The sequence below is a fragment of the Mycobacterium sp. 1274756.6 genome, from assembly GCF_001668625.1.
In the GTDB taxonomy this organism is placed as follows: Bacteria; Actinomycetota; Actinomycetes; order Mycobacteriales; family Mycobacteriaceae; genus Mycobacterium.
The window spans coordinates 1-42397 of record NZ_LZLJ01000036.1; the positions used below are offsets into that span (position 1 = coordinate 1).

Sequence of the window (42397 nt, forward strand, 5' to 3'; positions counted from 1 at the left end):
CGGGACTGCTCGTCGACCTCGGCGGCATACGGGGCGATCTCCTTCTCCGCCAGCGCCCGGATCGCCGCCCGCAGCTCGTCGTGCTCCTCGGGCAGTCGGAACACATCAAACGTCGGGTTCCCGGTCCACTCAGCCATCACAGCCTCCTTCGAGTTACTCGCCGGTAACTTTATCGTGCAGCGCGGCGTCTTTGGCCAGCGCGGTCTCCGCCAACCGGTCCTGGAAGGCGACCATCTTCTCGCGCAGGGCGTCGTCGGCGGCGCCGAGGATGCGCACGGCCAGCAGCCCGGCGTTGCGGGCCCCGCCGATCGACACCGTCGCCACCGGCACCCCGGCCGGCATCTGCACGATCGACAGCAGCGAGTCCAGTCCGTCGAGCCGGGCCAGCGGCACCGGCACCCCGATCACCGGCAGCGGCGTGATCGACGCGACCATGCCGGGCAGGTGGGCCGCGCCCCCGGCGCCGGCGATGATCACCTCGATACCGCGCCCGGCGGCGCTGCGGGCGTAGTCGAACATCCGCTGCGGGGTGCGGTGCGCCGAGACGACGCCGACCTCGAAGGGGACGTCGAACTCGGCCAGGGCGTGCGCGGCGTCGGCCATCACCGACCAGTCGCTGTCGCTGCCCATGATCACCCCGATGCGGGGCTTCGCCGAAGAGGTCACGGCTGCGGCTCCTTCTGTTCGCTGCGCGGGTCGGGCCGGTCGCCGGCGTGGGCGTCCCAGCCGTCGCGCCACTGCCCGTATGCCAACCAGTGTGCCGCCAGCGCGGCGCGTTCGCGCAGCATCGCCAGATCCGCCGGCTCGGCCCCCAACAGGTTGACGTGGCCGATCTTGCGGCCGGGCCGCTCGGTCTTGCCGTAGAGGTGCAGCCGGGCGTCGGGCATCCGGGCGAACAGGTGGTGCACACGCTCATCGAGGCTCATCGCCGGCGGCTGGTCGGCGCCGAGCACGTTGGCCATCACGGTGACCGGCACGACCGGCTCGGTGTCACCCAGCGGGTAGTCCAGCACCGCCCGCAGGTGCTGCTCGAACTGGCTGGTGGCCGCGCCGTCCATGGTCCAGTGCCCGGAGTTGTGCGGGCGCATCGCCAGCTCGTTGACCAGCAGCGCCCCGTCGGCGGTCTCGAACAGCTCCACCGCGAGCACCCCGACCACCTCCAGTTCGGCGGCCAGGCGCAGCGCCAGCTGCTGGGCTTGCTGGGCGCGTTCGTCGGGCAGGTCCGGGGCGGGGGCGATGACCTGCACGCAGATGCCGTCGCGCTGCACGGTCTCGACCACCGGCCAGGCCGCGCCCTGCCCGAACGGGGAGCGGGCCACCAGGGCGGCCAGCTCGCGGCGCATGCCCACCCGCTCCTCGACTAGCGCCGGGATGCCGCTGTCGAGGTAGCCGGCGGCCAGGTCGCGGGCCGTCGCCGGGTCGTCGGCCATCGCCACTCCGCGGCCGTCGTAGCCGCCGCGGGCGGCCTTCACCACCGTCGCCCCGCCGACCCGCTCGGCGAACCCGGTCACCGCGTCGAGGCCGGCGTGGTCGGTCACCCCCAGGTAGCGCGGCATCGGCGCGCCGAGCCGCTCCAGCCGCCGGCGCATCACCAGCTTGTCCTGGGCGTGGCGCAGGGCCTGCGGCGGCGGCGCCAGGTTGATGCCCTCGGCGGCCAACTGGTCCAGCAGCTCGCCGGGCACGTGCTCGTGGTCGAAGGTCACCACCGTCGCCCCTGCGGCGGCCCGCCGCAGCGCGGCCGGGTCGGTGTGCGAGCCGAGCACCACATCGGGGCTGACCTGGGCGGCCGGGTCGTCGGGGTCGACGGCGAGCACCCGCAGGGTCTGCCCGAGCGCGATCGCGGCCTGATGGGTCATGCGGGCCAGTTGACCGGCGCCGATCATCGCGACCAGCGGCGGCCCGGAACCGGAATGGGGGGCAGGCGGCACCGCAATATGGTGCCATGCCCGCGCGCGACGATTATCACAGTGTTTTTACATGGCGGGCGGGTGAACCGTACACTGGATCGTTGTGTCATTCACCGACGCCACGATCGCGCGCCTGCCGCGGGCCGTCCGCCCGCTGGCCGAACGCCATCACGAGCTGATCAAATTCGCCATCGTCGGCGGAACGACGTTCATCATCGACTCGGCGATCTTCTACACGCTCAAGCTGACCGTGTTGGAGCCCAAGCCGGTGACGGCGAAGATCATCTCCGGGATCGTGGCGGTGATCGCCTCCTACATCCTGAACCGGGAGTGGAGTTTCCGCGACCGCGGCGGGCGGGAGCGCCACCACGAGGCGCTGCTGTTCTTCGCGTTCAGCGGGGTCGGGGTGCTGCTGTCGATGGCGCCGCTGTGGTTCTCCAGCTACGTGCTGCAGCTGCGGGCGCCGATGGTGTCGCTGACGGTGGAGAACATCGCCGACTTCATCGCCGCCTACCTGGTGGGCAACCTGCTGCAGATGGCGTTCCGGTTCTGGGCGTTCCGCCGGTGGGTCTTCCCCGACCAGCTCGGCGGGGTCAGCGAACTGGTCGCCGAGCCCGACCCGCAGCCCGCGGCCGACTCGCTGCTGGGCGCGGTGATCGAGGACGGCGCGCTCGTCGAGGCGATCGAGGACGGGCTGGAGAGCGGCAAGGTGTCGCTGTTCCGCCGCCCGGGTCAGCCCGGCCCCCTGTTGGCGCGGCCGGAGTCGTCCCACGTGTCGAAGACCTCGTGATACAGCAGTGAGTGGACGCGCTCGACGCGCGGAATGTCATAGAAGGCCAGCGGGTCCTGCGACGCCGATTCGATGATCAGCGTGCCGGTGCGCAACATCCGGTCGATGAGCCGGTGGGTGAACTCCACGCTGTTGATCCGGTTCAGCGGGATGTCGATGCCGCTGCGGGTCAACAACCCGTGCCGGTACATCACCCGCCGGTCGGTGATGACGAAGTGGGTGGTCAGCCAGGCCAGGAACGGCCACAGCGCGAACCAGCCGACCAGCACCAGCCAGATCGCGGCGATCACCGCGAACACGACGTTGGTGGCGGTGCGCTCCCAGTGCTGGGTGCTGACCACCGCCGCACCGAACGAGGCCAGCGCGGTGGCCAGCAGCAGCGTCAGCACCGGGGCGACCAGCCGCTTCCAGTGCGGGTGCCGGTGTAGCACCACCTGTTCGTCGTCGGCGAGCACGCTGTGCGGATATCCCATGGCGCGCCGTCCTAGATCCCGCGCAGATGGGTGATGTCGCCAGCGGAGACGGCCACCGACTGCCCGCCGGTGTCGACCTCGAGGCGGCCCAGGTCGTCGATCCCGGTCGCGGTGCCTTCCAGGGTGCGGTCGCCGGGCAGGATGGCCCGGACCCGCCGGCCCAGGGTGACGCTGTGGCGCCGGTAGTCGGCCACCAGCGCCGGGTCGGCGCCGCCGGCCCGCCGCCACGCCTGGATGCGGGCGCCTAAGGCCGACAGCACGGCGGCGGCCAGGGCGGTGCGATCGGTGGCCGCGCCCAGCAGCGCCAGCGAGGTGGCCGCCGGGTCGGGGGCCTCCGCGGCGGTCATGGTGACGTTGAGCCCGAGCCCGACGACGATGACCGGCGCCGGGGCGGCGACCTCGGCGAGGATCCCGGCCAGCTTGCCCGGCGGGTCCCCGACCAGCACGTCGTTGGGCCATTTCAGCCCGGCCCGCAGCCCGTCGAGGTCGGCGAGCGCGTCGGCCACCGCCACCCCGGTGGCCAGCGGCAGCCAACCCCAGGCCGACGTCGGCACACCCTCGGCGCCGACCCCGACCGACAGCGAGAGCTGGGAGCGCGGCGGCGCCGACCAGTGCCTGCCGTGGCGGCCGCGCCCGGCGGTCTGGTGCTCGGCGAGCAGCACCACGCCGTCGATGTCGGCGCCGGCACCGGCCCGGGCGAGCAGGTCGGCGTTGGTGGAGCCGGTCTCGGCGACCACCTCCAGTTCCCGCCACGGCGGGGCGAGCCCGGCGCGCAGGGCGGCGGCGTCCAGCGGCGGGCGGGCGGTGTGCGAGTCGGTCATCACCTGGCCAACTTACTCACCGCGGCGGGCGCCGCGCGGGCGATTCCGCGGCGGTGCGCACCGGCGGGTCGCCGGGGTCGGGGCGCCGGCCGGGCACCGCGGACACCGCGGCGGCGATCACGCCGCACCCCGCGCCGAACGTGCACTGGCAGACAGACTTTGGCCGATTTTTCGCAGTGATTACACGCTGGGCGCCGGGAAAGCGAGCACTGGACAGCCGGGCGCCGCGCAGGGCTCAGCCGACGTAGCGGCGTGCCCGGGAGTGCCGTTGCGGTTCCTCCAGCAGCCGCAGCCCCGCCTCGACGTCAGCCGGTACGACCTGCCGGGACCGCAGCACCCACGGCAGTCCCCGCAGAGTCTCCACGCAGGCGCCGACGGTGGCCAGGTCGCGCGGCGCCGAGCCGAGCACCACCCGGGTGCGGCGCAGCGCGCTGCGGATCGGGCGGCGCAGCCACACGGTCCACAGCGTGTTGCGGATGCCCACCTGGCGGCGCCGGCGCGGGTCGCGGGCCGGCGACGGCGCGTGATGGATCAGCACGTCCTCGGCGAAGCACATCCACCAGCCGGCGGTGGCCAGGTCAATCGCGAACAGCTCTTCCTCACCGCCGACCAGCAGCTGCGGCGAGAAGCCACCGACCTCGCGGAACGCGGTGGCCCGCACCGTCATCGTGCCGGCCATCCCGCCCAGCAGCGCCGGGCCGGGCAGCCAGTCCGGGCGCGGCAGCGGCGAGTCGCGCAGCTCCGGGGTGAGGGGATCCTCGCGCAGGTCGGGCTCGACGAGGTACTGGCCGACCACCGCGCCGAGCCGGGGGTGGGCGTCGAGCAGTTCGGCGGCCCGGGCCAGCGTGCCGGGTTGCCAGCGGGTGTCGTCGTCGCAGAACGCGACGTAGTCGGTGCCGGCCAGCGGCACCCCCAGGTTGCGGCCCGCCGCGCCCAGGTTCTTGGCGCTGCGGATCAGCCGGACCTGCGGGAACCGGGCGGCGACGGCGTCGGCGGTGCCGTCGGTGGAGGCGTTGTCGACCACCACCAGCGGCCCGGCGTCGGGCAGCCGGCTCATGTGCTCCAGGGTGGCCAGCGTCTCCGGGCACCGGTTGTGGGTGATCATCACGACACCGACCGTGCCGGTGGGGGCGCTGCTCATGCGGTCTCACACCTCCGCCTCTGGTTGCTCCCGGCCGGGTAGCACGCTTGCGGGCTCGGCAAACGTGATCGTCGGCACCTGCTTACTTCGCTGACCGCCGGGTATTCCACCGCCAGAACACAAGGAGTTGATCGCAGATGACCGGCGTCGAACCCACGCTCACCCGACGGGTCCACCGTCGCCGCAGCCCGCAGTCGGTGGCGGTGTCGCTGGCCAGCCGGTTCGTGGTGAAGAACCTGGTGCGGGCGTGGGCCGCCCAACCGGATCTGGCCTGGCCGTTCGAGGTCGTCGACCGCTGCGCGGGGCTGTTGCCCCGCCGCGCGACGCGCATCGAGGCGGTGCGGCTCGAGCACTGCCCCGCCGAATGGCTGCACCCCGCAAACGACTCGGACCGCCGGGCGGTGCTGTACCTGCACGGCGGGGCGTTTTTGACCTGCGGGCTCAACACGCACCGCTCGCTGGTGTCGCGGCTGGCGCACTCCGCCGACGCGGCGGTGCTCAACGTGGCCTACCGGATGCTGCCGCGTCACCAGATCGCCGCGGCCGTCAGCGACGCGGTCGCCGGCCTGCACTGGCTGCGCGGGCGCGGGTACCGCGACGAGGAGATCGTGGTCGCCGGGGACTCGGCCGGCGGCTACCTGGCCTTCATGGCCGCGCTCTCGGCGATCCGGTCCGGGGTGTGCCACCCGGCGGGGATCGCGGCGATCTCCCCGCTGACCGACGTCGACCCGGCGCGGAAGCTGGCCCATCGCAACGCTCGGCGCTGTTCGATGTTCCCCGGCCGGGCCCTGTCGGTGTTCACCCGGCACCTGGGCACGGCACTGTCGCCGGTGGACGCCGACCTGTCCGGCCTGCCGCCGGTCACCATCCACGCCAGCGGCGACGAGCTGCTGCTGGCCGACGCGGAGTTGATGGCCCACCGGCTCGCCGACAGTGAGGTGGCCTGCGATCTGCACGTGTGGGACGGCCAGATCCACGACTTCCCGCTCGCCGCCGACGTGCTGCCCGAGGGGCGCCGGGCGCTGGCCCACATCGGGGAGTTCGTCCAGCAGGTCACCGGGCGGCCCGGGCGCGACCGGGTGGCCTGAGGCGGCGCACCGCGTCGGGAGCGCCCCGCGACCGGTGCGCGGGAGAAACGCGGTTAAGCTCGTCCCCTATGACGAGCGTTACGGACTCTGCCGCCGGTTCGGTCGAACCCGCGGCCGAGCACGAGATCGACATCCACACCACCGCCGGCAAGCTGGCCGACCTCAAGCGGCGCACCGCGGAGACGCTGCACCCGGTCGGTGAGGCCGCGGTGGAGAAGGTGCACGCCAAGGGCAAGCTGACCGCCCGGGAACGGATCCTGGCGCTGCTCGACGAGGACTCCTTCGTCGAGCTCGACGCGCTGGCGCGGCATCGCAGCACCAACTTCGGGATGGGCGAGAAGCGCCCGCTCGGCGACGGGGTGGTCACCGGCTACGGCACCATCGACGGCCGGGAGGTCTGCATCTTCTCCCAGGACGCCACCGTGTTCGGCGGCAGCCTCGGCGAGGTGTACGGCGAGAAGATCGTCAAGGTGCAGGAGCTGGCGATCAAGACCGGCCGGCCGCTGATCGGGATCAACGACGGCGCCGGGGCCCGCATCCAGGAGGGTGTGGTCTCGCTGGGCCTGTACAGCAACATCTTCTACAACAACATCCAGGCCTCCGGGGTGATCCCGCAGATCTCGCTGATCATGGGGGCGGCCGCCGGTGGGCACGTCTACTCCCCCGCGCTGACCGACTTCATCGTGATGGTCGACCAGACCTCGCAGATGTTCATCACCGGCCCCGACGTCATCAAGACCGTCACCGGTGAGGACGTCACCATGGAGGAGTTGGGCGGCGCACACACCCACATGGCCAAATCGGGCACCGCCCACTATGTGGCCTCCGGGGAGCAGGACGCCTTCGACTATGTGCGGGATCTGCTCAGCTACCTGCCGGTCAACAACTACGCCGACCCGCCGCGCTACGACGAGCCGGTCGCTGAGGGCCCGATCGAGGACAACCTCACCCCCGAGGACATCGAGCTGGACACCCTCATCCCGGACTCGCCGAACCAGCCGTACGACATGCACGAGGTCATCACCCGCATCCTCGACGACGACGAGTTCCTCGAGGTGCAGTCCGGCTACGCGCAGAACATCGTGGTCGGGTTCGGGCGCATCGAGGGCCGCAGCGTGGGCATCGTGGCCAACCAGCCCACCCAGTTCGCCGGCTGCCTGGACATCAAGGCCTCGGAGAAGGCGGCGCGGTTCATCCGCACCTGCGACTGCTTCAACATCCCGATCGTGATGCTGGTCGACGTGCCCGGGTTTCTGCCGGGCACCGGCCAGGAGTTCGACGGCATCATCCGGCGCGGCGCCAAGCTGCTCTACGCCTACGGGGAGGCCACGGTCGCCAAGATCACCGTGATCACCCGTAAGGCCTACGGCGGCGCGTACTGCGTGATGGGCTCCAAGGAGATGGGCGCCGACGTCAACGTGGCCTGGCCGACCGCCCAGATCGCGGTGATGGGCGCCTCCGGCGCGGTCGGGTTCGTCTACCGCCAGAAGCTCAAGGAAGCGGCCGAGGCCGGCGAGGACGTCGACGCGCTGCGCCTGGAGTTGCAGCAGGAGTACGAGGACACCCTGGTCAACCCGTACATCGCCGCGGAGCGCGGCTACGTCGATGCAGTGATCCCGCCGTCGCACACCCGCGGCTACATCGCCAATTCGCTGCGCCTGCTGGAGCGCAAGATCGTCCAGCAGCCGCCCAAGAAGCACGGGAACATTCCCCTGTGAGCGACGCGAGCAGCAGCGACACGGTGAGTGACATGAGTGACACGAGTGACGCGAGCAGCGGAGGCCCGGTGACCGAGACGACGAGCGAGCCCGCGGACACCGCCGCGACCGCCCGCGACGCCCAGATCCGCATCCTGCGCGGGCAGCCCACCGACGAGGAGGTGGCCGCCCTGGTCACGGTGTTCGGCGGTGCCGCCGGTTCCTCGGCGCCGGCCGGTCCCGGTCAGCGCAACCTGTGGGGTCACCCGGTGGACAAGCTGCGGTATTCGGTCCACAGCTGGGCGCGGGTCACCTTGCTGGAGCGCACGCACATCCGCCGGTGACCCGGGTCGTCCTCGGCTCGGCCTCGGCCGGCCGGCTGGCGGTGCTGCGCAATGCGGGCGTCGACCCGTTGGTCGTGGTCTCCGGGGTCGACGAGGACGCCGTGATCGCCGCGCTCGGCCCGCGGGCCGCCCCGCAGCGGGTCGTCGCCGCACTGGCCACCGCCAAAGCCGAGGCCGTCGCCGCCGCCCTGAACCCCGCCGCCGCGCACGACAGCGTCGTCATCGGCTGCGATTCCATGCTCGAACTCGACGGCCGGCTGTGCGGCAAACCCGGTTCGGTGCCTGCCGCCCGCGCGCAGTGGGCGGCCGCGGCCGGCCGCACCGGACGGCTACACACCGGGCACTGCGTGCTGCGGGTACGGTCCGGCGCGGTCACCGGCCGCGCCGAGGGGGTCGGCTCCACCGGGGTGCGGTTCGCCACCCCCACCGGCGACGAGTTGGACGCCTACCTCGACAGCGGCGAACCCGTCGGCGTGGCCGGCGGGTTCACCCTCGACGGCCTCGGCGGCTGGTTCGTCGACGCCATCGACGGGGACCCGTCCAACGTGATCGGGCTGAGCCTGCCGCTGACCCGCTCGCTGCTGGCCCGCCTGGGCCTCACGGTCGCCGACCTGTGGCCCGGATGACGCCTTAAGCACCGCGAGTGTTGTTCTGTGGCGGTGTTTTTCGCAGTTTTTCACCCTCAGTCTTCACTCGCGGCGGTCGCGGCCGCAACCGGAACGTGACCTGATCGCAACACCTTCGCCTCCCGACACACCGTGACGGGCGCCACATTTCCGCCGCCCCGCGGCCGACACTGGACGGCATGCCGGTGGAAGAAACGATGTGGGACATCCTGGTACCGCGGGAGATCGACCGCTACGACACCGAGCGACTGCGATCAGCGCTCGCCGACATCGTCCGGCGCCGCCTCGGCCCGGGCACCCAACTGCTGCGGGTTGTCAGCTGGTGTCCCAATGCGGGCGCGCTGTTCCGGCCGCGCCGGGGCGGGCTGCGTTTCGCCGTCGCCTACGAGGTCGCCCTCGGAGTGTGACCGACGCCGCACGACAGGCGCGGGTGTGATGAGTAGGCTCGGCGCTGTGCCCGTACCGCCAGATCCCAGCCCCGCCCTGCAGTCCTACGCCCACCCGGAACGGTTGGTGACCGCCGATTGGCTCTCGGCCAATCTGGGTCAACCCGGTCTGGTGGTCGTCGAATCCGACGAGGACGTCCTGCTCTACGACGTCGGCCACATCCCCGGCGCGGTCAAGATCGACTGGGTCACCGACCTCAACACCCACCCGGTGCGCGACTACCTCACCGGCGAGGAGTTCGCCGCGCTGATGGACCGCAAGGGCATCGCCCGCGACGACACCGTGGTGATCTACGGGGACAAGTCCAACTGGTGGGCGGCCTACGCGCTGTGGGTGTTCACCCTCTTCGGCCACCCGGATGTCCGCCTGCTCGACGGCGGCCGCGACCTGTGGCTCTCCGAGGGCCGCGAGACCACCCTGGACGTGCCCACCAAAACCACCACCGGCTACCCGGTCGTGGAACGCAACGACGCCCCGATCCGCGCCTACAAGGACGACGTGCTGGAGATTCTCGGCAAGCAGCCGCTGATCGACGTGCGCTCCCCGCAGGAGTACACCGGCGAACGCACCCACATGCCCGACTACCCGGAGGAGGGCGTGCTGCGCGGCGGGCACATCCCCACCGCGGTGTCGATCCCGTGGAGCAAGGCGGTCACCGAGAGCGGGCGGTTCCGCAGCCGCGAGGAGCTCGACGAGCTCTACGGCTTCCTGACGCCCGAGGACGAGCCGGTGGCCTACTGCCGCATCGGTGAGCGCTCCAGCCACACCTGGTTCGTGCTGACCTACCTGCTGGGCAAGCGGGGCGTGCGCAACTACGACGGGTCGTGGACCGAGTGGGGCAACACCGTGCGGGTGCCGATCGTCGACGGCCCGGAGCCCGGGGAGCTGCCGCGGCGATGACCGCACCCTCGTCGCTGCCGGCGCCGCTGGCCGAGGTGATCTCCGATTTCGCCGAGGTCGAGGGCCAGGACAAGCTGGCGCTGCTGCTGGAGTTCGCCGAGGAGCTGCCGGCGCTGCCCGCCGAGCTGGAAGAGGCGGCGATGGAGCCGGTGCCCGAATGCCAGTCGCCGCTGTTCCTCGACGTCGACGCCGCCGACCCGGCCCGGGTGCGGCTGTTCTTCTCCGCACCCGCCGAGGCGCCGACCACCCGCGGGTTCGCCGCGATCCTGGCCGCCGGGCTGGACGGGCAGCCCGCCGCCGACATCCTGGCGGTGCCCGACGACTTCTACAGCGCGCTGGGGCTGGCGGAGCTGATCTCCCCGCTGCGGGTGCGGGGCATGTCGGCGATGCTGGCCCGGATCAAGCGCCGGTTGCGCAACGCTTAGACTGCCTCGTCGGCTACATTCTTTAAAGACTTCTCTTAGAGACCTGTCCACGGACCACGCCCGAGTAGGAGGCCAAGTGCCCAGTCACGCCAGCTCACGGATCCAGAAGGTGCTCGTCGCCAACCGCGGGGAAATCGCGGTTCGAGTGATCCGGGCGGCCCGGGATGAGGGACTGCCCAGCGTGGCGGTGTACGCCGAACCCGACGCCGACGCGCCGCACGTCCGGCTGGCCGACGAGGCGTTCGCCCTGGGCGGGCAGACCTCCGCGGAGTCCTACCTGGTGTTCGAGAAGATCCTCGAGGCCGCCGAGAAGTCCGGCGCCAACGCCATCCACCCCGGCTACGGGTTCTTGAGCGAGAACGCCGACTTCGCCCAGGCGGTCATCGACGCCGGGCTGATCTGGATCGGGCCGAGCCCGCAGTCCATCCGCGACCTCGGCGACAAGGTCACCGCCCGCCACATCGCCGCCCGCGCGAAGGCGCCGCTGGTGCCCGGCACCCCCGACCCGGTCAAGGACGCCGACGAGGTGGTGGCCTTCGCCGAGGAGTACGGCGTGCCGGTGGCGATCAAGGCCGCGTTCGGCGGTGGCGGGCGCGGCATGAAGGTGGCCCGCACCATCGAGGAGATCCCCGAGCTGTTCGAGTCGGCCACCCGCGAGGCCGTCGCCGCGTTCGGTCGCGGTGAGTGCTTCGTGGAGCGCTACCTGGACAAGCCCCGCCACGTGGAGGCCCAGGTCATCGCCGACCAGCACGGCAACGTCGTGGTCGCGGGCACCCGGGACTGCTCGCTGCAGCGCCGCTTCCAGAAGCTGGTCGAGGAGGCCCCGGCGCCGTTCCTGACCGACGAGCAGCGCAAGGAGATCCACGAGTCCGCCAAGCGCATCTGCAAGGAGGCCGGCTACTACGGTGCCGGCACGGTGGAGTACCTGGTCGGCCAGGACGGGCTGATCTCGTTCCTGGAGGTCAACACCCGGCTGCAGGTCGAGCACCCGGTCACCGAGGAGACCTCCGGCATCGACCTGGTTCGCGAGCAGTTCCGCATCGCCAACGGTGAGAAACTCGACATCACCGAGGACCCCGAGCCGCGCGGGCACTCCATCGAGTTCCGGATCAACGGTGAGGACGCCGGCCGCGGCTTCCTGCCCGCCCCCGGCCCGGTCACCCGGTTCGAGCCGCCCACCGGCCCCGGCATCCGGATGGACTCCGGGGTGGAGACCGGCTCGGTGATCGGCGGGCAGTTCGACTCGATGCTGGCCAAGCTGATCGTCACCGGCGCCGACCGCAACCAGGCCCTGGAGCGGGCGCGCCGGGCCCTCGACGAGTTCCACGTCGAGGGGCTGGCCACGGTCATCCCGTTCGACCGGGTGGTGGTGCGCGACCCGGCGTTCGTCGGCGACGAGAACGGCTTCTCGGTGCACACCCGCTGGATCGAGACCGAGTTCGACAACACCATCGAGCCGTTCACCGGCGGCGACCCGATCGACGAGGACGACGCGCTGCCGCGCCAGACCGTGGTCGTCGAGGTCGGCGGGCGGCGCCTGGAGGTGTCCCTGCCCGGTGACCTGGCGCTGGGCAACGGCGGCGGCGGGGGCGGCGCCATCCGCAAGAAGCCCAAGGCCCGCAAGCGCAGCGCCGCCGGCGGCGCGGCCGCCTCCGGTGACGCGGTCACCGCGCCCATGCAGGGCACCGTGGTCAAGGTCGCCGTCGAGGAGGGCCAGGAGGTCGCCGCCGGTGACCTGGTGGCCGTCCTGGAGGCGATGAAGATGGAGAACCCGGTCACCGCGCACAAGGACGGCGTGATCACCGGCCTGGCCGTCGAAGCCGGCGCCGCGATCACCCAGGGCACCGTGCTGGCCGAGATCAAGTAGCCGACCGGTCGATGGAGCCGGTGGAGATCAACGCCGGCGCCTGGTATCTGCGGGCGCCGCGCGCCGACGACCGCGTCGACGACCGGGTCGCGTTGGCCGACCTCGGCGAGACCGACCCGGACTATGTCGCCGGCGTGGACCGCGGCTGGGCGGCCGAGACCCGCTTCACCTGGGCGGTGTGCGAGCCGACCACCGGGGAGTTGTTCGCCGAGGTCGTCCTCGACCCGGCCACCGAGCGGATTCGGCACCGGCACCGCGCCGGCCACCAGGAGGCGGCGCGGGTCGCGGCGGCGACGGTGTGCCGGTTCGCCGCCGGCGCGTTGGGGCTCAACCCGGTGGTCGCCGAGGCGTCAGCGCCGGGCCCGGTCGTCGCCGAGTCGGGCGGCGCGGCGGCGGCCGAGCAGAATCCAGGCCACTCCGGCGGATCCGGCGACCAGCACGGCCACACCTAGGCCCACCGCCCAGCCGGTGCTGCCCATCGCGAACGCGGTCATGAAACCGACCAGGCAGACCACGGCCACCACCAGTAGCGCAGCACCGGGTACTTCGCGGCGGTCCTTCATCACCATGCCGGCGCGGTGCTGCGACGTGCGGGCATAGTCGATGGGGTTGTCGGGATCAGTCATGTCGGCCGGATACCCGCGCCGCCGCCGGGTGAAACCCGCCGCCGGGGGGAGGTCAGGCCGCGAGCCGGTCGATCAGCGTGGCGCAGAACGCCGGCAGATCGTCCGGTGAGCGGCTGGTGATCAGGTTGTCGTCGACGACGACTTCCTTGTCGACGACGTCGGCGCCGGCGTTGCGCAGGTCGGTGCGCAGGCTCGGATACGAGGTCAGGGTGCGGCCGTCCACCACGCCGGCCTCCACCAGCGTCCAGGGCCCGTGGCAGATCGCCGCCACCGGTTTGCCCGAGTTGACGAACTCCCGCACGAACGCCACCGCGGTGTCGTCGCTGCGCAGTTTGTCCGGATTCACCGTGCCGCCCGGCAGCACCAGCGCGTCGTAGTCCTCCACCGACACCTCGCCGACGCGGCGGTCCACCGCGAAGCTGCCGGCCGGTTCCAGGTCGTGGTCGCGGGCCTGGATCTCCCCGGCCTCCAGCGAGATCAGTTCGGTGGTGGCGCCCTGCTCGCGCAGCGCGTCCACCGGCTGCTCGTATTCGACGCGTTCGACGCCGTCGGCCGCCAGGATCGCGATGCGGCGGCCCTGCAAACGCTCTGCCATGTCGTCCTCCTCGCTGCGGGGTCCGCGGATGGCCTCGGCGACCGACCCGCCGGCCACGTCGGCCGCCATCTCGTCGGGATCCGGGTTGCCGTCGGCGGGAACGCCGGTCGCCTCCACCGTCAGCGCGTCCACCCGGATCGCGTCGTCGAGCGGGTCGGCCGGTCGGTTCTGCTGGGTCATCGCGCTCCCCTTTCTGTCGCGGTCCCCCAGGATCGGTCACGGTAGCCATACCCCCGGCGCCGCCGGGCCAATCCGGGCCGGCTCATCGGGCGGCGGCGCGCAGCTTCGCCAGCAGCGGGTCGGCCGCCTCGGCCAGGAACGCGTCCTGGTGATCGCCGCCGATCTGGATCAGCGCGATGTCGGTGAAGCCGGCCTGCCAGTAGGCGCGGACCGCCTCGACGATCCGGTCCAGGTCGGGTCCGCAGGCGATGGCCTCGGCGACGTCCTCGGGCCGCACGTAGCGGGTGGCGGCGGCGAAGCTGGCCGGGGTGGGCAGCTCGGCGTTGACCTGCCAGCCGCCGCCGAACCAGCGGAACTGCTCGTGGGCGCGGGCGACGGCGGCGTCGCGGTCCGGGTCCCAGCAGATCGGGATCTGCCCGACGATGCGGCCGCCGCCGGCCAGCCCGGCGGCCTGCCGGGCGCTGTGCCAGGCGTGGACCAGCCCGGCGTCGGGTTCGACGGCGATGAGGTGGTCGGCCAGGGTGGCCAGCTTGCCGATGCCGTGCTTGCCGGTCATGGCCACCCCGATCCCGACCGGGCGGGCGGGCGGATCCCACAGCTTGGCCATCTCGACGGAGAAGTAGTCGCCGTGCCAGGTCACCGGGCCGCCGTCGAGCAGCGCGGCGATGATCTCGACGGCTTCGCGCAGCATGTCCTGGCGGCGGGCCACGCTCGGCCAGCCCTTCCCGATCACGTGCTCGTTGAGGTTCTCGCCGCTGCCCAGCCCCAGCGTGAACCGGCCGCCGGAGAGCAGCGCCACGGTGGCGGCTTGCTGCGCCACCACCGCCGGGTGATACCGCATGGTCGGGCAGGTGACGTAGGAGTAGAGGTGGGCGCGCTCGGTGGCGTGGGCGACCGCGCCCAGCACCGTCCAGGCGTTGGGGGCGTGCCCCTGGCTGGCCAGCCAGGGACTGAAGTGGTCACTGGAGACCAGGAAGTCGAAACCGGCCTGCTCGGCGGCGACGGCGTAGCGGACCAGGTCGGTCGGTCCGCTCTGCTCGGTCATCAGCGTGTAGCCGAAACGGGTCATATCGGCTCGCATACCCGGGGCTCACTCCGCCAAACCGGCGCGCGGTGGCGTCAGCAGCGGGCCCCACTCCTGCTCGATGGCGCGCGCCACCTCCGCACTCGGTTGCCCGCCGGTGCGGGCCGGGCCGGCCGCCATCGACACCAGGGCGTCGGCCAGGGCGAAGACGGGCAGCCGGTGGCGGCGGCTGGCCGCGACCAGCTCCTCGAAGGCGGCCGCGGTGTCGCAGCCCCGCAGCACCACCAGCACTCCCTTGGCGACGTCGAGGGTGCGGGCCGACAGCGCCGAACTCACCGGTCCGTCGGCTCCGGTCAGCAAGCTCAAAATCACAGCTACCTCCTCGTCGGGTTGCGCCGGACCTCTCCGCTGGGTACCCGGTTACCCGCCCGGGCACACCGCATCAGGGGCGCGGTCAGGCCAGCGGGGTGGCGCCGGCGGTGCCGGACGGGTCGGTGAGCGTGGCCGCGGTCTCCAGCAGCAACGCGTGCACGAACGCTTGCGGCAGGTTGCCGCGCAGCTGCCGCTGGTTGACGTCGAACTCCTCGGACAGCAGGCCGCCCGGCCCGCACGCCGACCGGTTGCGGTCGAAGTAGCGCACCGCCGACCAGTGCCTGCCCTGCTGGTGCTCGGCGAGCGCCATCATGAACCCGCACAGCAGAAACGCGCCTTCGGCGTCGCCGAGGTCGCGCTGGTCGTGGCGGAACCGGTACACGTACTGCTCGACGGCGAGCTGGTTGCGCACGGCGTCGAGGGTGGCCAGGGTGCGCGGGTCGTCGGCGGGCAGCGCGCCGCGCACCGGCGGCAACACCAGCGAGGCGTCCACGCCGTGCAGGCCGGCGCTGCGCCGCCAGTAGCCGGCCGGGTCCAGCGCGATCGCGGCGGTGTCGGCCAGGATGGTGTCGGCCAGCACCGCGGTGGAGGCCAGGCCACCGCGGCCGGTCAGCTGCGCCACCGCGCGCAGGCCGGCGACACAGCACAGCCGGGATTGGGTCCACTGCCGGTTGTCCAGCTCCCAGATCCCGGCTTCGTCCTCCCGCCAGCGCTGCTCGACGGCCGCGACCGCCACGTCGATGGCGCGCCAGCCTTCGGCGGGCAGCCGGTCGGCGCGCGCGGCGGTGGCCAGCAGTTGCAGCGCGTCACCGAAGGCGTCGAGCTGGAACTGCCGGGTGATCCAGTTGCCGGCCTTGTCGTGCCCGCCGGGATAGCCGGGCAGGTCCAGGGTGCGTTCGTCGGGCACCGGGCCGCCGGTGGTGGTGTAGCCGGGCTTGAGGTGGGGCCCGTCCTCGAGCAGCCGGGCGACGACGAAATTGGTGGCCGTGTCGAACAGGTCGGCGGCGCCGGCCGCGTCGGCGGCCAGGCCGGCATAGCACTGGTCGCGGATCCAGACGTAGCGGTAGTCGTAGTTGCGGTTGGTGTGGGCGTGTTCGGGCAGGCTGGTGGTGGCCGCGGCCACCATCCCGCCGCCGGCGCTGGTCAGCCCGCGCAGCACCGCCCAGGCCTGGGTGGCGTCGTGCGGGGCGATGGTGTCGGTCAGGTCCGGGCGGACCCGCGCCCAGGTGTTCGCCGTCGCTTCCCAGGCGGTGCCGGCGTCGATCAGGTCGGCGGGCAGCGCGTGGTCGGCGACCTCGAAGACCACGTCGTGGTGGCCGCCGGGCGGCAGGGTCAGTTCGGCGACCAGCACCGCGCCGGTGCCGTGGGCGCTGGGCTGCGGGGTCGCCGTCGGGCAGCCGGTGAGCCGCCAGCGCAGCGGTCCGCTGCGCCCGGTCCATACCGCGCCGTCGGTGTGCAGGTGGGTGCTGCCGTAGTGCCCGAAGCCGGCGCGGGGCTCCAGCATCACGGTCACCCGGGCCTCGCCGTGCAGCGCGATCACCCGGCGCAGCACCACCACCCGGCCGGGCTCGGCGGGGAAGGCCAGCGCCTCGCGGCATTCGATCTGGCCGTGGCCGGTCACCCAGTGGCTGTGCCAGATCAGGGTGCCCGGCTCGTAGTAGCCGCCCCAGACGTGGCGCCGGTCGGTCGGGGTGATCGCGAAACAGCCGCCGCCGCCGATCAGGGCGGCGAACACCGCGTCGGAGTCCCAGCGCGGCGCGCACAGCCAGGTGATCTCGCCGTGCGGCCCGATCAGGGCGCCGCGCTCCCCGTCGGCCAGCAGGGCGTACTGACGCAACACCTGCGGCGGGAACGCCGCCCGCAGGTCGACCGGTTGCTGCTGGGACACCAGATTCCTTTCGTTGGCGCCTACGGTTTTCCCCGCCGGGGCCCGCGCCGAAACCCGGTCCGGCGGCGGCGGTGTGCGGCCGCGTTTTTCGCCGGCCCGCCGCGGGTATGGGAGGGGCATGAAACTTGCCCCGATCAGTCCGACCGGTCTCGGCCCGGGCCTGCCGACCGGGTGCGGTCCGCTGTCGACCGCGGTCTGTGACACGTTGGCCGGCTCGCCGCAGCGGCTCGAGCACGTCGGCGTGGCCGTCGACGACGTCGACCCCTACGGGCGGGATCTGCAGCTGGCGTTGCAGGTCTGCTACGAGCTGCACTACCGCGGCTTCGCCGGTGTCGACCCCGGCTGGGAGTGGGAGCCGAGCCTGCTGGCGCTGCGGGGCCGGCTGGAGGAGGTCTTCCTCGACCGGGTGCGCCGCGACGTCGGCCCGATCGACCCCGATGTGAGCGTCACCGCGGAGATGGACGAGCTGACCGTCGAACCGGTCCACGGCACCGGGCTGAGCTGGTATCTGCGCGACAGCGGCACCTGGGAGCAGATGTGTGAGTACTTCGTGCAGCGCTCGGTGTATCACCTCAAGGAGGGCGACCCGCACGCCTGGGTGATCCCGCGGCTGGTCGCCGGCGCCAAGGCGGCGTTCGTGGCCATCGAGTTCGACGAGTACGGGGCCGGGCGCGGGCCGCAGGTCCACCAGGAGCTGTACGCCGACCTGATGGCGGCCGCCGGTCTGGACAGCGGATATCTGGCCTATCTGGACGCGGTGTCGGCCGAGGCGCTCGCCGCGGTGAACCTGATGTCGCTGTTCGGGCTGCACCGCCGCTGGCGCGGCGCCACCGTCGGGCATTTCGCGGCCACCGAGATCACCTCCCCGCCGGGGTCGCGGCGGCTGGTGACCGCACTGCAGCGCATGGGCGCCCCGGCCGAGTGCGTGGCGTTCTACCGCGAGCACGTCGAAGCCGACGCGGTGCACGAGCAGGTGGTGCGCGCCGAGGTGGTCGGCGACCTCATCGACCGCGAGCGCGACCTGGAGGCGGACGTGGTGTTCGGGATGCGGGCCTACGACGTGGTCGAGGGCCGGTTGGCCGACCAGTTGCTCACCGCCTGGCAGGCCGGGCAGACCTCGCTGCGCGCCCCGCTGGGTCCGCTATTCGCCTGAGCGCCGCCGGCAGCGGTGGCTGGTATCGCACAGCGGATAGTCCTTGCTGCGTCCGCAGGCGCAGATCGCCACCTGGAAGCGGTCGGATTCCACCACCGCGTCGGGGGTTTCGATGCGCACCGGCCCGGCCACCAGCACCGGGCCGTTGCGTGCCACCCGGACTCGGCGCCGGTCGCGGGCGGTCACGGCTTGTCCGCCCGGATCACCACCAGCCGCTCGGTGCGACACCCCAGCGGCATCCGGCCGGTGCTCTCCAGCCAGTCCGCTCGGCTGGACAGCACCGGCCCGAACGGGATCCGTTGTTCGGCCACCACTTCCGCGGCCAGCCCCGCCGACCACAACTCCAGTAGCGAGCGGTCCGGGTTGGCGAACTCCGATTGCACCAGCAGCAGTGTCCCGCCCGCCGCCAACAGGTCACCGGCCGCCTCACACAGCGGGCCCAGCACGGACCGGCCGTCGACGCCGCCGTCCCAGGATCGGGCCGGTGACCCGTTGGGCACCGGCGCGCCGCCGGGCGGGGTGGGCACATACGGCGGATTGGCCACCACCACGTCGAACGGGGCGGCGGTCAGCCCGTAGGTCCACGGTCCTTGGCGCACATCCACGCTCACGTTTCGGACCCGGGCGTTGTCGGTGGCGCACTCCACCGCGCGCGGGCAGATGTCCAGCGCGGTGACGCCGGCCGCCCCCAGTTCCGCGGCGGCGATGGCGACCACGCCGCTGCCGGTACACAGGTCCAGCACCCGCCGGCCGGGCGCCACGCCGCTGGCGGCCAACGCGCCGATCAGCAGCTGCGAATCCTCTTGGGGCGCATACACGCCTTCGGCAACTACTCCCGCGCTCCAGGGCAGTCGGCGCACCGAGGGCAGGGCAGGGGTCGTCAATTCCGGCAACATCACTTCGTACTACCCCGAGGATCCGCCCGGCAAACTCGGCGTTTACCCGGGCCGCGGGCGGGTATCACCGCGCTATGACTGTGCTGGATGCCGTCCGTAGTCCCCGCCGTCGACGCCGCCGCCGGCCCCGGGTGGTGGTGGTCACCGGCGCCAGCGCCGGCATCGGCCGGGCGGTGGTGCGGGAACTGGCCGGCCCGGGCACCCGGCTCGGGTTGGTGGCCCGCGGTGTCAGCGGCCTGAACGCGGCGGCGGCCGAGGTGCGCGAAGCCGGCGGCGACGCGCTGGTGTTGCCCACCGACGTGGCCGATCACGACGCGCTGGAACGCGCCGCCAGCCGCGTCGAGCAGGCGTTCGGCCCGATCGACGGCTGGATCAACGTGGCGTTCTCGTCGCTGTTCGCCCCGTTCCACACCATCGGCCCCGACGAGTACCGGCGGGTCACCGAGGTGACCTACCTGGGCTTCGTCTACGGCACCATGGTCGCGTTGCGCCGGATGCGGCCCCGCAACGCCGGAACGGTGGTGCAGGTCGGCTCGGCGCTGGGCGTGCGCTCGATCCCGCTGCAGTCGGCCTACTGCGGCGCCAAGCACGCGATCAACGGGTTCACCGAGTCACTGCGCACCGAGTTGCTCCACGACCGGTCCAAGGTGCGGGTCACCGTGGTGCAGATGCCCGCGGTCAACACCCCGCAGTTCTCCTGGGTGTGTTCCCGGCTGCCCAAGCAGGCCCAACCGGTGCCGCCGATCTTCCAGCCCGAGGTGGCCGCCCGCGGGGTGGCCTACGCGCTGGACCATCCGCGGCGCAAACAGTACTGGGTGGGCGGCAGCACGGTCGCCACGATCCTGGGTCAGCGGCTGGCCCCGGCGCTGCTGGACCGCTACCTGGCCCGCACCGGGTACCGCTCCCAGCAAACCGACCAGCCGGTCGACCCCGACCAGCCGGCCAACCTGTGGGAGCCCGCCGACGGCCCGGCCGGCCACGATTTCGGGGCGCACGGCGTGTTCGACGACCAGGCGCACGCCCGCAGCCTGCAGCTGTGGACCTCCCGGCACCGCCGGTCGCTGCTCGGCGCCGGCGCGGCGGCCACCGCGTTGGCCGGCGGCGCCTACTGGAGTGCGCGGCACGGCTGAGCCGCTCCCCCGGCCCGTCCCCGGCCGGCCGACATCACCGCACCGGTGCGGTGACCCCGCGCCGGTAGGGGCGCACCTCCCGCCGCACGATCCGGTCGGCCAGTCGGGAGGACAGCGCCATGATGGTCAGCGCGGGATTGGCGCTGCCCTGAGTGGGGCAGACCGAGCCGTCGGCGACGAACAGGTTGGGCACCGACCACATCCGCTGGTCGGAGTCGACGACGCTGGTGTCCGGGTCGCTGCCCATCCGCGCGCCGCCGATCAGGTGGGCGAACCGCTGGATGGTCAAGATGTCCTGCGCCCCGGCGGCTTTGAGGATGTTGGTGATCACCGCGGTGGAGTAGGCCATGTTGGCCTTGTCGTTGTCCGACAGCGTGTAGTCGAACCGGGCGACGGGCAGGCCGTAGGTGTCGGTCTCGTCGGCCAGGCTGACCCGGTTGTCGGGGTGGGCCAGCAGTTCGTTGAGCACCCCGACGGTGCTCCAGTGGTTGTAGTCGCGCATGTACTCGCGCAGCGCCGCACCCCAATGCCCGTCGGCCAGCACGTGTTCGGCCCAGCCGATGGGCAGCGGGGAGACGGTCTGGATGGAGAATCCGCGCGCGAAACCGCGGTCGGGGTCGGTTTCGTAGAACTGCTCGGAGGTCACCTCCGGAGGCGGCGCCTTGTACATCCGCAGTTCCTCGGGCCAGCGGCCCGCGGTCTGGGAGGCGCCTTGCACCATCACGTAGCGGCCCACCTGGTCGGTGTCGTTGCCCAGCCCGTGCGGGAAGCGGCGGCTGGTGGAGTTGAGCAGCAGCCGCGGCGTCTCGATCGAATACCCGGCGACCGCGACCACTTTGGCGCGCTGGCGGCGCTCCCGGCCGTCCTCCTCGACGAAATAGGTGACACCGCTGGCGTTTCCGGATTCGTCGACCTCGACGCGGGCGGCCATGCTGTTGGCTCGGATCTCCACCCCGTGGGCCAACGCGTCGGGCAGGTGGGTCACATACGGGCTGGCCTTGGCGTTGACTTTGCAGCCCTGCAGACAGTAGCCGCGGTAGATGCAGTGCGGCCGGTTGCCGAACGTGCCGTTGACGATGCCGACCGGCCCCACCCGCATCTCGATGCCCAGCGCGAGCGCCCCTTCCCACAGTTTCATCGCGGCGCCGGAGACCGGGTGCGGGGAGAACGGGTAGGTGTGCGGGTCGCCCCACGGCCAGTCCTGGCCGGCCACCGGCAGTTCCTGTTCGAGCAGTTCGTAGTGCGGGCGCAGCTCGGCGTAGCCGATCGGCCAGTCCGCGCCCACCCGGTCGCGGGTGAACGTCTCGAAGTCGCTGGGATGGAAGCGCGGCGTGTAGCCGGCGTAGTGCACCATCGAGCCGCCGACGCCGCGCCCGGAGTTGTTCTTGCCCAACTCAACCGGGTCGGCGCCGCCCAGGATGCGCTTCTGCGTCCAGTACAGCGGGTGGGAGCCGGCCTCGTCGGAGACCCAGTCGCGGTCGGGATGCCAGAACGGTCCCGCCTCCAGGATCACCACGCTCCAACCGGCCCGGGCCAGGCGCTGGGCGAGCACCGAGCCGCCCGCGCCGGCGCCGACGACGACCAGGTCGACTTCCTCCTCGTCGGGGTAGCGACGCATGGTGTCCTTGCCCGGCAGCGCCCGGGAGTGCACGTCGAGCAGGAACCGCGAGTCGTTGTCCGGCGGCCCCACCGAGCCCTTCAGCACCCCGCGCAGCCGCCTGCGCCACTTCTCACCCGCGGCCATGGGCCCCACCGGTTCCGGTGTCGTGATCGTCGCTGAGCATCGCGACCGGGTCTTCGGCGGTCGCTCCCGGTTTCTCGAAGGGCTCCCGCACCCCGGCGCCGCCGAGGCGCATGAACCCCCGTGGGTAGGCCGGGCCGCCGAAGCCGATCTCGTTCCACGCCCACGGGTGGCTGTAGAAGGCGCTGAGCGCGGCGCGCATCACCACCGACCAGGCCCGCGACACGTTGAGCCGGTCCCAGCTGCCGCCGGACAGCGTCGCGTCGGCGAACCGGCCGACGATGTCCTGGCGGACCTGCGGGCCGGCGTCGGCGAAGGAGGCCTCGCCCTGCTCGCGGGCCGCCTCGTCCAGCCCGGCCAGCACCAGCCGCCAAGTGTCGCGGTCGTCGGGCATGTCGGCGTACTGGAACCCGTCGAGGCGACCGTCGGCCAGTTTGGCGTCGACGAACTCGGCGACCGGGACGCGGGGTTCGTTGTCCTGGGCGAGCACGGTGTCGCAGAACGCGCGCAACGCCGGCTCGAGGGCCTCGTCGAAGAAGCGCAGCGGCCCGGGCGGGTCGAGTCGGGCCAGCACCACCTCGCGGGTGGCCTGGTCCCAGGAGTCGGCGCTGGCCAGCACGTCGTAGTCGGGGTAGCGGCCGATCATCTGCGGGGTGATGCCGCGCCGCTGGCGGGGCAGCCAGGACGGGTGCAGCGGCTTGCGGTCGGGTCGGCGCTTGGGCAGGTGGTCGCCGCTGGCGATGTCGGGGCGGTCCGGCATCGGCGCCTCACCCTTCCCGGCGCAGGATCGCGGCCAGCAGTCCCATCGCGCCGACGATGCTCATCAGTCCCGGCGCGGCGATCGGCGGCCCCATCGGCACGTTGTAGCTGTAGAGCCGCCAGCCGCCGGGACGCCGCCCCACCCCGCGGGCGTGAAAGAACTCGCCCATCAACCCATTGGCGGCGTACACCGCGGCGGTGGCCGGCAGCCAGCGTTTGGCCCACCGCCGGGAGAAGACCCCGGCGATCCCGGCGACGACGACCGGCGGGGTGACGACGATCGGGCTCCACATCCACTTGTTGCCGAAGCTGGCCCGGTAGTGCTCGGCATAGACTTCGGCGGTCGTCACCAGGGCGGCGAAGGCGGTCAGCCCGGACAGCGACCGTTCGAAGCGGCCGTGGGCGATGTTGCGCAGCGCCCGGTCGATCAGATATTCGGCTTCGCCGACCGCGGCGGCGGCCGGCGGGCGTCCCCGACGCCCGGGTTTGAGCAGTGTCATCGGCGCGTCCTCCTTCGGCGGTGGTGCCGGCGCGGCCCTCAGCCGTCGTCGCTGCGGGCCTCGGCCCCGGTCTCCCCGGCGTCCAGGTCGTCGTCGGCGGCGACCCGGCCCACCCGGTCGGCGGTGTCCTGGTCTTCGGTGTCGGCCGGTTCCGAACCGTCGTCGTCGGGCCGGGAATGGCGGCCCATCAGTCGTCGCCCCGGTCGCGCAGGTCGCGCACCGTCTGCTTGGCCGACTCGGTGAACTCGTGCATCTTCTGCTTGGCGCCCTTGGCGGTCATGCTCACCCGGTCGGGGTCCTTCAGCACGGCCTTGGCCGTCTTCTTGGCCATCTCCATGCGGATCTGCGGCGGCACCGGCGGGATGTTCGGGTCGACGACGACTTCCAGCACCACCGGCCCGGACGCCGACAGCGCCTGCTCCCAGGCCTGGCCGATGGTGGCCGGGTCGTCGCAGCGGATGCCGGTCAACCCGAGCAGGTTCGCGAAGTCCGCGTACGGCACGTCGGGAATGTATTGGCTGCCTTCGAATTTCGGTTGGCCGCCCATGGCGCGCTGCTCCCAGGTGACCTGGTTGAGGTCCTGGTTGTTGAACACGCAGAAGATCAGCGGGCCGTTGGACAGCCGGTCCTTGTACCGCTTGACGGTGATCATCTCGGCCATCCCGTTCATCTGGAACACCCCGTCGCCGACCACCGCGATGACCGGCCGGTTCGGGTGGGCCAGCTTGGCCGCGATCGCGTACGGGGTGCCCGGGCCCATGCTGGCGAGGTTCCCGGCCAGCGAGGCGGCCATGCCCGGGCGCAGCCGCAGATGCCGCGCCCACCAGTTGGCCACCGACCCGGCGTCGGTGGTCAGCACGGCGTTGTCGGGCAGGCGCTTGGACAGCTCGTGCACCACCAGTTCGGGGTTGAGCGGGTCAGCCTTGTCGTGGGCGCGGTCGTCGAGGACCCGCCACCACTCCTCGACCTCGCTTTCGATCTTGGACCGCCAGGACCGATCCTCCTTGTGTTTGAGCAGCGGGATCAGTTCCTGCAGCGTGTCTTTGGAGTCGCCGATCAGGTTGGCGTCCATCGGGTAGCGCAGGCCGATCATCCGGCCGTCGTGGTTGATCTCCACCCCGCGGCACTGGCCTTCCTTGGGCAGCCATTCGGCGTAGGGGAAGCTGGTGCCGATCATGAACAGGGTGTCCGCACCCGACATCATCGCTTCGCTGGCGGTGGAGCCCAGCAGCCCGATCGGGCCGGTCACATACGGCAGGTCGTCGGGCAGGGTGGCGCGGCCCAGCGAGGTCTTGGCCACCCCGGCGCCGAGCAGGTCGGCGGTCTGTTTCACTTCCTCGACCGCGTCCTGCGCGCCCGCGCCCACCAGGATCGCGACCTTCTCGCTGTCGTTGAGGATGTCGGCGGCCTTCTGCAGCTCGGACTGCGGCGGCAGCATCCGCGGTTTGGTCCAGCCCACGCCGCTGTAGACCGCGCCGTGCACCCGCGGCGGCGAGGGCACCGCGTCCTCCTCGGCGACATCCTCGGGCAGGATGATCGTGGCCACCGTCCGGTTGGTCAACGCCACCTTGCACGCCCGGTCGACCAGGTGGCGGGCCTGCACCGGGGCCATGCAGGTCTGGATGAAGTCCGAGGAGACGTCCTTGTACAGCGAGTTGGGGTCGATCTCCTGCTGGAAGGCGGCGCCCAGCGACATCCGTTTCTGTTGGCCGATGATCGCGACCACCGGCTGGTGGTCCAGCTTGGCGTCGTAGAGGCCGTTGAGCAGGTGGATCGCGCCGCCGCCGGAGGTGGCCAGGCAGCAACCCAGTTCGCCGGTGAACTTGGCGTGCCCGGTCGCCATGAACGCGGCCATCTCCTCGTGGCGGGGCTGGATGAACTCCGGGTCGCCGTCGGCCCGGTCCAGTGCGCCCACCATTTCCAGGATGCCGTCGCCGGGGTAGCCGAAGATGCGGTGCACTCCCCACTGACGGAGCCGGTCGATGATGTAGTCCGCGGTTTTCGGCATGGTGGTGTACTCCTTCGACATCGGGCGTCATCGGGGCGTCGATTTTTCGGGTACCCGAGCGTCGGAGCGTCAAACCGGCGGTGCGGACACGATGTCGCGGGCCCGGCCCAGGTCGTCGACGAACAGCCGGTAGGCCTTGTCGCGGTCGCCGCTGCGGTCGCGCAGCACCGCGGCCGGATGGACGGTGACCAGCAGTTGGGGCCGCTCGCGGGTGTCGATTTCGGCGGGCAGCGCCAGCAGTTCGCCGCGGTGCGCCGAGATCCGGAAGCCCGGCCCGAGCAGGGCTTGCGCGGCGGTGGCGCCCAACGCGACGATCAGGCGGGGGCGCACCGCGTCGATCTCGGCGATCAGCCACGGCCGGCAGGCCACCACCTCGGTGCGGCCCGGCTTCTGGTGGATGCGGCGCTTGCCGCTGGTGCGGGTGAACTTGAAGTGTTTGACCGCGTTGGTCTGGTAGGTCTGCTCGGCGCTGATGCCGGCGTCGTCGAGGGCGCGGGCCAGCAGCCCGCCGGCCGGTCCGACGAACGGGTGGCCCTGCCGGTCCTCCCGGTCGCCGGGCTGTTCGCCCACCAGCATCAGCGGCGCCCCGCGCCGGCCCGCCCCGAACACGGTCTGGGTGGCGTGTTCGTACAGCCCGCAGCCGCGGCAGGTGGCGGCGGCCTCCCGCAGCGCGCCCAACCCCCGCGTCGCGGGCAGGTACTGCTCGGCGCCGGGTGCCATCCCGGTCGGATACCCCCCGGCGGCGGCGCTAACCGCGGATTAGGCGGCGCGCACCGCGGGTAGCCGATAGCCGCGGGAGAAAACGGCGTGCTGAGCCGTGCCGTGCCGAGACGAAGGAGGCAGCGCCGTGCACAGTCGTCGGTGGCCGGCCCGCGCCGCGCGGGCGCTGGCGGTCGCGGCGGTGGCCGCGGCCACGGTGGTGGGCTGCACTTCCGCGGAGAGCGACTGGGAGTCATCGCCGCCGGTGACGGTCGCCGCCACCGCGCAGCCGCTGCGCGCGCCGGCCTGGTCGGCGGCGCTGTCCGCGCTGGTGGCGCTGACCGACGACGGGCGGCTGGCCCGGGTCGACGAGCCCGACGACCCCGACCGGGTGGGCACCGCGGTCTCCGGGCCGCTGGCCGCCGGTGACAACCTGCGGATCAGCGGCATCGACCCGCACCGGGTGTTCGTGCCCCGCCCCGACCGGCAGACCGTCACCCTGATGGATCTGGACACCCTGCGCCCGGTCGAGGAGGTCCGGGCCGGGCCGGCGCCCAACAGTGTCGACGCCAACGCCGGGCTGCGGGTGCTGCTGGTGCTGTCCGAGGACGGGCGGTCGGTGACCCCGGTCGACGAGCACGGTTTGGCCGCGCTGCCGACGGCGACCGTCGAGGGCGCGGCCGCGGAGTCGGTGATCGGCTCGGCGCGCGGCCGCCGCGTCGACTATCACCTCTTCCACCGCGGCGGAGTGCGCCACTACCGCGGCGCCGAGCGGTCGCCGGAGCAGCTGGGCGCGTTGGCCGTGCCGGTGGCGGCGGCCGCCGCCGACCACACCAAGACCACCCGCAGCTACGTCGCCGCCGGCGACACGGTCCGCGCGGTGGAAAGCCAGCGCGGCGGCGACGGGCTGGCGGTGATCGGTGAGGTCGCCGTCCCCGCCGGCAGCGTGCGCTACCTCGCCGCCGACGACACCCGGCTCTACATCGCCACCGACCGGGCGCTGGTGGTGGCGCGGACCGCCAGCTTCACCGGCTACCCCGACGGGGCCATCCCGATCATCCGGGTCATCGACTACCGCGACGAGCTGCCCGCCGGGCCGGCCCGCTCCGCGGAGCCCTCCGGGCTGGCGGTCGGAACCCACCGGGTGTATCTGACCCTGGCCGGCCAGCCGTATCTGGTGAGCATCGCCAAGCCGGGACTGTGACCGCACGAGGAGGCCGACGATGAGCGTCGACATCGATGACGACGTGAGTGTTCTCACCGAACAGATTGCCGCGCTGCAGGACCTGGGTAACCAGCCGGAGGTGAGCGAGGCAACGGTCTACGACGTCAGCATCCGCTGGGGCACCGCGTTGGCGGGCCGGCTACCGCGGTTGCTGCACTACCGTGACCGCGGTCTGCTGGCCGACGACGACGCCGCGCGGGTGCGCCGGCTCTGCGACCAGCTGCGCGAGCTGACCGCGGTGTCGCGGCGGCTGGGGCTCGCCGAGCCGCGCCTGGATTCCGCGCACACCACACCGACCGAGGAGGAGCTATGACCGACGACGATGTCACCGCCGACGATGCCACCGCCGACATCCCGGGGCCCTACCAGCCGGATCCCGGGGACGGCGTCAACACCGACCTGACCAGCAGCGTCGGCGCGGAGGATGTCGACGAGGACCGCATCGGACTGGATCCGCTGGAGGAGGGCATGGATCCGCCCGAGCAGTGGGCCGCCGCCGACCGCTACGGGGTGACCGCCGCCGAGCAGCGCGAGGGCGAGTCCCTCGACCAGCGGCTGGCGCAGGAGACCAAGGATGTCGGCGAGTCGTGACCCAGCGCTGACAACACCGCTGCGCTGAGAGCCGAACCCCGGTGAACGCCACCGGGGTTCAGCTTTTGCTTCAGGTGTCGTGCTTCAGGTGGTGTCGCGCGTCAGGTGTCGCGGGCGGCCAGGAAATCCGCGCCGGCCAGCCGCAGCCCGGTCCGCGGCTGCGCACATTCGGGGTTGCGGCAGGTCAGCGCCACCAGGTAGGCGTCGTCGTCCTCGTCGAGGAACAGAAAACCCATCGGCAGCGCCGACCCGATGGTGAAATCGGCGGCGCCGCAACACTCGCAGCGCAGCCCGGTCGCCTCGAGGTGGGCGAGCACCCGCTCGGTGGCGCCGTCGGTCAGCTCCACCAGTTCCGGCCGGGCCATCACATCGGCGTCCTCCGGGCCGGGCGAGCTGTCACCCGATGCGACGTCGGCGGTCACTCAGATCTCCCCCTGCCGGTCGTAGTAGACGTTGTCCTCCCGCCAGCCGCCGGCACCCTTACCGATGCGGGTGTAGTCGTCGACGAACTCGATCTGGTTGATCCATTTCGCCATCTTGAAGCCGACCTGGGTCTCCACCCGCAGCCGCAGCGGCGCACCGTGCTGGATGGCCAGCGGGATCCCGTTCATCTGGTAGGCGAGCAGGGTCTGCGGCTTGTGCGCCAACTCCAGATCGATGACCTCGTAGAACTGGCCGTGGCCGCGGGCGCTGGGTTCGTCGCGGTCGTTGTCCTGCATGGTCAGAAAGCAGATGTAGCGGGCCTGCGGCAGCGGGCGGACCAGATCGGTCAACCGCGCCAGCGGCACCCCACCCCACTCGGCGATGCTCGACCAGCCCTGGATGCAGTTGTGCAGCACCCGCTGGGTATGCGGCTCGCTCAACTCCCGCAGCCCGTCCAGATCCAGAGTGACCGGCTGCTCGACCAGGCCTCCGACCCGCAGCCGCCAGTCGACGAAGTTGTGCGCCGCCATCACCTTGTACTCCATTGAGGTGGGCGGTTTTCCGTTGACCCGGTGTTGCGACGAGATCGCGGTGACCGGGTAGTCCTGCCGGGAGTCCAGTCGCCGCAGCACCCGGGCGCGCAGCCAATCGAGGAACCCGCCGAGCACCCGCTGCACCGAGCGGGGACGGCGCAGGCTCCACATGGTCGCCGCGACGTGTACCGCGATCACCGCGGCAACGATCAGTAGCGACAGCGCGGTCGCCCAATAGGTGTTGCGCACCGAACCGAAGATCATCAGCGCGCTGAGCCGCCCCCAGCCCCAGAAGAACAGCATCGACAGGTGGATGACGATGAACACCGCGAACGCTCCGAGCCCGAGGAAATGCAGGGTGCGGATGCGTTGCCGGCCGCCGAGCAGCCGCACGAGCCACGGGAACCGCGCCTCGATCGCCGGTGATTGGGCGGCGCCGGTCAGGATCTGAAACGGCGCCAGCAGGAACAGCACCCCGGCGTAGGTGAGTTTTTGGATCGCGTCCAGCGGTTCGCCGGGCAGTGCTGGCGGCAGGTTGAATGACAGGTAGGTGACGACGTCGTCGGCGGCGTCGGCGAAGATCGACCAGGAGGCCGGCCAGTAGCGCTGCCACTGCCCGGTGGCGAACAGCAGGATGAAGTAGCTGGCGCCGACCAGGATCCAGCCCAGCACCGCCACGAAATGCCAGTGCCTGCCCATGCCGAGTTGGGCGCGGCCCGGCAGCGACACCAGCGGGTGGTAGGACTCCTCCTCGTCGAGGGTGTCGTAGAGCTTGGCTTTGGGCATCACCTTGCGGGTGAAGCGCGCCCATTCGGTGCCGGGCCGGCTCTCGTCGTTGCCGTACAGCTTGGGGTGGGTGGCCAGGATCTCCAGCCCGCTGCGCATCGCCAGGGTCAGAAACAGCAGGTTCAGCCAGTGCTCGACGCGCAGCCAGGCCGGGAAGTCCAGTGTCGTCATCGCCGCCTCCCCCGCCTAGTCATGCCAGTTCTGCCATTGCGGCCGGGCGACGTTGATGCCGGACAGCACGGTGGCGTGCAGCACCAAAAACAGTGCCGCGCAGGCCATCAGCGCGCTGCCGGGTGCGACATCCCAGCGGCCGGTCAGCTGGGTCAGACCGGCGACCGGGTCGGCGCGGGTGCCCAGATAGACCGCCAGGAACGACAGGCACGCCGCACTGCCCAGAAACCAGGCCGGCTCGGTGATCTCGACGCGCGGGGCGAACATCAACACCGCGGCGATCAGGCATGCCGCGCCCAGCAGGACGACGTAGCCGGTGAAAACCGCCGGCGGCGTCGGCGTCGACCACCACAGGTAGCCGTGGATCCCGGTGATGGCCAGCAGCAGCGTCACGCCGAGGGCGCTCACCGTGGTCGGCAGGTTGAAGGCGACCCACCCGTTCAGCGTCAGCGGCGGCGACGACCAGAACCGCCGCCAGTATCCGGTGACCGAGATGCTCACGCTGTCTCACATACCCGGGGGCGAGCGGGCAGAAACGTGGGCCCCGGCGGCGCGGATAGCCGCCGCCGATTGTGGGTAGCCCGCGCGCATGGACGCAGTTGCCGGCACGGCGGTGCCGATCGAAGCGGTGCAGGTCGCCGCCTACACCATTCCCACCGACGCCCCCGAATCCGACGGGACGCTGGCCTGGGACTCCACCACCATGGTGGTGGTGACGGTGCGAGCCGGCGGGCAGTCCGGGCTGGGCTACACCTATGCGGGCACGCCGGTGGCCACGGTGGTGGCCGACTCCCTCGCCGGCGTGATCAGCGGCCAGGACGCGCTGCACCCGCCGGCGCGCTGGGCGCAGATGCTGCACGCGGTGCGCAACCTGGGCCGGCCCGGTGTGGTGGCCCAGGCGATCGCCGCGGTGGATATCGCCTTGTGGGACCTGCGATCCCGGCTGTTGGGGCAGGCGCTGACGGTGACGCTGGGCGCGGTGCACGAGGCCACCCCGATCTACGGCAGCGGCGGGTTCACCTCCTACAGCGACTATCAGCTGCGGGCCCAGCTCAGCGACTGGGTCGACGCCGGGATCCCGCGGGTGAAGATCAAGGTAGGCCGCGAGCCGGGCACCGACCCGGCCCGGCTGAGCGCGGCCCAGGCCGCGATCGGGTCGGGCACCGAGTTGTTCGTCGACGCCAACGGCGCCTACACCCGCAAACAGGCGCTGCTGTGGGCGCAGCGCTTCGCCGAGCACGACGTGCGCTGGTTCGAGGAGCCGGTGAGCTCCGACGACCTGCCCGGGCTGCGGCTGCTGCGCGACCGCGGCCCGGCGGGCATGGACATCGCCGCCGGGGAGTACGGCTACGACCTGCCGTACTTCCAGCGGCTGCTGGACGCCGGCGCCGTCGACTGCCCGCAGGCCGACGTCACCCGCTGTCTGGGCATCAGCGGGGTGCTGCGGGTGGCGGCGTTGTGCGACGCCCGCTGCCTGGACCTCTCCCTGCACTGCGCGCCGCAGGTCAGCGCCCAGGTCGGGACGGCGATCTGGCATCTGCGGCATCTGGAGTACTTCCACGACCATGTGCGCATCGAGGAGATGGCCTTCGACGGGGTGCTGCGCCCGCAGCCGGGCGGCGTGCTGCGCCCGGACCGTGACACCCCCGGGCACGGGCTGACGTTCAAAGCCGCCGACCTCGAGCAGTTCCGGGTGCGCTGAGCTCCGGTTCGGCGGTCAGTAGCCGTGGGCGGTGCCGTTGCCGACGAACGCCAGCCCGGCGCGGCGCACCGCGTCGGCGTCGACCACGTTGCGGGTGTCGAGCACCAGCGCCTCCGGTGCGGCCCGGCGCCCGATGCGCTCCCAGTCCAGCGTCCCGAATTCCGGCCACTCGGTCAGCACCAGGATGGCGTCGGCGTCCTTGACCGCGACGTAGGGGTCGCTGGCGGTGGCGGCCGGCAGCCGGGCGGTGTCGATCGACTCCAGCCGCGGGTCGTAGGCGGTCAACTGGGCGCCGACCCGTTGCAGATCCGTGCAGATCGTGATCGCCGGGGAATCCCGCACGTCGCTGGTGCCGGCCTTGAACGTCACCCCCAGCGCGGTGACCTTCAGTTCCCGCAGCGGGCGGTTCAACCGGTGGCGCAGCGCGGTCAGGATCCGCTCGGTCTGGTGGCCGTTGGTGCGCCGCGCGGAGGTCACCTCCGGCAGCGCGGTGCCGTGCTGGCGTCCGGTGTGCAGCAGCGCGGCGGTGTCCTTGGGCAGACACGAGCCGCCCCAGCCGGGCCCGGGGGCCAGAAAATGCGGCCCGATCCGGTCGTCGGTGCCCATCGCCCCGGCGATGTCGCCGATGTCGGCGCCGACCTGGCCGGACAGCTCGGCCAGCGAGTTGACGAAGGACAGTTTGACCGCCAGGAAGGCGTTGCAGGCGTACTTGGCCAGCTCAGCGCTTTCCGGGCTCATCCGCAGGACGGTGTCGGCGCCGCCGTACAGCCGCGCCACCCGGGCGCCGGCCCGGATCCCGGCCGGGTCGTCGACGGTGCCGACCAGCACCCGGCCCGGATGGCAGAAGTCGTCGACGGCGCGGCCCTCGCGCAGGAACTCCGGGTTGGACACCACCTCGATGCCGTGCCGGCGCAGCCGCCGGCCCAGCCGCCGGCAGGTGCCCACCGGCACGGTGGACTTGACCACCACCACCGCGCCGGGGGGCAGCACGCCGGCCAGCTCGTCGACGGCCGCGTCGACCGCGCTCAGGTCCGCGGCCCCGTCGTCGGCGGTCGGGGTTGGCACACACACGAACACCACGTCCCGGTCGTGCAGGGCGGCGTAGTCGGCGCCGAACCGCAGTTGCCCGGTGCGCAGCCGGCAGCGCAGCAGGTCCTCCAGCCGGGGCTCGTCGATCACCGCGACACCGTTTCGCAGCTGCGCGACCCGGTCGGCGTCCAGATCGATGCAGACCGTGTCGAATTCGGCGTCGGCCAGGCAGACCGCGGTGGTCAGCCCGACGTAGCCGGCGCCCACGACGCCCACCCGGGTGGTCATGCGCACCGCCCGAGGATGTCGGCGGCCGCGTCGAGCACCCGGGCGGCGGTGATGAGCAGCAGCCCCGGGTCGGGCTGCTCGGCGTGCGGGTCGCCGCGGTCCCCGGCCCACACCGTGATGTGGTGGCCCGCCCCGCGCGGTCCCCAGTGGCTCGGCGGGGTGGGCCCGAACACCAGCACCGAGGCGGTGCCGGTGGCGGTGGCGATGTGCCCGACGCCGGTGTCCCCGCACACCAGCAGCTGCGCATCGCTGATCAGGGCGACCATGCCGAGCACGTCGAGCTGCCCGGCCAGCACCGCCGCGGCGTCGAGTCCGGCCTGCGCGGCGACGTGTTCGGCCAGCGGCCGCTCGGCGCGCGAGCCGGTCACCACGACCCGGTGGCCGGCGGCGGCCAGTTCGGCGGCGACGGCGGCGAACCGGTCGGCCGGCCAGCGCCGGGACGGGGCGGCGGCGCCGGGGTGGATGACGATCACCCCGTCGTGGCGGGGGTGACCGGCCGGCCGGTCCAGGGCCAGATCCTGCGGGTCGGCGGTGATGCCGGCCGCGCCGAGCAGACCGCACCAGCGGTCCACTTCGTGCTGCTCGTCGCGCCAGGCCGGGCCGCCCAGTTGCGGGAAGTCCGGGTGTCGGTGGGTGATGACCGCGTCGGGGTGGGTGGTCAGCAGGTCGGTGATGCTCTGCGGTCCCCGGCCGTGCAGGTTGACGGCCAGCTGCGGTGGCGGGTGCGGCCAGCGCAGCGCCCCGAGTGCCGCGGTGGGCAGCACCTCGTCGACGGCTCCGGACAGGCACGCCAGCCCGGCCAGCCAGTCCGGGGTGGCCAGCACCAGGTGGGCGTGCGGGTAGGCACGGCGCAGCGCGCGCAGCGCCGGGATGCCGGTGAGCAGATCGCCCAGGCCGATCGCGCGCAGCGCGAGGATCGTCGCCGGCGCGGCGGTGGGTGCCTGCGGCGGGGCGGTCACGGCCACGACGACTCCTCGCTGCAGCACACCACCAGCTCGCGGATCTCACTGCCCGGGGGCTGGCGCAACGCGAACAGCACGGTCTCGGCGACCTGGTCGGGGTCGTTGAGTTTGGCGTCGGCGGGTGGTTTGTACTGCTCGGGCCGGTCGTCGAAGAACGCGGTGGTCATGCCGCCGGGGATGAGCAGGGTCACCCCGACCTCGCCGGCCAGTTCGGCGGCCAGCGCCCGGGTGAAGCCCACCACCCCGAATTTGCTGGCGCAGTAGGCGGTGGCGTCGCTGACCGCCTTGAGGCCCAGGGTGGAGGCGCAGGTGACGATGTGCCCGCCGTCGGCGGTCAGGTACGGCAGGGCGGCCCGGATGACCGCGGCGGTGCCCAGCAGGTTGACCTGCAGCACCTTCTCCCAGTCCTTGGCCGGGACCTGGTCCAGCCGGCCGCAGGCGTCGGTGCCCGCCGGGGTGAACACGGCGTGCAGCGGGCCGTCGGCGGTGTGGGCCAGTTCGGCCACGGCGTCCTCGACGGCGGCGGTGTCGGCCAGATCGGCGTGCTGGTAGGCCACCCCGTCGGCGGGTTCGGCGATGTCGATCACCAGCGGGGTGCCGCCGTGGCGTTGCACGGCGCGGACGGTGGCCGCGCCCAGCCCGGACGCTCCTCCGGCGATCAGGACGTTGCCCACTCCCCCGGCGGGTTTCTCGGTGCCGGTGGCCGCGGATTGCGGTGCGGACGAGTGGTGTTGGGACATGCGCTCCTCCGGTCGGATGTGCGGTTACTTCGCCGCGGCGATCAGCTTGGTGGTCGAATAGCCGGGCACGGTGGGCAGCAGCACCACCTCGCCGCCGTTGCGGGTGACGGTCGGGGCCTCGGGCAGCTCCACGTCGCGGTAATCGCCGCCTTTGACCCAGATGTCGGGGCGCAGCCGGTCGAGCATCGCGGTGGGATCGGTGTCGTTGAACACCACCACCCCGTCGACGCAGGCCAGCGCGGCCAGTACCTTGGCGCGGTCCGCCGCCGAGACCACCGGGCGGCCTTCGCCTTTGAGCCGGCGCACCGAGGCGTCGGAGTTGATCAACACCACCAGTGCGTCGCCGAGTTCGCGGGCGCGGCGCAACAGCCGCACATGCCCGGTGTGCAGCAGGTCGAAGCAGCCCCCGGTGGCCACCACCGTGCCGCGCCGCTGGCGGACCCGGCGGATCAGCGCGTTGACCGCCGAAATGCCGGTCACCGCACCGGTATCGCCGGACACTTCGATGCCGCCGAACATCGGCAGCACCGACGACACCGCGGCGGCACCGCCGGTGGCGACGAACCGGCAGGCGTCGTCGACCGCCGCCGTCGCCGCCTGGAGCGGGCCGGCGCCGCCGGCCAGGGTGGCCGCGGCCGCCACCGAGAACCGGTCGCCGGCGCCGCAGGTGTCGCCGGGCCCGCCCAGCGCGTCCGGCGGGCGGATGGGGTGGGCGTTGTGCTCGGCGTCGGCGTACAGCGCTCCACGCGCCCCCAGGGTGACCGCTACCGCGTCGGCGGCCCATTGGCTGCGCAGCGCAGCGGGCAGTTGCCCGCCCGGGGTGTCGGGTGCAAACCGTTGCGCCTCAGCCTGATTGGGGGTGACCAGCGTGCAGCCGGGCACCGGGTCGGAGCCGCGCGGGTGCGGGTCCCAGACCACCGGGGTGTCGGCGGCGGCCGCGGTCAGCATGGCGCGCAGCCGCTCGTGTGCCGTGACTCCGCGCCCGTAGTCGGCGACGCAGATCGCGCCCGCGTCGCGCAGCACCTCGGTGAGTTCGGGCGGCAGCGGGCCGGTGCCGGCGTAGCCGTCGCCGTGGTCGACCCGGACCACCGATTGGCCGCCGGCGCGGATGCGGATCTTGCTGGCGGTGGTGCCGGCCAACTCGGTCTCGATGAGCCGGATGCCCGGGTAGTCCTCGGCGAACAGCCGGGCCAGGGTGCGGCCGCTGGGGTCGCGGCCGGTCGCGGTGACCAGCACGACGTCCGGGTGTACCCGGTCGGCCAGGACGGCGGCCAGCCCCGCCCCGCCGGGCCGCTGCCAGATGTGCCGCGGTTCGACGACCGGCACCGGCGCCTCCGGGGAGAGCCGCTCGGCGGAGCCGTCGACGTCCACGTCGAGCATCGAGTCCCCGATGATCACCAGCGGTTTCACCGTGTCACCTGCTTTCCGCCGAGCAGTACCTCGTCGAGGGCCATGCACAGGCCGTGCACCAGCACCAGGTGCACCTCCTGGACGGTGGCGGTGGACTGCGCCTCGACCGCGATACCGTCGTCGCAGCTGGCCAGCAGCGGGTTGGGCCCCGCCCCGGTCAGCGCCCAGGTGGTCACGCCGCACTCCCGGGCGGCCTTGGCGGCGGCCAGCACGTTGCGGCTGCTGCCGCTGGTGGACAGCGCCACCAGCACGTCGCCGGGCCGGCCGTGCGCGCGGACCCCGCGGGCGAACATCTCCTCGGGGCCGTAGTCGTTGACGATGGCGGTGCCCGCCGAGGTGTCGGCGTGCAACGCGATGGCCGACAACGGTTCCCGCTCGTCTTGGAACCGTCCGACCAGTTCGGCGGTGAGGTGCTGGGCCTGCGCGGCGCTGCCGCCGTTGCCGCAGGCCAGCAGCCGGCCGCCGCCGGCGAAGACGTCGGCGAGGTGCTCACCCCAGCCGGCGAGCTGATCGGCGGCCGGGCGCATCGGTGCGAGCGCGCGCACCAGGTCGGCGAAATGACGTTCGATCATGCTGCTCCCCTTCGCTGCAGTTGGGCCACCGCGGCCACAACGTCCTGCGGGTCGATCCCGTCGAGGCAGGGATGCCCGGGCACCGGGCAGTCGCGGGCGCGGCTGTCTCGGCAGGGGGCGTGTTGGTCACCGAGCACCACCACGTCGGTGCCGTACGGGCTCCACTGGCTGGCCGGGACCACCGGCGCGAACAGCGACACGATCGGCGCGCGGACCGCGGCCGCCAGATGCGCCGGCCCGGTGTTGGGCACCACGACCGTGGTGGCGGCGGCGAACACCGCGGCGAGCTGGTCCAAGCTGGTGCGCCCACCCAAGTCGATCGCCACCTCGCCGGCCACCCGCGCGGTCAGGTCACGTTCGGCGGCGGTGCCGGTGACCACCACCCGGTGGCCCGCCTGCGCCAGCGCCGCCACCATCGCCGCCGCAGCCGCCGCGGTGGGTTGACGGGACGGGACCGCGGCGGCGGGGTGGAACACCACGAAGTCGTTGCCGCCCAGTGTTTTCGCGAGTTCCGGGGCCAGTGGCGGGATCGTGTCGAGGCGCAGCCGGCCGTCGTCGCCGGCGGGCAGCCGGTAGCCGGCGGCCGCGGCGAGCGCCAGGGCGCGCTGCGGTTCGGGGATGCCGGCGGGGACCCGGTGTCGCAGGTTCAGCAGCCGGCCGGGGTAGTCGGTGCAGATCGCGCCGATCCATGCGGCGCCGGCCATCCGGCAGATCAGCGCCAGCGGCAGCGGTGACTGGTGGAAGGAGGTGAAGATCAGCACGGTGTCGGGTTTTTCGGTGGCGATGACGTCGATGAGTTCGGCGACCGCGGCGGTGCTCACCGGCGGTGAGTCGAAATCCACCCAGCTGGCCGCCCACTGGACCACCCGGTCCACGCCGGGCAGCAGCTGGGCTGCGGCGCTGCCGCGCGGCCCGGCCAGGAAGACCACCCGGTCGTGTCCAGCGGCCACCGCCCGCACCGCCGGCCCGGTGATCAGCACATCGCCGAGGCTGTCCAACCGCGCCACCAGCGCGGTCCGGGAAGTCGTACCGGCGGTCACCGCAGTCCCTCCAGCACCAGGGTGACGGCCTCGCCGAGGGTGCCGGCGACCGCGGCGTCGACGTGGGCGGCCCGGACCTCCTCGGCGCGGGTGCGCTCGGTGGGCACCAGGATCGCCTGCGCGTCGGCGGCCAGCCCCGCGGTGACGTCACCGCCGGTGTCGCCGATCACCACGCACCGCCGGGCCGGCACGCCCAGGGCCGTCGCCGCCGCGGTCACCAGCCCGGGCTCCGGTTTGCGGCAGCCGCAGCCGTCGCCGGCGTCGTGGCGGCAGATCTGCCAGGTGTCGAACGGCCCCAGCAGCTGGTCCACCCGGGCGTTGACCGCGGTCAGCTGCTCGGCGCTGATCAGGCCCTTGGCCACCCCGGATTGGTTGCTGACCACGCCGAGGCGCAGGCCGTGGGCGCGCAGCCGGTGCAGCGCGGCGGCCGCCCCGGGCAGCGGGACGACCCGGTCGGGGTCGTTGAGGTAGGGCCCGTCGTGGATGAGGGTGTCGTCGCGGTCGAGCAGCACCGCCAGCACCGGTTCGGCGGGGGCGCGGCGGAACCGCCACGCGCCCAGCGCCCGCTGCGCCACCGCGACCGGCGGGATCAGTGCGCTGGTGAGGGTCATCGCGGTGATCTCGGCGCCGGTGCGCGGGCCGGCCGCGATCCGGCGCGCGGCGAACTCGGCGGTCAGGCCCAGCCAGGCCGCCAGCGCGGCGCCGCCGACCCGGCGGGACCGCGCCACCCCGCCGGCCAGCGCGGTGGCCGCCGCGGCGACCGACAGCAGGTGCAGCGGCAGCCGGCCGCGCCCCTCCCCGATCGCCGGGCGCCACCGCCGGCCGTGCTTGCAGCGCATCAGCGCGTCGTCGCGGTTGCCGCGCTGGGCGCGCAGGCTGCTCCACGGCGAGGCGCCGTCGGCGTCGATGGGGTGGCGGGTTTCGCGGGTGCCGCCGAGGATCACCCCGCCGGCGTCGGTGAGCCGCAGCGCGATGTCGGCGTCCTCGCGGTAGGCGCGGGGGAAGCGTTCGTCGAAGCCGCCGCAGTCGACCAGCGCGGAGCGCCGGTAGGCCATGTCGGCGGTGATCCAGCGGGCGTCGGCCAGCCGCAGGGTGCGCCGCTCCTGGTCGGAGGGGCGCCGCCCGGCCGGTGCCGGCACCACGATGGTGCCCTGCGAGCCGATCGCCGCGGGGGTGGCGTCGGCGGTTTTCAGGTCCACTTCCAGTTGGGCGCACCAGGCCGGTCCGGGCACCACGTCGTCGTCGAGGAAGCTGATCCAGTCGCAGTCGCTGGCGCGCCAGCCGACGTTGCGCGCTGCGGCCGGGCCGCGTCCGCCGCTGCGCAGCACCCGCACCTCGGGCAGGTCGGGCAGCGGCAGGGCGGTGCGGGTGTCGGGCCGGTCGTCGACGACGATGATCTCCGCCGGGGCGGGGCCGGCGCCGGCCGCCAGCGCGTCGAGCAGCCGGCGCAGCCCGGGACGCCCCACCGTGGGGATCACCACCGCGACCGTGGGGGCCGTCATTGCCGGTGCCTTCGGATCAGAAACGGCCCGATCGCGAGCACGTCGATGGGGGCGCTGCCGAAGCATTCCAGCGCGTCGCGGGGACTGTCGACCATGGGCCGCCCGGCGGTGTTGAAGCTGGTGTTGATGACCACCGGCACTCCGGTGCGGGCGGCGAAGGTGGTGATCGTGCGGTGCAGCAGCGGCTGGTCGGTGTCGACGGTCTGGATGCGGGCGGTGCCGTCGACGTGGGTGGCGGCCGGGATGCGGTCGCGCCAGCCGTCGGCGACGTCGTGGACGAACAGCATGTAGGGGCTGGGCAGTGGTCCGCGGCGGAAGATCTCGGCGGCCCGGTCGGCGAGCACCATCGGGGCGACCGGGCGGAACTGTTCGCGTCCTTTGACCCGGTTGAGCCGCTCGAGGTTGTGCGGGTCGCGCGGGTCGGCCAGCAGCGACCGCTGGCCCAGCGCGCGGGGCCCGAACTCGGCGCGGCCCTGGAACCAGCCGACCAGCAGGTTGTCGCTGAGCGCATCGGCCACCGCGACCGCCAGGTCGGCGGGCCGTTCGTAGCGGATGTCGGCGTCGTCGAGGACGGCCTGCACCTGCTCGTCGGTCCAGTCGCGACCCAGCGCGGCCGAGCGCATCGGTTCCAGCGGTTCGCCGGGTGCGTCCTGGGCGCCGGCCACCGCCAGGGCGGCGCCCAGCGCGGTGCCCGCGTCGCCCGCGGCGGGCTGTACCCAGACCCGCCGGAACGCGCCGGATTCGGCGATGCGGGTGTTGGCCACGCAGTTGAGGGCCACGCCGCCGGCCAGGCAGACCGTGTCGGAGCTGGTGTGATCGGCCAGCCACGACACCAGGTCCACCAGGACCTCTTCGACGACGGTCTGCACGCTGCAGGCCAGGTCGGCGTGGACCGGGTCGAGGTCGGTGGCGGCGGGGTCGCGGGGCGGCGCCAGCGCCGCCCAGTCGATCGGCTCGGTGCGGAAGGTGCCGTCCGGGCAGCTGTAGACGCGGGCGCGCAGCTGCTCGGCGAAGCGCGGGCTCCCGTAGGAGCTCATCGCCATCACCTTGTACTCGTCGTTGCCGCGGGCGAAGCCGAGATATTCGGTGAGGTCCTCGTAGAGCAGCCCGAGTGAGTGCGGCAGCGGCTGGCTGGCCAGGATGTCCAGCTTGCCGTCGCGGTACTCCCCGGCCAGCATCGAGGTCGCTTCGCCGCGGCCGTCCACCACCAGCACGGCGCTGTCGGGGTACGGCGAGGCCAGCGACGCCGACGCGGCGTGGGCGACGTGGTGGCGCACGTGACGCACGATCCCGGGGTCCAGGCCGGGCAGCGCGGTGGTCAGGAATTTTCCGGCGCGTCGGGCGTAGAGGGTGCGCAGGTGTTCCCAGTCGCGGTCCTGGCCGGGCAGCGGCCCGTCGTCGGTCTCGGCGAGCACCGGGTCGTAGGAGTAGCCGACGGCGTCGAGGTCGCCGGGGGTCAGGCCGCCCTGTTGCAGGCACCACCGGGCGGCCTGCACCGGCAGTTCCCAGGTGGAGAAGGCGACGGCCGCCTTGCCGTGCTTGCGGCGGGAGAAGCGTTCCTCTTCGGCGGCGGCGACGATGCGCCCGTCGACGACCAGCGCGGCGGCGGGGTCGTGGAAGACCCCGTTGATGCCCAACACTCGCACGACTGCCTCCCCCGGTGATGTTCGGGCACGACTGCTTGGTGCCGAGCTCAGCGATCCCGCCGAGCTCAGCAGTCAGGTACCCAGCGGTGAAGTGGTTAAACGGTCGGGGTCAAACCGCTGCGGCGGTCGACAGCTGGCAGCGGAACCAGTCCACGGTCTCGCTAAGCCCCTGTGCAGGCGCGATTTTCGGTTCCCAGCCGAGCTGCTCGGCGGCCACCTCGATGTCCGGGCAGCGGCGCTGCGGGTCGTCAGCGCCGGCCGCGATGGGCCGGATCGGTGACCGGCTTCCGGCGTGCTCGCGGATGAGCTCGGCGACCTGCAGCACGGTCAGCTCCACCGGGTTGCCGATATTGACCGGCCCGGTCACCTGCGCGGCGGCCAGCGCGAGCAGCCCGGCGACGGTGTCGGAGACGTGGCACAGCGAGCGGGTCTGCGCGCCGGTGCCCGCGACGGTGATCGGTTCGTTGCGCAGGGCCTGGCAGGAGAAGGTCGGCACCATCCGGCCGTCGTCGGGCCGCATCCCGGGGCCGTAGCTGTTGAAGATGCGCGCCACGGCGATGTCGGTGCCGCGGCTGCGGTGATGGGCGAAGGTCAACGCCTCGGCGAAGCGTTTGGCCTCGTCGTAGACCGATCGGGGACCGACCGGATTGACGTTGCCCCAGTAGGTTTCGGGCTGCGGATGCACCTGGGGGTCGCCGTAGACCTCGCTGGTGGAGGCCAGCACGAACCGCGCCCGGCTGCGCTCGGCGATGTCGAGGGCCGCCGCGGTGCCGTACGCCCCGGCGTGCAGCGTCTCCACCGGCAGCCGCAGGTAGTCCGGCGGGGAGGCCGGTGAGGCGAGGTGGAACACCGTGTCGAACCGGCCGAGCAGGCGGGGATCGTCGGCGCCTTGGGCGATGTCGTATTCGACGAAATCCAGGCCGGCCCGCCCGCGCAGCCGGTTCGCCGTCGGCGGCCAGCTGGTGGCCAGGTTGTCGACGCAGACCACGTGCGCGCCGAGGGCCAGCAGCCGGGCGCACAGGTGTGCACCGAGGAAGCCGGCGCCGCCGGTGACCAGGACATGCTGAAACGGGCGCATGGCGCGCGGATACCCGCTTGCGCGGGCGCTTAACCTCGCTGGTTGGTGGCGGTGCCTCGGTGCCCAATGTCGTTGGTTGGTGCCGGGGTGCGGGCGCTCAACCTCGCCGGTGTGCGGGCTCGGATCACCGTTTCTGGGGATTACTCGGGGCCCGGTTTATCCACAGTCGGGGGTTTGTCCACAGATTTGTCGGGCGGGTCGGTGGGGGCGGGGGTTGTGTCGGTCGGCGTTTTTAGCGTCGGGGGTATGGCTACAGCGATGACTCCGCAGGCGGCACAGGACCAGATCCGCGCCGCCCTGGACGCCATCGACGCCGCCCACCAAGTACTGCGCCAGACCTCCTCGGCGCTGGCGGACACCGCGTTTCGCCTCGACGTGGCCGAACGCCTGGAAACTCAGGAGCGGGTCAACCGCGGTCTGATGTATCGCTACTTCGACGAGCTGGCCGAACCCAGCCCCGAACGCGGCGCGGCCGACGCCATTCGCGCCGCCCTGTGGGAGCGCCTCCACATCCCACCCCGGGAGATCACCCGCCGCTTCCGCCAAGGTGCCCGCATCCGGCCCCGGCGCTGCCTGACCGGACCGAAACTGCCCCCCGAACT

45 protein-coding genes and 2 pseudogenes are annotated in these 42397 nt (G+C 72.6%); 17 read left to right on the top strand and 30 right to left on the bottom strand.

The genetic code is table 11. The features are described from left to right. The 3 genes from A5643_RS18030 to A5643_RS04585 form a co-directional block, all read right to left on the bottom strand. On the bottom strand, positions 1–137 hold a 137-nt coding region (locus A5643_RS18030), incomplete at its 3' end, for an acyl-CoA dehydrogenase family protein (RefSeq protein WP_197497645.1). Between the two features lie 16 nt (positions 138–153). Continuing rightward, on the bottom strand, positions 154–630 hold the full coding sequence (gene purE / locus A5643_RS04580) for a 5-(carboxyamino)imidazole ribonucleotide mutase (RefSeq protein WP_066852466.1): 477 nt from the start codon (positions 628–630) through the stop codon (positions 154–156). A gap of 32 nt (positions 631–662) precedes the next feature. Then, on the bottom strand, positions 663–1883 hold the full coding sequence (locus tag A5643_RS04585; RefSeq protein WP_231995458.1) for a 5-(carboxyamino)imidazole ribonucleotide synthase: 1221 nt from the start codon (positions 1881–1883) through the stop codon (positions 663–665). 127 nt (positions 1884–2010) lie between these two features. On the opposite strand from A5643_RS04585, the gene A5643_RS04590 reads away from it, so the two are divergent. Beyond that, entirely contained in the window at positions 2011–2697 is a 687-nt protein-coding gene (locus tag A5643_RS04590; protein WP_066852407.1) for a GtrA family protein, read from the top strand. Here the strand turns inward: A5643_RS04590 and A5643_RS04595 are convergent. From A5643_RS04595 to A5643_RS04605, 3 genes are all read right to left on the bottom strand, one after another. Next, positions 2640–3170, bottom strand: a complete 531-nt coding sequence (locus A5643_RS04595) for a PH domain-containing protein (protein ID WP_066852409.1) — start codon at positions 3168–3170, stop codon at positions 2640–2642. The genes A5643_RS04590 and A5643_RS04595 overlap by 58 nt on opposite strands. Positions 3171–3181: 11 nt before the next feature. Then, positions 3182–3991: a biotin--[acetyl-CoA-carboxylase] ligase gene (locus tag A5643_RS04600; protein WP_066852411.1), complete on the bottom strand. Its 810-nt coding sequence runs from the start codon at positions 3989–3991 to the stop codon at positions 3182–3184. Between the two features lie 235 nt (positions 3992–4226). Continuing rightward, entirely contained in the window at positions 4227–5132 is a 906-nt protein-coding gene (locus A5643_RS04605; RefSeq protein WP_066852413.1) for a glycosyltransferase family 2 protein, read from the bottom strand. 137 nt (positions 5133–5269) lie between these two features. On the opposite strand from A5643_RS04605, the gene A5643_RS04610 reads away from it, so the two are divergent. From A5643_RS04610 to A5643_RS04650, 9 genes and pseudogenes are all read left to right on the top strand, one after another. Then, entirely contained in the window at positions 5270–6220 is a 951-nt protein-coding gene (locus A5643_RS04610; RefSeq protein WP_066852416.1) for an alpha/beta hydrolase, read from the top strand. 68 nt (positions 6221–6288) lie between these two features. Further along, a complete protein-coding gene (locus tag A5643_RS04615; protein ID WP_066852418.1) occupies positions 6289–7938 on the top strand; it encodes an acyl-CoA carboxylase subunit beta in 1650 nt (549 codons plus the stop codon). Between the two features lie 32 nt (positions 7939–7970). Further along, entirely contained in the window at positions 7971–8261 is a 291-nt protein-coding gene (locus tag A5643_RS04620) for an acyl-CoA carboxylase subunit epsilon (RefSeq protein WP_066852470.1), read from the top strand. After that, positions 8258–8887, top strand: coding sequence for a Maf family protein (locus A5643_RS04625; protein ID WP_066852419.1), 630 nt, complete (start codon positions 8258–8260; stop codon positions 8885–8887). Before A5643_RS04620 ends, A5643_RS04625 begins: the two co-directional genes overlap by 4 nt. Before the next feature lie 179 nt (positions 8888–9066). Continuing rightward, entirely contained in the window at positions 9067–9294 is a 228-nt protein-coding gene (locus A5643_RS04630; RefSeq protein ID WP_231995452.1) for a hypothetical protein, read from the top strand. 46 nt (positions 9295–9340) lie between these two features. Beyond that, positions 9341–10234 carry a sulfurtransferase gene (locus A5643_RS04635; RefSeq protein WP_066852420.1) on the top strand — a complete coding sequence of 298 codons (894 nt, stop codon included), beginning with the start codon at positions 9341–9343 and terminating at the stop codon, positions 10232–10234. Then, positions 10231–10659, top strand: coding sequence for a SufE family protein (locus A5643_RS04640; RefSeq protein ID WP_066852422.1), 429 nt, complete (start codon positions 10231–10233; stop codon positions 10657–10659). Before A5643_RS04635 ends, A5643_RS04640 begins: the two co-directional genes overlap by 4 nt. Positions 10660–10735: 76 nt before the next feature. Continuing rightward, positions 10736–12526 (top strand): acetyl/propionyl/methylcrotonyl-CoA carboxylase subunit alpha, encoded by a 1791-nt coding sequence (locus tag A5643_RS04645; RefSeq protein ID WP_066852424.1) that lies wholly within the window; start codon positions 10736–10738, stop codon positions 12524–12526. 11 nt (positions 12527–12537) lie between these two features. After that, positions 12538–12855 (top strand): annotated as a pseudogene (locus tag A5643_RS04650) (hypothetical protein); the annotation flags it as partial. 349 nt (positions 12856–13204) lie between these two features. Here A5643_RS04650 and A5643_RS04655 read toward each other — a convergent pair. From A5643_RS04655 to A5643_RS04670, 4 genes are all read right to left on the bottom strand, one after another. Beyond that, positions 13205–13747, bottom strand: coding sequence for a type 1 glutamine amidotransferase domain-containing protein (locus A5643_RS04655; protein WP_066852474.1), 543 nt, complete (start codon positions 13745–13747; stop codon positions 13205–13207). Between the two features lie 262 nt (positions 13748–14009). Beyond that, the gene (locus A5643_RS04660) at positions 14010–14996 is read right to left on the bottom strand and encodes an LLM class F420-dependent oxidoreductase (RefSeq protein WP_066852427.1); all 987 of its coding nucleotides are present in this window, start codon (positions 14994–14996) and stop codon (positions 14010–14012) included. Between the two features lie 21 nt (positions 14997–15017). Continuing rightward, positions 15018–15323: an ANTAR domain-containing protein gene (locus tag A5643_RS04665; RefSeq protein WP_082948724.1), complete on the bottom strand. Its 306-nt coding sequence runs from the start codon at positions 15321–15323 to the stop codon at positions 15018–15020. 82 nt (positions 15324–15405) lie between these two features. Further along, positions 15406–17211 carry a glycoside hydrolase family 15 protein gene (locus A5643_RS04670; RefSeq protein ID WP_066852429.1) on the bottom strand — a complete coding sequence of 602 codons (1806 nt, stop codon included), beginning with the start codon at positions 17209–17211 and terminating at the stop codon, positions 15406–15408. 118 nt (positions 17212–17329) lie between these two features. Here A5643_RS04670 and A5643_RS04675 point away from each other — a divergent pair, with 118 nt between their 5' ends. Then, positions 17330–18364 (top strand): iron-containing redox enzyme family protein, encoded by a 1035-nt coding sequence (locus A5643_RS04675; RefSeq protein ID WP_066852431.1) that lies wholly within the window; start codon positions 17330–17332, stop codon positions 18362–18364. Here A5643_RS04675 and A5643_RS04680 read toward each other — a convergent pair. Together A5643_RS04680 and A5643_RS04685 are read right to left on the bottom strand one after the other, a co-directional pair. Continuing rightward, positions 18353–18550: a CDGSH iron-sulfur domain-containing protein gene (locus A5643_RS04680; protein WP_066852433.1), complete on the bottom strand. Its 198-nt coding sequence runs from the start codon at positions 18548–18550 to the stop codon at positions 18353–18355. The genes A5643_RS04675 and A5643_RS04680 overlap by 12 nt on opposite strands. Then, positions 18547–19248, bottom strand: a complete 702-nt coding sequence (locus A5643_RS04685) for a HemK2/MTQ2 family protein methyltransferase (protein ID WP_231995453.1) — start codon at positions 19246–19248, stop codon at positions 18547–18549. Before A5643_RS04685 ends, A5643_RS04680 begins: the two co-directional genes overlap by 4 nt. 86 nt (positions 19249–19334) lie before the next feature. Between A5643_RS04685 and A5643_RS04690 the strand changes: the two genes are divergently transcribed. Then, entirely contained in the window at positions 19335–20390 is a 1056-nt protein-coding gene (locus A5643_RS04690) for an SDR family oxidoreductase (protein WP_066852435.1), read from the top strand. Between the two features lie 34 nt (positions 20391–20424). Here A5643_RS04690 and A5643_RS04695 read toward each other — a convergent pair whose 3' ends face one another. The 6 genes from A5643_RS04695 to A5643_RS04715 form a co-directional block, all read right to left on the bottom strand. After that, positions 20425–22134 carry a GMC family oxidoreductase gene (locus A5643_RS04695; protein WP_066852437.1) on the bottom strand — a complete coding sequence of 570 codons (1710 nt, stop codon included), beginning with the start codon at positions 22132–22134 and terminating at the stop codon, positions 20425–20427. Next, positions 22121–22891 carry a gluconate 2-dehydrogenase subunit 3 family protein gene (locus tag A5643_RS04700; RefSeq protein WP_066852439.1) on the bottom strand — a complete coding sequence of 257 codons (771 nt, stop codon included), beginning with the start codon at positions 22889–22891 and terminating at the stop codon, positions 22121–22123. The genes A5643_RS04695 and A5643_RS04700 overlap by 14 nt, the downstream gene beginning before the upstream one ends. 7 nt (positions 22892–22898) lie before the next feature. Continuing rightward, the gene (locus A5643_RS04705; RefSeq protein WP_066852441.1) at positions 22899–23390 is read right to left on the bottom strand and encodes a hypothetical protein; all 492 of its coding nucleotides are present in this window, start codon (positions 23388–23390) and stop codon (positions 22899–22901) included. A gap of 38 nt (positions 23391–23428) precedes the next feature. Next, complete coding sequence (locus A5643_RS18035) at positions 23429–23578, bottom strand: hypothetical protein (protein WP_156628529.1); 150 nt, start codon at positions 23576–23578, stop codon at positions 23429–23431. Beyond that, complete coding sequence (locus A5643_RS04710) at positions 23578–25398, bottom strand: thiamine pyrophosphate-requiring protein (protein ID WP_066852480.1); 1821 nt, start codon at positions 25396–25398, stop codon at positions 23578–23580. The genes A5643_RS18035 and A5643_RS04710 overlap by 1 nt, the downstream gene beginning before the upstream one ends. 69 nt (positions 25399–25467) lie before the next feature. Then, the gene (locus A5643_RS04715; protein ID WP_066852443.1) at positions 25468–26118 is read right to left on the bottom strand and encodes a UdgX family uracil-DNA binding protein; all 651 of its coding nucleotides are present in this window, start codon (positions 26116–26118) and stop codon (positions 25468–25470) included. A gap of 127 nt (positions 26119–26245) precedes the next feature. Between A5643_RS04715 and A5643_RS04720 the strand changes: the two genes are divergently transcribed. Genes A5643_RS04720 through A5643_RS04730 form a run of 3 tightly spaced genes read left to right on the top strand, consistent with a single transcriptional unit; the run spans position 26246 to position 27913 of the window. After that, on the top strand, positions 26246–27301 hold the full coding sequence (locus A5643_RS04720) for a YncE family protein (RefSeq protein WP_156628531.1): 1056 nt from the start codon (positions 26246–26248) through the stop codon (positions 27299–27301). A 19-nt stretch (positions 27302–27320) separates the two neighbouring features. Continuing rightward, the gene (locus A5643_RS04725) at positions 27321–27635 is read left to right on the top strand and encodes a hypothetical protein (protein WP_066852446.1); all 315 of its coding nucleotides are present in this window, start codon (positions 27321–27323) and stop codon (positions 27633–27635) included. Further along, entirely contained in the window at positions 27632–27913 is a 282-nt protein-coding gene (locus A5643_RS04730) for a hypothetical protein (RefSeq protein ID WP_066852448.1), read from the top strand. Before A5643_RS04725 ends, A5643_RS04730 begins: the two co-directional genes overlap by 4 nt. A gap of 101 nt (positions 27914–28014) precedes the next feature. On the opposite strand, the gene A5643_RS04735 is transcribed toward A5643_RS04730, so the two are convergent. The 3 genes from A5643_RS04735 to A5643_RS04745 are packed head-to-tail and all read right to left on the bottom strand — an operon-like array spanning position 28015 to position 30327. Next, on the bottom strand, positions 28015–28335 hold the full coding sequence (locus A5643_RS04735) for a hypothetical protein (RefSeq protein ID WP_231995454.1): 321 nt from the start codon (positions 28333–28335) through the stop codon (positions 28015–28017). After that, entirely contained in the window at positions 28336–29826 is a 1491-nt protein-coding gene (locus A5643_RS04740) for a molybdopterin-dependent oxidoreductase (protein WP_066852450.1), read from the bottom strand. Between the two features lie 15 nt (positions 29827–29841). Further along, positions 29842–30327 carry a hypothetical protein gene (locus tag A5643_RS04745; protein WP_066852454.1) on the bottom strand — a complete coding sequence of 162 codons (486 nt, stop codon included), beginning with the start codon at positions 30325–30327 and terminating at the stop codon, positions 29842–29844. An 88-nt stretch (positions 30328–30415) separates the two neighbouring features. Here A5643_RS04745 and A5643_RS04750 point away from each other — a divergent pair, with 88 nt between their 5' ends. Then, positions 30416–31528, top strand: a complete 1113-nt coding sequence (locus A5643_RS04750; protein ID WP_066852456.1) for an enolase C-terminal domain-like protein — start codon at positions 30416–30418, stop codon at positions 31526–31528. A gap of 15 nt (positions 31529–31543) precedes the next feature. On the opposite strand, the gene A5643_RS04755 is transcribed toward A5643_RS04750, so the two are convergent. From A5643_RS04755 to A5643_RS04795, 9 genes are all read right to left on the bottom strand, one after another. Next, a complete protein-coding gene (locus A5643_RS04755; RefSeq protein WP_066852458.1) occupies positions 31544–32845 on the bottom strand; it encodes a UDP-glucose dehydrogenase family protein in 1302 nt (433 codons plus the stop codon). Next, complete coding sequence (locus A5643_RS04760) at positions 32842–33810, bottom strand: glycosyltransferase family 9 protein (protein WP_231995455.1); 969 nt, start codon at positions 33808–33810, stop codon at positions 32842–32844. The genes A5643_RS04755 and A5643_RS04760 overlap by 4 nt, the downstream gene beginning before the upstream one ends. Further along, complete coding sequence (locus tag A5643_RS04765; RefSeq protein ID WP_082948727.1) at positions 33801–34547, bottom strand: SDR family oxidoreductase; 747 nt, start codon at positions 34545–34547, stop codon at positions 33801–33803. Before A5643_RS04765 ends, A5643_RS04760 begins: the two co-directional genes overlap by 10 nt. A gap of 24 nt (positions 34548–34571) precedes the next feature. Next, positions 34572–35957, bottom strand: a complete 1386-nt coding sequence (locus tag A5643_RS04770) for a PfkB family carbohydrate kinase (protein ID WP_082948728.1) — start codon at positions 35955–35957, stop codon at positions 34572–34574. After that, complete coding sequence (locus A5643_RS04775) at positions 35954–36529, bottom strand: D-sedoheptulose-7-phosphate isomerase (RefSeq protein ID WP_066852460.1); 576 nt, start codon at positions 36527–36529, stop codon at positions 35954–35956. Before A5643_RS04775 ends, A5643_RS04770 begins: the two co-directional genes overlap by 4 nt. After that, positions 36526–37569, bottom strand: a complete 1044-nt coding sequence (locus A5643_RS04780) for a glycosyltransferase family 9 protein (protein WP_231995456.1) — start codon at positions 37567–37569, stop codon at positions 36526–36528. The genes A5643_RS04775 and A5643_RS04780 overlap by 4 nt, the downstream gene beginning before the upstream one ends. Continuing rightward, entirely contained in the window at positions 37566–39071 is a 1506-nt protein-coding gene (locus A5643_RS04785; protein WP_066852462.1) for an HAD-IIIA family hydrolase, read from the bottom strand. Before A5643_RS04785 ends, A5643_RS04780 begins: the two co-directional genes overlap by 4 nt. Continuing rightward, positions 39068–40717 carry a carbamoyltransferase family protein gene (locus tag A5643_RS04790; protein WP_066852464.1) on the bottom strand — a complete coding sequence of 550 codons (1650 nt, stop codon included), beginning with the start codon at positions 40715–40717 and terminating at the stop codon, positions 39068–39070. Before A5643_RS04790 ends, A5643_RS04785 begins: the two co-directional genes overlap by 4 nt. A 109-nt stretch (positions 40718–40826) precedes the next feature. Further along, complete coding sequence (locus A5643_RS04795) at positions 40827–41795, bottom strand: NAD-dependent epimerase/dehydratase family protein (protein ID WP_066852465.1); 969 nt, start codon at positions 41793–41795, stop codon at positions 40827–40829. 246 nt (positions 41796–42041) lie between these two features. Between A5643_RS04795 and A5643_RS04800 the strand changes: the two are divergent. Then, positions 42042–42397: pseudogene (locus A5643_RS04800) on the top strand (HNH nuclease); the annotation flags it as partial.

Excerpts from the sequence above, each read along its gene's own strand:
- purE (WP_066852466.1), bottom strand. The coding sequence starts at position 630 with ATGGGCAGCGACAGCGACTGGTCGGTGATGGCCGACGCCGCGCACGCC.
- A5643_RS04585 (WP_231995458.1), bottom strand. The coding sequence starts at position 1,883 with ATGATCGGCGCCGGTCAACTGGCCCGCATGACCCATCAGGCCGCGATC.
- A5643_RS04595 (WP_066852409.1), bottom strand. The coding sequence starts at position 3,170 with ATGGGATATCCGCACAGCGTGCTCGCCGACGACGAACAGGTGGTGCTA.
- A5643_RS04600 (WP_066852411.1), bottom strand. The coding sequence starts at position 3,991 with ATGACCGACTCGCACACCGCCCGCCCGCCGCTGGACGCCGCCGCCCTG.
- A5643_RS04605 (WP_066852413.1), bottom strand. The coding sequence starts at position 5,132 with ATGAGCAGCGCCCCCACCGGCACGGTCGGTGTCGTGATGATCACCCAC.
- A5643_RS04610 (WP_066852416.1), top strand. The coding sequence starts at position 5,270 with ATGACCGGCGTCGAACCCACGCTCACCCGACGGGTCCACCGTCGCCGC.
- A5643_RS04615 (WP_066852418.1), top strand. The coding sequence starts at position 6,289 with ATGACGAGCGTTACGGACTCTGCCGCCGGTTCGGTCGAACCCGCGGCC.
- A5643_RS04620 (WP_066852470.1), top strand. The coding sequence starts at position 7,971 with ATGAGTGACACGAGTGACGCGAGCAGCGGAGGCCCGGTGACCGAGACG.
- A5643_RS04630 (WP_231995452.1), top strand. The coding sequence starts at position 9,067 with ATGCCGGTGGAAGAAACGATGTGGGACATCCTGGTACCGCGGGAGATC.
- A5643_RS04640 (WP_066852422.1), top strand. The coding sequence starts at position 10,231 with ATGACCGCACCCTCGTCGCTGCCGGCGCCGCTGGCCGAGGTGATCTCC.
- A5643_RS04655 (WP_066852474.1), bottom strand. The coding sequence starts at position 13,747 with ATGGCAGAGCGTTTGCAGGGCCGCCGCATCGCGATCCTGGCGGCCGAC.
- A5643_RS04660 (WP_066852427.1), bottom strand. The coding sequence starts at position 14,996 with ATGACCCGTTTCGGCTACACGCTGATGACCGAGCAGAGCGGACCGACC.
- A5643_RS04675 (WP_066852431.1), top strand. The coding sequence starts at position 17,330 with ATGAAACTTGCCCCGATCAGTCCGACCGGTCTCGGCCCGGGCCTGCCG.
- A5643_RS04690 (WP_066852435.1), top strand. The coding sequence starts at position 19,335 with ATGACTGTGCTGGATGCCGTCCGTAGTCCCCGCCGTCGACGCCGCCGC.
- A5643_RS04695 (WP_066852437.1), bottom strand. The coding sequence starts at position 22,134 with ATGGCCGCGGGTGAGAAGTGGCGCAGGCGGCTGCGCGGGGTGCTGAAG.
- A5643_RS04700 (WP_066852439.1), bottom strand. The coding sequence starts at position 22,891 with ATGCCGGACCGCCCCGACATCGCCAGCGGCGACCACCTGCCCAAGCGC.
- A5643_RS04705 (WP_066852441.1), bottom strand. The coding sequence starts at position 23,390 with ATGACACTGCTCAAACCCGGGCGTCGGGGACGCCCGCCGGCCGCCGCC.
- A5643_RS18035 (WP_156628529.1), bottom strand. The coding sequence starts at position 23,578 with ATGGGCCGCCATTCCCGGCCCGACGACGACGGTTCGGAACCGGCCGAC.
- A5643_RS04710 (WP_066852480.1), bottom strand. The coding sequence starts at position 25,398 with ATGCCGAAAACCGCGGACTACATCATCGACCGGCTCCGTCAGTGGGGA.
- A5643_RS04715 (WP_066852443.1), bottom strand. The coding sequence starts at position 26,118 with ATGGCACCCGGCGCCGAGCAGTACCTGCCCGCGACGCGGGGGTTGGGC.
- A5643_RS04725 (WP_066852446.1), top strand. The coding sequence starts at position 27,321 with ATGAGCGTCGACATCGATGACGACGTGAGTGTTCTCACCGAACAGATT.
- A5643_RS04730 (WP_066852448.1), top strand. The coding sequence starts at position 27,632 with ATGACCGACGACGATGTCACCGCCGACGATGCCACCGCCGACATCCCG.
- A5643_RS04740 (WP_066852450.1), bottom strand. The coding sequence starts at position 29,826 with ATGACGACACTGGACTTCCCGGCCTGGCTGCGCGTCGAGCACTGGCTG.
- A5643_RS04750 (WP_066852456.1), top strand. The coding sequence starts at position 30,416 with ATGGACGCAGTTGCCGGCACGGCGGTGCCGATCGAAGCGGTGCAGGTC.
- A5643_RS04755 (WP_066852458.1), bottom strand. The coding sequence starts at position 32,845 with ATGACCACCCGGGTGGGCGTCGTGGGCGCCGGCTACGTCGGGCTGACC.
- A5643_RS04765 (WP_082948727.1), bottom strand. The coding sequence starts at position 34,547 with ATGTCCCAACACCACTCGTCCGCACCGCAATCCGCGGCCACCGGCACC.
- A5643_RS04775 (WP_066852460.1), bottom strand. The coding sequence starts at position 36,529 with ATGATCGAACGTCATTTCGCCGACCTGGTGCGCGCGCTCGCACCGATG.
- A5643_RS04785 (WP_066852462.1), bottom strand. The coding sequence starts at position 39,071 with ATGACGGCCCCCACGGTCGCGGTGGTGATCCCCACGGTGGGGCGTCCC.
- A5643_RS04795 (WP_066852465.1), bottom strand. The coding sequence starts at position 41,795 with ATGCGCCCGTTTCAGCATGTCCTGGTCACCGGCGGCGCCGGCTTCCTC.